Annotated in this window: 49 protein-coding genes and 1 riboswitch (2 of these 50 running past the window's edge); of the genes, 27 read left to right on the top strand and 22 right to left on the bottom strand. The window is 73.6% G+C overall.

Going from position 1 to position 56,601, the window contains the following annotated elements:
- Positions 1-1,653: the 5' portion of a discoidin domain-containing protein gene (locus AC07GB_RS05205; protein WP_478841870.1), read on the bottom strand. Its footprint begins 1,080 nt before the window's first position; only the first 1,653 of its 2,733 coding nucleotides appear in the window; the start codon lies at positions 1,651-1,653; its stop codon lies off the left edge, out of view.
- 318 nt (positions 1,654-1,971) lie between these two features.
- On the opposite strand from AC07GB_RS05205, the gene AC07GB_RS05200 reads away from it, so the two are divergent.
- Both AC07GB_RS05200 and AC07GB_RS05195 read left to right on the top strand, forming a co-directional pair.
- A complete protein-coding gene (locus AC07GB_RS05200; RefSeq protein ID WP_478841869.1) occupies positions 1,972-2,994 on the top strand; it encodes a proline racemase family protein in 1,023 nt (340 codons plus the stop codon).
- A 133-nt stretch (positions 2,995-3,127) separates the two neighbouring features.
- Positions 3,128-3,484: a MerR family transcriptional regulator gene (locus AC07GB_RS05195; RefSeq protein WP_478841868.1), complete on the top strand. Its 357-nt coding sequence runs from the start codon at positions 3,128-3,130 to the stop codon at positions 3,482-3,484.
- Positions 3,485-3,586: 102 nt separating this feature from the next.
- Here AC07GB_RS05195 and AC07GB_RS05190 read toward each other — a convergent pair whose 3' ends face one another.
- Positions 3,587-4,231 carry a dihydrofolate reductase family protein gene (locus AC07GB_RS05190; protein WP_478841867.1) on the bottom strand — a complete coding sequence of 215 codons (645 nt, stop codon included), beginning with the start codon at positions 4,229-4,231 and terminating at the stop codon, positions 3,587-3,589.
- Positions 4,232-4,318: 87 nt separating this feature from the next.
- Positions 4,319-4,894 (bottom strand): TetR/AcrR family transcriptional regulator, encoded by a 576-nt coding sequence (locus AC07GB_RS05185; protein WP_478841866.1) that lies wholly within the window; start codon positions 4,892-4,894, stop codon positions 4,319-4,321.
- 113 nt (positions 4,895-5,007) lie between these two features.
- On the opposite strand from AC07GB_RS05185, the gene AC07GB_RS05180 reads away from it, so the two are divergent.
- Positions 5,008-6,156, top strand: coding sequence for an FAD-dependent oxidoreductase (locus tag AC07GB_RS05180; protein ID WP_478841865.1), 1,149 nt, complete (start codon positions 5,008-5,010; stop codon positions 6,154-6,156).
- A gap of 22 nt (positions 6,157-6,178) precedes the next feature.
- On the opposite strand, the gene prcB is transcribed toward AC07GB_RS05180, so the two are convergent.
- Positions 6,179-7,024 carry a proteasome subunit beta gene (gene prcB / locus AC07GB_RS05175; protein ID WP_478841864.1) on the bottom strand — a complete coding sequence of 282 codons (846 nt, stop codon included), beginning with the start codon at positions 7,022-7,024 and terminating at the stop codon, positions 6,179-6,181.
- Between the two features lie 250 nt (positions 7,025-7,274).
- Between prcB and AC07GB_RS05170 the strand changes: the two genes are divergently transcribed.
- The 3 genes from AC07GB_RS05170 (at position 7,275) to AC07GB_RS05160 (ending at position 10,726) form a co-directional block, all read left to right on the top strand.
- A complete protein-coding gene (locus tag AC07GB_RS05170; RefSeq protein ID WP_478841863.1) occupies positions 7,275-8,768 on the top strand; it encodes an esterase in 1,494 nt (497 codons plus the stop codon).
- 353 nt (positions 8,769-9,121) lie between these two features.
- Positions 9,122-9,907, top strand: coding sequence for a glycoside hydrolase family 16 protein (locus AC07GB_RS05165; RefSeq protein ID WP_478841862.1), 786 nt, complete (start codon positions 9,122-9,124; stop codon positions 9,905-9,907).
- Between the two features lie 141 nt (positions 9,908-10,048).
- Positions 10,049-10,726: an AIM24 family protein gene (locus tag AC07GB_RS05160; RefSeq protein WP_478841861.1), complete on the top strand. Its 678-nt coding sequence runs from the start codon at positions 10,049-10,051 to the stop codon at positions 10,724-10,726.
- Between the two features lie 44 nt (positions 10,727-10,770).
- On the opposite strand, the gene AC07GB_RS05155 is transcribed toward AC07GB_RS05160, so the two are convergent.
- Positions 10,771-12,018, bottom strand: coding sequence for an MFS transporter (locus AC07GB_RS05155; protein WP_478841860.1), 1,248 nt, complete (start codon positions 12,016-12,018; stop codon positions 10,771-10,773).
- 295 nt (positions 12,019-12,313) lie between these two features.
- Here AC07GB_RS05155 and AC07GB_RS05150 point away from each other — a divergent pair, with 295 nt between their 5' ends.
- Positions 12,314-12,742 (top strand): nuclear transport factor 2 family protein, encoded by a 429-nt coding sequence (locus tag AC07GB_RS05150; RefSeq protein ID WP_478841859.1) that lies wholly within the window; start codon positions 12,314-12,316, stop codon positions 12,740-12,742.
- A 47-nt stretch (positions 12,743-12,789) separates the two neighbouring features.
- Here AC07GB_RS05150 and AC07GB_RS05145 read toward each other — a convergent pair whose 3' ends face one another.
- On the bottom strand, positions 12,790-13,263 hold the full coding sequence (locus tag AC07GB_RS05145) for a hypothetical protein (protein ID WP_478841858.1): 474 nt from the start codon (positions 13,261-13,263) through the stop codon (positions 12,790-12,792).
- 208 nt (positions 13,264-13,471) lie between these two features.
- Between AC07GB_RS05145 and AC07GB_RS05140 the strand changes: the two genes are divergently transcribed.
- The 4 genes from AC07GB_RS05140 (at position 13,472) to AC07GB_RS05125 (ending at position 18,445) form a co-directional block, all read left to right on the top strand.
- Complete coding sequence (locus AC07GB_RS05140; RefSeq protein WP_478841857.1) at positions 13,472-15,325, top strand: trypsin-like serine peptidase; 1,854 nt, start codon at positions 13,472-13,474, stop codon at positions 15,323-15,325.
- Between the two features lie 39 nt (positions 15,326-15,364).
- Positions 15,365-16,066, top strand: a complete 702-nt coding sequence (locus AC07GB_RS05135) for a TetR/AcrR family transcriptional regulator (RefSeq protein ID WP_478841856.1) — start codon at positions 15,365-15,367, stop codon at positions 16,064-16,066.
- Positions 16,067-16,140: 74 nt separating this feature from the next.
- Positions 16,141-16,228, top strand: a riboswitch (ZMP/ZTP riboswitch).
- 21 nt (positions 16,229-16,249) lie between these two features.
- Positions 16,250-17,128 carry a bifunctional 5,10-methylenetetrahydrofolate dehydrogenase/5,10-methenyltetrahydrofolate cyclohydrolase gene (locus AC07GB_RS05130; RefSeq protein WP_478841855.1) on the top strand — a complete coding sequence of 293 codons (879 nt, stop codon included), beginning with the start codon at positions 16,250-16,252 and terminating at the stop codon, positions 17,126-17,128.
- A gap of 183 nt (positions 17,129-17,311) precedes the next feature.
- Positions 17,312-18,445 carry a chymotrypsin family serine protease gene (locus tag AC07GB_RS05125; protein ID WP_478841854.1) on the top strand — a complete coding sequence of 378 codons (1,134 nt, stop codon included), beginning with the start codon at positions 17,312-17,314 and terminating at the stop codon, positions 18,443-18,445.
- An 18-nt stretch (positions 18,446-18,463) separates the two neighbouring features.
- On the opposite strand, the gene AC07GB_RS05120 is transcribed toward AC07GB_RS05125, so the two are convergent.
- Positions 18,464-21,385, bottom strand: a complete 2,922-nt coding sequence (locus tag AC07GB_RS05120) for an FAD-binding and (Fe-S)-binding domain-containing protein (protein ID WP_478841853.1) — start codon at positions 21,383-21,385, stop codon at positions 18,464-18,466.
- Positions 21,386-21,484: 99 nt separating this feature from the next.
- Positions 21,485-22,651 (bottom strand): pyridoxal-phosphate-dependent aminotransferase family protein, encoded by a 1,167-nt coding sequence (locus AC07GB_RS05115; protein WP_478841852.1) that lies wholly within the window; start codon positions 22,649-22,651, stop codon positions 21,485-21,487.
- A gap of 202 nt (positions 22,652-22,853) precedes the next feature.
- Here AC07GB_RS05115 and AC07GB_RS05110 point away from each other — a divergent pair, with 202 nt between their 5' ends.
- Both AC07GB_RS05110 and AC07GB_RS05105 read left to right on the top strand, forming a co-directional pair.
- On the top strand, positions 22,854-23,612 hold the full coding sequence (locus AC07GB_RS05110) for an IclR family transcriptional regulator (RefSeq protein WP_478841851.1): 759 nt from the start codon (positions 22,854-22,856) through the stop codon (positions 23,610-23,612).
- A 231-nt stretch (positions 23,613-23,843) separates the two neighbouring features.
- Positions 23,844-25,277: an SLC13 family permease gene (locus AC07GB_RS05105; RefSeq protein ID WP_478841850.1), complete on the top strand. Its 1,434-nt coding sequence runs from the start codon at positions 23,844-23,846 to the stop codon at positions 25,275-25,277.
- A gap of 26 nt (positions 25,278-25,303) precedes the next feature.
- Here the strand turns inward: AC07GB_RS05105 and AC07GB_RS05100 are convergent, their stop codons facing one another.
- From AC07GB_RS05100 to AC07GB_RS05090, 3 genes are all read right to left on the bottom strand, one after another.
- Positions 25,304-26,122 carry an alpha/beta fold hydrolase gene (locus AC07GB_RS05100; RefSeq protein ID WP_478841849.1) on the bottom strand — a complete coding sequence of 273 codons (819 nt, stop codon included), beginning with the start codon at positions 26,120-26,122 and terminating at the stop codon, positions 25,304-25,306.
- An 88-nt stretch (positions 26,123-26,210) separates the two neighbouring features.
- A complete protein-coding gene (locus tag AC07GB_RS05095) occupies positions 26,211-26,834 on the bottom strand; it encodes a cysteine hydrolase family protein (RefSeq protein WP_478841848.1) in 624 nt (207 codons plus the stop codon).
- A gap of 115 nt (positions 26,835-26,949) precedes the next feature.
- On the bottom strand, positions 26,950-27,942 hold the full coding sequence (locus tag AC07GB_RS05090) for a GlxA family transcriptional regulator (RefSeq protein WP_478841847.1): 993 nt from the start codon (positions 27,940-27,942) through the stop codon (positions 26,950-26,952).
- A gap of 430 nt (positions 27,943-28,372) precedes the next feature.
- Here AC07GB_RS05090 and AC07GB_RS05085 point away from each other — a divergent pair, with 430 nt between their 5' ends.
- Genes AC07GB_RS05085 through AC07GB_RS05070 form a run of 4 tightly spaced genes read left to right on the top strand, consistent with a single transcriptional unit; the run spans position 28,373 to position 32,327 of the window.
- Entirely contained in the window at positions 28,373-29,524 is a 1,152-nt protein-coding gene (locus AC07GB_RS05085; protein ID WP_478841846.1) for an LLM class flavin-dependent oxidoreductase, read from the top strand.
- On the top strand, positions 29,521-30,510 hold the full coding sequence (locus AC07GB_RS05080) for an amino acid ABC transporter permease (RefSeq protein WP_478841845.1): 990 nt from the start codon (positions 29,521-29,523) through the stop codon (positions 30,508-30,510). Before AC07GB_RS05085 ends, AC07GB_RS05080 begins: the two co-directional genes overlap by 4 nt.
- Positions 30,507-31,277: an amino acid ABC transporter ATP-binding protein gene (locus tag AC07GB_RS05075; RefSeq protein ID WP_478841844.1), complete on the top strand. Its 771-nt coding sequence runs from the start codon at positions 30,507-30,509 to the stop codon at positions 31,275-31,277. The genes AC07GB_RS05080 and AC07GB_RS05075 overlap by 4 nt, the downstream gene beginning before the upstream one ends.
- A 60-nt stretch (positions 31,278-31,337) precedes the next feature.
- The gene (locus AC07GB_RS05070; protein ID WP_478841843.1) at positions 31,338-32,327 is read left to right on the top strand and encodes an ABC transporter substrate-binding protein; all 990 of its coding nucleotides are present in this window, start codon (positions 31,338-31,340) and stop codon (positions 32,325-32,327) included.
- 25 nt (positions 32,328-32,352) lie between these two features.
- Here AC07GB_RS05070 and AC07GB_RS05065 read toward each other — a convergent pair whose 3' ends face one another.
- Positions 32,353-32,811, bottom strand: coding sequence for a nuclear transport factor 2 family protein (locus tag AC07GB_RS05065; protein WP_478841842.1), 459 nt, complete (start codon positions 32,809-32,811; stop codon positions 32,353-32,355).
- A 101-nt stretch (positions 32,812-32,912) separates the two neighbouring features.
- On the opposite strand from AC07GB_RS05065, the gene AC07GB_RS05060 reads away from it, so the two are divergent.
- Positions 32,913-33,467, top strand: a complete 555-nt coding sequence (locus AC07GB_RS05060) for a TetR/AcrR family transcriptional regulator (protein ID WP_478841841.1) — start codon at positions 32,913-32,915, stop codon at positions 33,465-33,467.
- A 40-nt stretch (positions 33,468-33,507) separates the two neighbouring features.
- Here AC07GB_RS05060 and AC07GB_RS05055 read toward each other — a convergent pair whose 3' ends face one another.
- From AC07GB_RS05055 to AC07GB_RS05045, 3 genes are all read right to left on the bottom strand, one after another.
- Complete coding sequence (locus AC07GB_RS05055; RefSeq protein WP_478841840.1) at positions 33,508-34,545, bottom strand: hypothetical protein; 1,038 nt, start codon at positions 34,543-34,545, stop codon at positions 33,508-33,510.
- Positions 34,546-34,692: 147 nt separating this feature from the next.
- On the bottom strand, positions 34,693-35,865 hold the full coding sequence (locus AC07GB_RS05050) for an epoxide hydrolase family protein (protein ID WP_478841839.1): 1,173 nt from the start codon (positions 35,863-35,865) through the stop codon (positions 34,693-34,695).
- Between the two features lie 101 nt (positions 35,866-35,966).
- Positions 35,967-36,110 carry a hypothetical protein gene (locus AC07GB_RS05045; protein WP_478841838.1) on the bottom strand — a complete coding sequence of 48 codons (144 nt, stop codon included), beginning with the start codon at positions 36,108-36,110 and terminating at the stop codon, positions 35,967-35,969.
- Between the two features lie 116 nt (positions 36,111-36,226).
- On the opposite strand from AC07GB_RS05045, the gene AC07GB_RS05040 reads away from it, so the two are divergent.
- Entirely contained in the window at positions 36,227-37,024 is a 798-nt protein-coding gene (locus tag AC07GB_RS05040) for an arylamine N-acetyltransferase family protein (RefSeq protein ID WP_478841837.1), read from the top strand.
- Between the two features lie 167 nt (positions 37,025-37,191).
- A complete protein-coding gene (locus AC07GB_RS05035; RefSeq protein WP_478841836.1) occupies positions 37,192-38,430 on the top strand; it encodes a GNAT family N-acetyltransferase in 1,239 nt (412 codons plus the stop codon).
- A gap of 5 nt (positions 38,431-38,435) precedes the next feature.
- Here AC07GB_RS05035 and AC07GB_RS05030 read toward each other — a convergent pair whose 3' ends face one another.
- The 3 genes from AC07GB_RS05030 to AC07GB_RS05020 form a co-directional block, all read right to left on the bottom strand.
- Positions 38,436-39,230 carry a fused DSP-PTPase phosphatase/NAD kinase-like protein gene (locus AC07GB_RS05030; RefSeq protein WP_478841835.1) on the bottom strand — a complete coding sequence of 265 codons (795 nt, stop codon included), beginning with the start codon at positions 39,228-39,230 and terminating at the stop codon, positions 38,436-38,438.
- Between the two features lie 192 nt (positions 39,231-39,422).
- Positions 39,423-40,331, bottom strand: a complete 909-nt coding sequence (locus tag AC07GB_RS05025) for a hypothetical protein (RefSeq protein WP_478841834.1) — start codon at positions 40,329-40,331, stop codon at positions 39,423-39,425.
- Positions 40,328-42,826 carry a PEP/pyruvate-binding domain-containing protein gene (locus AC07GB_RS05020; RefSeq protein ID WP_478841833.1) on the bottom strand — a complete coding sequence of 833 codons (2,499 nt, stop codon included), beginning with the start codon at positions 42,824-42,826 and terminating at the stop codon, positions 40,328-40,330. Before AC07GB_RS05020 ends, AC07GB_RS05025 begins: the two co-directional genes overlap by 4 nt.
- Before the next feature lie 360 nt (positions 42,827-43,186).
- On the opposite strand from AC07GB_RS05020, the gene AC07GB_RS05015 reads away from it, so the two are divergent.
- On the top strand, positions 43,187-43,921 hold the full coding sequence (locus AC07GB_RS05015; RefSeq protein ID WP_478841832.1) for a class I SAM-dependent methyltransferase: 735 nt from the start codon (positions 43,187-43,189) through the stop codon (positions 43,919-43,921).
- A gap of 11 nt (positions 43,922-43,932) precedes the next feature.
- Here the strand turns inward: AC07GB_RS05015 and AC07GB_RS05010 are convergent, their stop codons facing one another.
- The 3 genes from AC07GB_RS05010 to AC07GB_RS05000 all read right to left on the bottom strand — a co-directional run bounded on the left by AC07GB_RS05010 (position 43,933) and on the right by AC07GB_RS05000 (position 48,158).
- Positions 43,933-44,292 carry a hypothetical protein gene (locus AC07GB_RS05010; protein WP_478841831.1) on the bottom strand — a complete coding sequence of 120 codons (360 nt, stop codon included), beginning with the start codon at positions 44,290-44,292 and terminating at the stop codon, positions 43,933-43,935.
- Between the two features lie 230 nt (positions 44,293-44,522).
- The gene (locus AC07GB_RS05005; RefSeq protein WP_478841830.1) at positions 44,523-46,745 is read right to left on the bottom strand and encodes an MMPL family transporter; all 2,223 of its coding nucleotides are present in this window, start codon (positions 46,743-46,745) and stop codon (positions 44,523-44,525) included.
- Between the two features lie 534 nt (positions 46,746-47,279).
- Positions 47,280-48,158, bottom strand: a complete 879-nt coding sequence (locus AC07GB_RS05000) for an NAD(P)-dependent oxidoreductase (protein WP_478841829.1) — start codon at positions 48,156-48,158, stop codon at positions 47,280-47,282.
- 203 nt (positions 48,159-48,361) lie between these two features.
- On the opposite strand from AC07GB_RS05000, the gene AC07GB_RS04995 reads away from it, so the two are divergent.
- The 6 genes from AC07GB_RS04995 (at position 48,362) to AC07GB_RS04970 (ending at position 55,230) form a co-directional block, all read left to right on the top strand.
- Positions 48,362-49,357, top strand: a complete 996-nt coding sequence (locus AC07GB_RS04995; RefSeq protein WP_478842058.1) for a helix-turn-helix domain-containing protein — start codon at positions 48,362-48,364, stop codon at positions 49,355-49,357.
- A 256-nt stretch (positions 49,358-49,613) separates the two neighbouring features.
- Positions 49,614-50,366: a class I SAM-dependent methyltransferase gene (locus AC07GB_RS04990; protein WP_478841828.1), complete on the top strand. Its 753-nt coding sequence runs from the start codon at positions 49,614-49,616 to the stop codon at positions 50,364-50,366.
- Positions 50,367-50,543: 177 nt separating this feature from the next.
- Positions 50,544-52,403 carry a protein-arginine deiminase family protein gene (locus AC07GB_RS04985; RefSeq protein ID WP_478841827.1) on the top strand — a complete coding sequence of 620 codons (1,860 nt, stop codon included), beginning with the start codon at positions 50,544-50,546 and terminating at the stop codon, positions 52,401-52,403.
- 167 nt (positions 52,404-52,570) lie between these two features.
- Positions 52,571-53,587, top strand: a complete 1,017-nt coding sequence (locus tag AC07GB_RS04980; protein ID WP_478841826.1) for a DUF5954 family protein — start codon at positions 52,571-52,573, stop codon at positions 53,585-53,587.
- A 71-nt stretch (positions 53,588-53,658) separates the two neighbouring features.
- Complete coding sequence (locus tag AC07GB_RS04975) at positions 53,659-54,174, top strand: PadR family transcriptional regulator (protein WP_478841825.1); 516 nt, start codon at positions 53,659-53,661, stop codon at positions 54,172-54,174.
- 240 nt (positions 54,175-54,414) lie between these two features.
- Positions 54,415-55,230, top strand: a complete 816-nt coding sequence (locus AC07GB_RS04970; protein WP_478841824.1) for a thioesterase II family protein — start codon at positions 54,415-54,417, stop codon at positions 55,228-55,230.
- A gap of 8 nt (positions 55,231-55,238) precedes the next feature.
- On the opposite strand, the gene AC07GB_RS04965 is transcribed toward AC07GB_RS04970, so the two are convergent.
- Positions 55,239-56,601: the 3' portion of an MFS transporter gene (locus AC07GB_RS04965; RefSeq protein WP_478841823.1), read on the bottom strand. 131 nt of this gene lie beyond the right edge of the window; the window shows 1,363 of its 1,494 coding nt (coding positions 132-1,494); its start codon lies beyond the right edge, outside the window; its stop codon occupies positions 55,239-55,241.

The following is a 56,601-nucleotide window of genomic DNA, read 5'->3' as shown; positions in this document are numbered from 1 at the left end:
GGTGGCGGCGCCCGCGTTGGTGAACACGGCGTCGTCGACGCCGTTGCTGTACTCGTCCGGGCCCGCGGTGTCCTTGATCGAGTAGCTGCCGTCGGCGTTGCGGCTGACGCGGCCCGCCCAGAACTCGGCGATGCCCTTCAGGACCGGCCAACCGCGCTCGCGCAGCCAGGCGGTGTCCTTGGTGGCCAGGTAGTACTGCCAGGTCGCCAGGGAGATGTCGGACTGGAGGTGGATCTGCGTGCGACAGTGCGGCGGGTCGACACTGTGGCACTCCTTGGCCAGGTCGCCCGAACTGCCGCTGTTCCAGGGGTAGAAGAGCCCCTTGTAGCCGAGGGAGCGGGCGTTGGCGCGGGCGGCCGCGCGGGTGCGGTAGCGGTAGTCGACGACGGGCTCGGCCAGCTCGGGCCGGGTGGCGAGCAGCCCCGGGTACATCCAGGTCTCGGCGTCCCAGAAGATGAGGCCCGCGTAGTTGTCGCTGGTCAGGCCCGTCGGCGCGATGCTGTTCGCGGCGCCCTTCCGCGTGCTGGAGAGCAGCCCGTACTGGGCGGAGCGCACCCACGTCTGCCAGTCGCGCCGCCCCGGCACCTCGATGTCGCTGCGCCACAGGCGGGCCCAGGCTGCGGTGTGGGCGCGCAGCAGGGCGCCCCAGCCGCGGTCGGCGGCGCGGCGGGCCGCGGCGGTGGCGGCCTCGCGCGGGGCGCGCGAGGTCAGGGCGGTGTCGACGCCCACGTACTTGGTGAGTTCATAGGTCCGGCCGCCGCGCACGGGCAAGGTGAGGCTCTGCCGCGCGGTAAGGCCGCGGGCGCCCGCCGCCCTGCGCTCCCGGGCGTCGCGCACGCCGTGCCCGGCGCGCAGGGTGGAGGCCACGGCGCCGTCGACCTTGGTGCCGTCCGTGCGGAAGGTGACGTCCATGGCGGGGCCGGGGCGGCCGTGCCGGGCGTCGCCGGTCCGGTCGCCGCCGCCGGTCTGCCGCACCCGCCGCGCGCCCCGGCCGTCGACGAGGTCGGTGACGGTCGCGGCGCCGCTCCAGTGCGGCCGCATCAGCAGGCGTACGGCGCCCACGTGCGGGTCGGCGCGGTGGGCGACCACCTCGTAGACCAGGTCGGTCCTGCGGCCGTCGGCCGCGGTCCAGGTCAGGGTGGTCCGCACCAGGCCGCAGTGCATCAGGAGGCTCTGCCGGTAGGCGGAGACGCGACCGGGCGGCGTCGAAGAGTTGAAGGTGTCGCCGTGCTTCCCGCCGGTGGTGACGGTGAGCGGGGTCCAGGTGGGAAGCGCGGCGACGGCCTGCCGGTCCGCCGCGGTGCGCGGGTTGTGCGCGTACAGGCCGGACACGAAGGAGCCGTCGTAGCGCGGGGTGTACAGCGGCCAGCCGGTCTTGGCGTCGCTGTCGGCGTACCCGGTGCCGTTGGGCGGGACGCGCTGCCCCAGGTAGCCGTTGCCGACGAAGGCGTGGTGGGTGTCCTTGGGGTCGATACGGGTGCTGTCGAGGGACCAGCCTTCGCCCGTACGGCAGTTGGCGGGGGTGGCGGCGGACGCGGTCCGCGGCTCCTGCTGCGCTCCGGCGGTGGGCGGGACGGCGGCGAGGAGCACTCCGGCGAGTGCCGCCGCGGACAGACGGGCGGCACGGGGCCGCGAGACCAGGGAGTACGTCATTGTTCTCCGTCATGGTGATCTGTGAGGGTCCACGGACCATAAATTTTGTGAACGAGTCACGTCAATATCCGTGCGCCATCAATCAATTCCTTAAGACAAGGCGGGTGGATTGCGCCATCCAGCTCCCTGATGACGCACGGACGGCTCTGCCGTGACCCTCCGCCGGCTCTGCCGTGGCTCACGGCCGGGCGCTTCGTGGACGGGCGGGCGGGGCGCTCCCCTGGACGCGCGCAGGGCCCTGTGGCGCACCGCCCGCGCCGGGTAGCCTCCTGCGGGCCCGGACCACCCGACGCCCCTGCTGCCGCCCGGAGTTCACCTGTGACCGACGTGCGCACCCTCGACTACCACACCGCCGGCGAGCCCTTCCGCATCGTGCGCGAAGGGCTGCCCCCGATCCCCGGGGACACCGTCGCCGAGCGCTTCGCCACCGCCGTCGGCGCGGGGGGCGCTCCCACCGCGCCGCGCCGCGGCCCGCTCGACGACGTCCGGCGTCTGCTGGTCCGCGAGCCTCGCGGCCACTGCGGGATGTACGGCGGCTTCGTGGTGCCCGCCGACGACGAAGGCGCCCATTTCGGCGTGCTGTTCTGGCACAAGGACGGGTACTCCACGGCCTGCGGCCACGGCACGATGGCGCTCGGCGCGTGGGCCGTCGACGAGGGGGTGGTGGCCGCGCCCGACGACGGCTCCGTGCAGGTCCGCGTCGACGTCCCGTCCGGGCGTGTCACCGCCACCGTGCACCGGGAGGCCGGCCGTACGACGGGCGTCACCTTCCGCAACGTGCCTGCCCGCGTCACCGCGCGCGCCGTGCGCGTCACCACCGGCGCGGGCCCCGTCGACGCCGCCCTCGTGCACGCCGGGGCCTGCTACGCCTCCGTGCCCGCGGCCGCGCTCGGCCTCACCGTGGACCGCGCGGCGCTGCCCCGCCTCGTCGCCGCGGGGCAGGAGATCCGGGCCGCGCTCGCCGGGCACCCCGGCAGCCTCGACCCCGCGCGCCCCGACCTGTCCGGTGTGTACGGCGTCATCCTCCACGAGGAGCTGCCCCGCCGCCCCGAGGGCCCCGCCCAGCGCAACGTCACGGTCTTCGCCGACGGGCAGTTCGACCGCTCCCCGTGCGGCTCGGGCACGTCGGCCCGGCTGGCCCTGCTCGCCGAGGACGGCCACCTGGCGCCGGGCGAGGTGCTGCGCCACGAGTCGGTCGCGGGCACCGTCTTCACCGGCCGCGCGGTGTCCAGGGCGGCGGCGGGCACGGTCACCGAGACCACCGGCCGGGCCTTCCGCACGGGAGAGCACCGCTTCGTCCTGGACCCGCACGACGAGCTGCCGGAGGGGTTCCTGCCCTAGCCGCTCCCGGCCGGCCCGGAGCGGCCCCCCGCCGCACGATCCGGCGTTGCCCGCGCCGCCCGTACGAGGGAAACTGTCATCCATGTCAGGTTCGCGCGGGCCGCGGACCTTGTGAAGGCGAGCGAGGTGGACGATGCGGATCGGTGAACTGTCCCGGCGCACCGGGGTGAGCGAACGCTCCCTGCGCTACTACGAGAAGCAGGGGCTGCTGGCCGCCGAGCGCACGCCCGGCGGCCACCGCGAGTATCCGGACAGCGCGGTCGACCGGGTCATCCGCATCCAGGAGCTGTTCGCCGCGGGCCTGTGCAGCTCGAAGATCGTGCACCTGCTGCCGTGCATCCGCGACAAGGACGGGGGCCCATCCGAGACGGCGACGCCGTTCCTGGTGAGCCAGCTCAGCGCGGAGCGGGACCGCATCAACCGCATGATCGGCGACCTGGTGCGGTCCCGCGACGTCCTGGACGAGGTGATCGATGCGGCGTCCGGCTGAGACGCCCCGCCGTGCCGCCCACTGCCACCCACCGCCCAGCGGCCGCCCGCCGCCCAGCGACCCCCGCCGCCCGCGGCCGGAGCCGTGCCGGCGGGCGCCGCGTCACCTGCGCCAGAACAGGTGGTGCGTCACACCGCTCGGGCTGGGCACGACGTCGAGGTGGTACCGGTCGAGCAGTTCGTCGGGCGACTTCCAGAGCCGCGTCCCGGAGCCCAGCTCCTCCTGCGCGACCGCCACGTGAAGGGTGTCCACGAGGCCCGCGTCGAGGAACTCCCTGATGGTGGTGGCCCCGCCGCCGAGCCGCACGTCCTTGCCTCCCGCGGCCTCCTTCGCCCGCTCCAGGACGGCGGCCGGTTCGTCGTCCACGAAGTGGAACGTGGTGTCGGAGAGCGTGAACGAAGGGCGCACGTGGTGCGTCATGACGAACACCGGCGTGTGGAACGGGGGCTCGTCGCCCCACCAGCCCTGCCAGTCGAGGTTCTCCCAAGGCCCGCGCTGGGGGCCGAACTTGTTGCGCCCCATGATCTCGGCGCCGATGTTGCGCGTGAAGTCCCGTGTGAAGTAGTCGTCCAGGCCGCGGCTCCCGCCGGGGTCGGTGCGCATCGGCCAGCTCGCCGTGGCACCGGCCCAGGTGAACATCTCCCCGGGGTCCGCGTCACCGAACGGCCGCTCCAGGCTCTGGTTCTCCCCCGCGCCGAATCCGTCCCGCGAGACGGTGAAGTTCTGCACTCTCAACAGCTGACCCATAGGTCCCTCCAGTGTCGTCGACTCCGGTAGGACTCCCCCGGCCGGGGAAACTCATCGGTCGCGGCCCGACAAATCGACCCGGACGCGCTACTTCCGCCCCCAGCCGTCCCGCAGGAGCGCGAAGGCGGCGTCCAAGGCGCGCTCGGGGTCCTCGGCGCGCAGGGCGAAGGCCGACGCCTCCAGGGCGAAGTGGGCGAAGGCCGCGTACCGGTAGTCGTCCGGCCGGCCGCCGGTGGCCTCGGCGACGGCCCCGGCGAGGGCGTCCTGGTGGCGCATCCACATGCGGTGGCCGTACTCGCTGAGGGCGGGTGTCTCGCGGACGAGGCGCAGGAAGGCGGCGAACCGCGCGTCCCCGCCGCCCGCGTCGGTCCGTACGCGCTTGACGTACGCGCACAGCGCCTCGGGGATGTCCTGGCCCTCCGGCCGGTCGCGGACGGCGGCGACGAGCCCCGCCTCCTGCTCGGCGTCCTCGTCGAAGACGAGGGCCTCCTTGGCCGGGAAGTACTTCAGCAGCGTGGTGGTCGACACGTCCACCGCGTCCGCGATGTCGCGGATGGTGACGTGGTCGTAGCCACGGTCCAGGAACAGGTCCAGGGCGGTGTCGGCGAGCGCCTTGCGGGTGGCGGCCTTCTTGCGCTCACGGCGCCCCACGGTTGCGGTCATGTCTGCATCATAGAGAAAAGTGGCTCGTAGAAAAAGTTGCGTCGTTGCACTTATTGAGTGAGTGTGCTTTTGTGGCTCGGCGCTCCCGTCTCCCCTTGAGAGAAGGCACCTCGATGAACACCACCGCCCCTCGCATCGCGATCGTCGGCGCCGGCCCCGGCGGGCTGATCTGCGCCCGCGTCCTCCAGCGGCACGGCGTCCCCGTCACGGTCCACGACCTCGACGCCTCCCCCGCCGCCCGGGGCCAGGGCGGCACCCTGGACATGCACCCCGGCACCGGGCAGGCCGCGCTGCGCGCGGCCGGCCTCCTGGACGACTTCCTCGCCCTGGCCCGGCCCGAAGGCCGGCAGATGCGCGTGGTCGGCGCCGACGGCCGGCTCGTGTTCGACGGCGTCCCGCCCGAGGCCGACACGTCCGACGGCGCCCCCGAGATCGACCGCGGCCACCTGCGCGACCTGCTCCTCGGCTCCCTGGAGCCCGGTACGGTGCGCTGGGGCCACCGGCTCACGCGCGTCGAACCCGTCGGCGACGGCGTGCACCGCCTGCGCTTCGCCGACGCCACGAGCACCGACGCCGACCTCGTCATCGGCGCCGACGGCGCCTGGTCCACGGTCCGCCGCACGCTGTCGAACGCGCTGCCCCGCTACACCGGTGTCACGTTCGTCGAGACCGGCTTCGACGACGTCGACACCCGCCACCCGCGCCTCGCGGCCCTCACCGCGGCGGGCACCATGATGGCCCTCCACGACCGCCGGGGCTTCGTCGCCCAGCGCACCGGCGGCGGACACATCCGCGCGTACGTGGCCCTGAGCGTCGCCGAGGACTGGCACCGGCGTGCCGGGCTCGACCTGACCGACACCGCGGCCGTGCGCGACGCCCTCCTCGACCGGTTCGCCGGGTGGAGCGACCACCTGCTCGGCTTCGTCACCGACACCGACACGGGGTACGTCAACCGGCCCCTGCACGCCCTGCCCGTCCCCCACACCTGGGCGCCGACGCCCGGCCTCACCCTCCTGGGGGACGCCGCCCACCTCATGGCGCCGTTCTCCGGCATGGGGGCGAACCTCGCCATGCTCGACGGCGCCGACCTGGCCCGGGCCCTCGTCGACCACGCCACCGTCGACCAGGCCGTCGCCGCCTACGAGAAGGTGCTCCTGCCGCGCTCGGCCGAAGCCGCCGCGGGCGCGGCCGAGGCCGTCGACGACGCCTTCGGCCCCGACGGCGCCGCCCGGATCCTGGCCCATCTGACCGGGCGGCCGTGACACCGCCCTCCGGCGCCGCGCCTCACAGCACGGGCGCGCGCGGCCCGTTCGGCTGCTCCAGGCGCCGGTCCACCACAGTCTCGGCGACCTCGGCGACCTCGTCCCGCGCCAGCTGCCGGTAGCCGTCCTCAGTGACCAGGCACACGCGCGGGAACAGCCTGCGGGTGAGGTCGGGCCCGCCCGTGGCCGAGTCGTCGTCCGCGGCGTCGTACAGCGCCTGCACGGCGGCCAGGACGACGTCGGACTCGGACATCCCCGGGCGGTAGAGCTTCTTCAGCGAGCCGCGGGCGTAGACCGAGCCGGAGCCGGTGGCGGCGATGTCCCGCTCCTCGCTGCGCCCGCCCGTGACGTCGTACGAGAAGACGCGGCCCACGCCCTTGCCCAGGTCGTACCCGGCGAACAGCGGGACGACGGCGAGGCCTTGGAGCGCCATCCCGAGATTGCCGCGGACCAGGGTGGTGAGGCGGTTCGCCTTGCCGAGCAGGGACAGGGCGGTGCCCTCGATCTTCTCGTGGTGCTCCAGTTCGAGCTGGAAGAGCCTGACCAGCTCGACGGCGATGCCCGCGGTGCCCGCGATGGCTATCGCGGAGTGCTCGTCGGCGGGGAAGACCTTGTCGTACTCGCGGTGCGCGATGACGTTGCCCATGGTGACCCGGCGGTCGCCCGCGACCAGGACGCCGTCCGCGTACGTGGCCGCGACGATGGTGGTGCCGTGCGGGGCCTCGAAGCCGTCGTGCGGGGCGGGCAGGGCGCGGCGTGCGGGCAGCAGGTCGGGGGCATGGGCCGCCAGGAAGTCCACGAAGGACGACGTCTCGGGTGCGAGGAAGGCGGGCGGCAGGCCGCCCGTGCCGTGCGGACCGGAATTCATACGCGCCCCTCCGTACCTGCCGACGGATCTTGTCGCGCACCCTACCCGCGGCCCCAATCGGGTAACCCCGGCGGCGAGTTGAGCCGCGCCGGACCCGGGCCACGACGCGCGGGCGAAACGCGTGCCCCGTACAACCCTCGGACCCCATCCTTGGTCGAACAGGGCGCCGGAAGTACGGAACGGGGCTTTCCGGACTACCCCCGCGCCGGCCGGGCCGCCCTTCCTGACCCTTCCTCAACGGGAGCCTTCCTTGCGCAAGAACCGTTCCGCCGCCCTCACCGCGGCCTCCTTCCTGCTGCTGACCGGCGCGGGCGTGGCCGCCGCCCCCGCCGCGCTCGCGGGCACGCCCGGGAGCACGCACGCCAACGACCGCAACAGCGACTACAACGGCGACGGCCACGAGGACCTGCTGGTGGGCGCGCCCGGCGCGACCGTCGAAGGGCACAAGGGCGCCGGGCTCGTCACCGTGCAGTACGGCTCCTCGCGGGGCATCGGCACCACCCGCGTGGCCCGGCTCAGCGAGGCCTCCACCGGAGGCGACGGCACCCCCGAGGCGGGCGACGGCTTCGGCACCACCGTCGCCAGCGGCGACCTGAACTCCGACGGCTACGACGACGCCGTGATCGCCGCCCCCGGCGAGGACGTCGACGGGCAGCGCGACGCGGGCCGCGTGACGATCTTCTGGGGCACCAAGAAGGGCCTCAGGCCCGGCCTCAGCGACTGGATCGAGGCCGAGGAGCCGCGCGCGGGCGAGCGGTTCGGCACCGGGGTCGCCGCCGCCCGGTTCAGCGGCGCGACCGAGGGCGACGTCCTCGCGATCACCGACCGGGACGAGTTGGACACCTACACCTACGGCGACCAGCCGCACGTACCCGCCGGCCGGCCGTTCCTGCGGCAGTCGTCCCAGCCCTTGGCCGGGTCCGGCGGGGCACGGGCCGCCGAGCGCCGCGTCGTGCTGCCCAAGTCGCTGACCACCGGGGACTACGACGACAACGGCTTCGCCGACCTCGTGGTCTCCGGCGTGACGACGGGCGCCGAACCCGGGCACGGCTGGTCGACGTACTACTCCGGTCACGCCGAGGGCCTCACCCGGGAGCGCGAGCTGCGCGGCGGGCCCGTCGCCGCGACCGGGGACATCGACGGCGACGGTTACGACGACCTGGTGACCGGCGAGCCCGAATCCCCCGACGACGGCGGCGAGACCCTGACCGGCGGGCTCGTCGGCGTCCGCCACGGCAGCCCGAACGGCCCCTCGGCTGCGGTCAAGTGGTGGAGCCAGGGCACCGCGGGCGTGCCCGGCGTCGTGGAGAAGGGCGACCGCTGGGGCGCCGACCTGTCGGTGGACGACACGGATCACGACGGCTATGCGGACGTCGCGATCGGCGCGCCCGGCGAGGACGTCGGCCGGGTCGCGGACGCGGGCGCGGTGTGGGTGCTCCGCGGCACGCGCGAGGGTCTGACCACGCGGGGCGTCACCTCGTGGACGCAGAACACCCGCGGCGTTCCCGGCGTGGCCGAGAAGGGCGACAAGTGGGGCGCGCAGGTGCGGCTCGCGGACCCGAACCGCGACCGCCGCTTCGACCTGATCGCGGCGGCGCCCGGCGAGAACGCCGGTGACGGTGTCGCGTGGTTCCTCCCGGCCGCGCGGGGCGGCGTCACCGCCTCCGGGTCCTGGACGTTCGGCGTGAAGTCGCTGGGCGTGCCGGTCAGCGGGGCCGCGTTCGGTACGGCGATCGACGAGTAGCACCAGTTCCTGGCGGCGCTGGAAGGGCTCGGCCCGCCGCCAAGGGGCAGGGGCCGTGGGGAAGTTGGTCCGCGCCAACTGCTTGACGGCCCCATTCCGCTTGCCTTAAACCAAGTAGAAGCACCGCGGGGTTGTGAGCGCTCTCAGCGTTCACTTCCCGATGCCTGATTGTCATGCACACTCCCCACTCCCCCACGTGAAGCGATGTGATGACAGTGCTCCCTCCGGCAGCGCTCCCTCCGACAGCGCGTCCGTCGACGGCGCGTCCGGCGACAGCGTCTCCGTCGACAGCGCGTCCCCGGCGTCGCCGCGCGGCGCTCGCCGCGCTCGCCGCGGCCTGCTGCGCCCTCGCCGTGAGCCCCGCCGCCGCCTCGGCCCCGCCCGCGCCGCGCCCCACCGCGGCCCTCGCCTTCAGCGACGACTTCAACGGGCCCGCGGGCGCGGCGGTCGACGGCGGCAAATGGCAGATCGAGACCGGCGACAACGTGAACAACCACGAGCGGCAGTACTACACCTCCGGCAACAAGAACGCCGCCCTCGACGGCCAGGGCAACCTGGTCATCACCGCGCGCAAGGAGAACCCGGCCGACTACGCGTGCTGGTACGGCCGGTGCGAGTACACCTCCGCGCGACTCAACACGGCGGGCAGGTTCACGCAGACGTACGGGCACGTCGAGGCCCGCATGAAGGTGCCCAGGGGGCAGGGCATGTGGCCCGCGTTCTGGATGCTCGGCGCCGACATCGGCAGCGTCGGCTGGCCGAACTGCGGCGAGATCGACGTCATGGAGAACGTCGGCTTCGAGCCCAGCACGGTGCACGGCACCCTGCACGGCCCCGGCTACTCCGGCTCCGGCGGCATCGGCGCGGCGTACACACTGCCCGGCGGCGAGGCGTTCGCGGACAAGTTCCACACCTTCGCCGTGGACTGGTCGCCGAACAAGGTCACCTGGTCCGTCGACGGGCGGGCCTATCAGACCCGCACCCCGGCCGACCTCGGCGGCAGGAAATGGGCGTTCGACAAGCCCTTCTTCCTCATCCTCAACCTCGCCGTCGGCGGCTACTGGCCGGGCGACCCGAACGGCAGCACCGTCTTCCCGCAGAAGCTGACCGTCGACTACGTACGCGTCACGGGCGGCTGACCCCCGCGGCAGGGTGACCGAAGTCGCCCCTCGCCATGGACGAAGGTCGGGCGCGGGGCCCTCGGCACCCGACCTTCGTCCACAAGGGCCCAAACCCCCAGTGACTTGGCGAAACACCCGCACCCGGGCAAGATGCCCGGCATGAAGAGCGACCTTTTCTCCGAGCGGCACCTGGCACAGCCCGCCACGGCCCCCGGCATGAGCGTGCAGAACTCCAAGTCCCTCAAGTACGCGGTGAACGGCGAGATGCTGGCCCGGCAGGGGGCCATGATCGCCTACCGCGGGAATCTCCAGTTCGAGCGCAAGGGCCAGGGCGTCGGCGGCATGCTCAAGCGCGCCGTCACGGGTGAGGGGCTCCCGCTGATGACGGTGCGCGGCCAGGGCGAGGCGTGGTTCGCGCACGAGGCGCACACCTGCTTCCTCGTCGACCTCGAACCGGGTGACGTGCTCACCATCAACGGCCGCAACGTCCTGTGCTTCGACACCAGCCTGTCGTACGAGATCAAGACGGTGAAGGGCTCGGGCATCACCGGCGGCGGCCTGTTCAACACCGTCTTCTCCGGCCACGGCAGGCTCGGGCTCATGTGCGACGGCGAGCCGCTGGTCATCCCGGTCTCGCCGAAGGAGCCGGTGTACGTGGACACCGACGCGGTGGTCGGCTGGACCGCCGGCCTGGAGACCTCGCTGCACCGTTCGCAGTCCATCGGCTCCATGCTGCGCGGGGGCTCCGGGGAAACCGTGCAACTGCTGCTCCAGGGCGACGGCTTCGTCATCGTGCGCCCGAGCGAGGCGACGCCGGCGAAGCCGCAGCAGCACTGAGCCGGGCGGCCGGTCACCGGCGAGCGACCGGCCGCCCCTCCACCTCAGCGGCAGAGCGCGGGCTCGTCCCTGCCGGAGTCGCTCGCCGCCTCGGCCGCGTCCTTCGCGGGCGCGAGCCTCGTGCGCAGCATCGGCAGGCCGCACAGGGTCAGGAGCAGCGCCAGGCCGCCCGCGACGAGCGCCACCGAGACGCCGGCCGTGGCGCCGAGGTGGTCGTGGACGACGCCGGTGACGGCCGCGCCGATCGCGACGCCGCTCTGGAGGCCCGCGATCATCCAGGTCATGGCCTCCGTGAGCTGGTGCTCCGGGGTGATGCGCTCCACCATGCCCATGATCACGACCATGGTCGGCGCGAAGAAGACCCCGGCGGCGAAGACCACCACGACCATCCCGGCGACGCCGTCCACGAGGAGGAACGGCAGCGTCGTCAGGGCCGTTCCGGTCACGCCGATCAGGAGCAGGCGCGGCAGCGGCACCCGGGGGCGGCGGGCGCCGAAGAGCAGCCCGGAGATGCCGGAGCCGATCGCGTACACGGCGAAGACGAGCCCGGCGAGCGACTTGTCACCCGCGTCCTCGGCGAAGACGAGGCCCATCGTGTCGACCATGCCGGGGATCACGCCCCCGCACAGCAGGACGAGCGCGAGGAGGAGCACCGGCGGCGAGGAGACCGCGGACGCGCCGCCGCCGGAGGTGCGCGGCCTGACCGGCGGCTCGGTGCTCTTCTGCGGGACGAACAGCGCGACCCCGACGAGCAGGAGCAGCCCCGCCGCCAGGGGCGCGGCCTGCGGGAACAGCGCCGTGGAGAGCACCACGGCGAGCGCCGGGCTGATGACGTACGTCAGCTCGTCGACGACGGACTCCATGGAGTACGCGGTGGTCAGCCGCGGCGTGCCCCGGTAGATCTCGGTCCAGCGGGCCCTGACCATCGCGCTCATGCTCGGCATCAGGCCGGAGAGCAGGGCGAAGAGGAACAGGGTCCAGCTCGGCGCGCCGGAGGTGGCGCACAGCAGCAGGCCCGCGAGCCCGAGCACGCTGACGCCGGTGGCGACGGGGAGCACCCGGCTCTGGCCGCGCCGGTCCACCGCCTTGGACACCTGCGGTCCGAGGACGGCCATGGAGACGGTGAAGGTACCCGCGACCAGGCCGGACAGCGCGTACTCCCCGGTCGTTTCGGACAGCATCGTCAGGATGCCCATATGGGTCAGGGGCAGCGGGAGGCGGGCGACGAGCCCTGCGGAGCTGAACGCCTTCGTGCCCGGCGCGGAGAAGATCTCGCGGTATGCGTTTGCCATTGCCTGTCCTGTCGTGGAATCGGCCCTCGGCCCGTCGGGGCATGCGCGGCACCCGGCGCGCACACCCCCACGAGCAACAACCGGGACTATCGTCCCACTTTCTATCACGCCCCGATCCGGCATGCCGAGGCCCGCCCGGGCGACCCGGGCGGGGGGTGCGGCGACCCGTTCGCGCTTGACATCCGCCGATTTCATTATTCAAGTTTGACTAGTGCGCCTTCACGGTATACCTTTCAGCGCGTGGTCAAGTTTGACTACGCGGACACGCGAGAGCCTCATCAGCAAGGGAGCCCATATGACCCACCTGCCCGACACCGGATACACCCCGACCGCCGAGGACCGCGCGAGCCTGGACGCCTGGTTCGCCGCGTACGACGCCGCGAGCGGCAAGCGTGACGTGGAGCGCATGGCCGACATGGCGGTGTTCCCGCTCAACCTGGTGAGCGACGACTCCGCGGGGAACGGCCGGGCGGCGCAGTGGGACCGGCAGCAGTTCGTCGCCACCATGACGCAGGTGATGGGCGACGGCGGCCAGGACATCGCCTTCGAGTCCACCCGGACCCCGGTGTTCCTCTCCGCGTCGATGGCCGTCGTCTTCACGGACTCGACGATGACGGTCGACGGCCACACCCAGCAGCTCCGCTACGCGGACATCCTGCTCAAGCGCGACGGGACCTGGGCGTTCCAGACCATGATCCAGGGCGGCTGGGGGGACAACCTGTAGCGGCGCCACGGCGAGGGCCGGGCACATCCGTCCCGCTGCGCGGGCGCCTAGGAGCGGCGCCTGCGCAGCACCACGACAAGGGCACCGACGGCCGCCACGGCGACCGCTCCCCCGGCGACGGCGAGGGTCGTGCCGCCGTTCCCTCCGTCGTCGTCATCGGCCTTTGCCGCGCACTGCGGACCGTCAATTGGCCCGCCCTTTTCGACGGTCACTTCGCCCGCCCGGGTGCTCTCACCGGGATGCACCGGCTCGGTGAAATGCACGGCATACCTACCGGGCTCGGCATCACAGCGGATCCGAGCGTGTGCCGCGAACGAAACCTTGCCCGTGGACTTCAGCTCCACCGGCTTTTGGAACACCTCGGAACGCACGGCCGCGCCCTCGTCGAGTTCCGGATTCACCAAGGACAACTCGACGCGCTCCCCAGGTCGCGCCGCCGCGGGAGCGACCGTCAACTCGCCACTGCCACCCGCGTCCGCGTACGCGCCCGGCACGGCCGTCGCCGTGGCCGCGAGCAGCAAGGCCCCCACAAAAGTGGCGCGTACACGTGACATAAGATGCAGTCCTCGGGCTCGGATGACCAGGGTCGATTCTGGTGACGGGATCCGTTATCGGCGATCTTACCGGGGGGATTTCCGAGCAGTGCACGGACTGCCGCTGCTCACCCTTCGCCAGACGGTCGCGGGCGAACACCGAGTTCTGCCACCGCCACGCAACAGAAGGGGAGCTGTGCGTCATTCCCGTTGGGCCAGGACCGTCGCCGTGGGGGCGGGCGGCGTCGTGATCGCCGCCCTGGCGACCACCGCGTCGGCGAAGGATTCCACAGCCGGGCCGGAAGGCACCCGGCCAGGGCCGGACAGGACGCCCGGCGTCAGCGCGTCCGCTCCCCCGAAGAGCGGCCCCGGCTGGACCGCCGAGGACGCCGCGGACTTCTGGACCACGGGGCGCATGGAGTCGGCGACTCCGCCACCGCCCGCCAAGGACCCCGCGCCCGAGGTCGCGCGGCCGGCCACCACCGTGACGGCCACGGCGAGCACCGCGAAGAGCCCACGGGCGCGCGCCGCCGCCGCCAAGCCCTCCGCCACGGCCTACAAGGGCGCCAAGACCATCGGCGTGCTGTACTACGTCGACAGCGGCATGTCCGCGCACAGCTGCACGGCCAGCGTCGTGCACAGCCCCAAGGGCAATCTGATCCTCACCGCGGGACACTGCGGCCCCGGCAAGAAGCACGCGTTCGTGCCGCAATACCGCACGGGTAAGCCCGCGACCCAGCAGCCGTACGGAATCTGGGCCGTCGACCGGTTCTTCAAGGACCCCCGGCACACCGACACAGGGCCCGGCTCCGACCTCGACTTCGGCTTCGCGACCCTCAAGCCCGACGGGGACGGCCGCCCCATCGAGCGGCTCACCGGCGCCAACACCCTGACGCGGACACCGGGTTACCGCGTGCCGGTCACCGTCATCGGCTACCCGAAGGCGAAGTACGACCCCAAGGACCAGGCCGTCAAGTGCCGCACGACGACGGGCCGCCTGCCCGGTTACCGGCAGCTGCGCATGAAGTGCGCCGGCTTCCACGGCGGCACCTCCGGCAGCCCGTGGCTGATGGACTTCGACGAGCGGACCCAGCGGGGCAAGGTCGTCGGGAACCTCGGCGGCGCGGGCGGCGGCGGGTCGAGCAGCGACGTCTCGTACGCGCCGTTCTACGACGACGAGGTGTTCAAGCTCTACGACGACGCCGTCGCCGACGTCGCCACGGTCAAGCGCCCGCCGCTGCCCTACACGCTCGGCACCGGCGAGACCTGGCAGCACGCCCGGCAGCTGGCGTCCGGCGACTACACCGGCGACGGCAAGGCCGACCTGCTCGCCGTGTGGGCCAGCGGCGAGGTCACGCTGCACACCGGCGACGGCGACGGCGGCTTCGGCGGACAGCGCCGTCTCAAGGCGCCCAACGGCACCTGGAAGCACGCCGCGGCGATCACCGGCGGCGACTTCACCGGCGGCGCCCGCTCCGACCTGATCGTGCGCTGGTCCGACGGCGAGGTCACGCTGTACCCCGACGTGTCCACCGCGGGCTTCGGCAGGGAGGTCCGGCTCGCCAAGGCGAAGTCCACCTGGAAGCACGCCACGCAGATCACCGCGGGCCGCTTCAGCGGCAACAAGCGCGCCGACGACCTGGTCGTCCGCTGGAGCGACGGCGAACTCACCCTCTACCGCGAGGCGGGCGACGGCTTCAAGAAGGAGACCAGGCTCCAGAAGCCCAACGCCACCTGGAAGCGCGCCGCCCTCCTCGTCGGCGGTGACTTCACCGGCGGCGCCCGCTGGGACGTCGTCGTGCGCTGGTCCGACGGCAAACTCACCCTGCACCAGGACGTGGGCACGGGCGGCCTGGGCAGGAAGACACAGCTCGGCGGGCCCAGCGCGCTGTGGAAGCACGCCAAGGTGGCGACGGCCGGCGGCCACACCGCGGGCGGCCGCCCCGACGACATCCTCGTCCGCTGGAGCGACGGCGAAGTCAGCCTGTACGCCGACACCACGACCCGGCTCGGCACCGAGCGGAACCTCGTCCCGCCCAGGACGACCTGACCGGAGCGCCGAGCGCCGCGACCGGTGGTGGCGCACGGCGTGCGGCGACCGGGTAACGTCGGCGGGAACGGCACGCGTACGCGGGTACGCGGCGGCGGAGAACAGCAGAGACACGCGGCGGCAGAGGTACGCGCGCACGAACGCGGGAGACCCACCCTGAACGAGCCGACCACCGCACCGACCACACCGCCCGTCACCGACGGCCGCCGCGCCAAGGGCGAGCGGCGGCGCCGCGCCCTCATCGAGGCCACCGTGCGCGTCATCGCGCGCGACGGCGCCGCGGGCGTCACCCACCGCACGGTGGCCCGGGAGGCGGAGCTGCCCACGACCGCCACCACGTACTACTTCAGCAGCATCGACGCTCTCCTCACGGCGGCGCTCACCCAGTGCATGGAGGAGGACTCCGCACGCATCGAGGCCCTCGTGGACGCGCCCGGCGGCGCCACCCTCCGGGCCCTCGCGGAACTCATGGCGCGGACCCTCGGTCCGCCCGGGCACCTGCTCGCGGAGTTCGAGCTGTGCCTGCTCGCGGTGCGCCGCCCGGAGCAGCGGGCGGCGACCCGGCGCTGGCACGAGGCGCTCGCCGCGTTCGCCCGCCACTTCACGCACGAGCCGCTGCGCGTGAAGCTCTTCACCCACGCCTACGACGGACTGCTGCTCCAGGGCCTGCTTGCGGACGAGACCCCGACCGCCGACGACTTCGAGGAACTGCTGCGGGAGCTGCTGCCGGACGCTCCGTAGCCGACGGGGCCGAGCGGCGTCAGCCCTGCCGGTGACCGCGCTGTCAAGCTCCGACACACCCTCGACTACAGTGGGCCCCGGGCCGTGACTGGCGCTGAGGTGGAGCACCACCGGGGAGCGGCCTGACGCAGATGTCGATTGCCGTGCGCCTGGGCGACTGGTCAACCACGCCTGGAGGCGGCCATGTCCCCGACCACTTCGACGGTCCCTGCCCAGCTCATGGACGGCACCGCCCTCGCCCGCCGCGTGGGCGAGGAGACCGCGGCCCGCGCCGCCGAGCTGACCCGGCGCACGGGCGCGGCGCCCTGCCTCGCGACCGTGCTCGTGGGCGAGGACCCCGCGTCGGTCACCTACGTCCGCATGAAGCGGAACCGCTGCGCGAAGGCGGGCATCGTCTCCCGCCACGTCGCGCTGCCCGCCGAGACCACGACCGAGGAACTCGTCGCCACCCTCGGCGCCCTCTCCGAGGACCCGACCGTGCACGGCATCCTGCTTCAGCACCCGGTCGGAGAGCACATCGACGAGCGCGCCGCCTTCGAGGCGATCGCGCCGCACAAGGACGTCGACGGCGTCACGCTCAGCTCGTTCGCCGCGATGAGCTTCGGGCGGCCCGGCTACGTGTCCTGCACCCCGGGCGGGATCATGCGGCTGCTCGACGCGTACGACGTCGACCTCGCGGGGAAGCGGGCCGTCGTGGTGGGCCGCAGCGCGATCCTCGGCAAGCCCGTGGGGATGCTGCTGCTCGCCCGGGACGCGACCGTCACCTACTGCCACTCGCGCACCGCGGAGCTGTCCGCGCACCTGCGCGAGGCGGACGTCGTCGTGGCGGCCGTGGGCAGGCCCGAGCTGATCCGCGGCGAGGACATCAAGCCGGGCGCGGTCGTCGTGGACGCCGGGTACAACCCGGGGAACGTCGGCGACGTGGACTTCGACGGCGCGCGGGGCCGGGCCCGCCTCATCACACCGGTGCCGGGCGGCGTGGGCCCCATGACGATCGCGGTCCTGCTGGAGCAGACGGTGGACGCGGCGGAGCGGCAGCTGGAGGCGCGCGCCGCGCGGTGACGGGCCGTGCGCGGGGCCGCCCTCGTCCCACCATCTGGTGCTTTCAACGGATGTTGACCCGCCGTTGAGCCGCTCTCCCTACGTTCCTCCCTGTCGCGGCGACAGCCCGTCGCCGCTCGGTCAGCAGGGGGTTCGATGCGTCGCAAGAAGGCTTTCCTCGTCACGGGCGCGGCAGTGTGCAGCATGGCGTTACTCGGTGCGGCGGGGCAGGGCGCGAGCGCCGACCAGCCGGACCGCGAGACGGTGCCCGTGGGGCAGCTCGTGGGCAAGGACGCCGCCCGCAAGATGGCCGAGCAGCGGCCGCTCGTCGCCGCGGCCGACGTCGTCAGATGGGCTCAGGAGCGCGGCCGGTACGAGGGGTTCACGGGCATCGCCCTGGAGCGGGGCCGCGTCGCCCTGTACTGGAAGGGCGAGCTGCCCGCGCAGATGCGCACCGCGGTCGCCGAGGCGCGCGGGAAGGCGCGGGTGCGGATCGTGGCGGCCCCGTACTCGCTCAAGGAGCTGGAGACGGCGTCGGCCCGGCTCCAGGAGCGGCTGCGGGCCGAGCCGGCGCTCGGCCACACCGTGAAGATCCCCACGGACGGCAGCGGGCTCGTCATCGCCGCGGAGCCGGGCCGCAGGGCGGCCGCCGCCGCACCGCGCGGAGCCGCCGCCCTCGAGGAGGACCTGGGCGTGCCGGTGCGCACCGTCCGGGAGGGCAGGATGAAGGAGCGCAGCCGGGACAACGACTCCTACCCGTGGTCCGGCGGGGCGCTCCTGAAGAACAACGGCGCCCCCAACTGCACCTCCGGGTTCGGCGTGCGCGACGGCTCGGGCGCGCAGTACGTCCTCACCGCCGCGCACTGCGGCAAGCCGGGTGACCGCTACACCAGCGGGGCGAACCAGTACATCGGCACGCCGTCGGCGCGCCACCAGCCCCACGACGTCATGCTGATCCCGACGGCCGACGTGGACAACTTCATGTACACGGGCGGGCGGGGCGACGAGCGGGGCGCCCGCGTCGAGGGCTGGGACTGGGTGTACACCGGCGAGTACCTGTGCCAGTCCGGTGTCACCAGCGCCGGGGTGACCGGCGGCCCCGTCTGCAACCTGAAGGTGAAGTTCTTCTACAACGACTCCGAGGACCTGGTGGAGGCCGAGCAGATGAACGGTCAGGAGGCGGCGCGCGGAGGTGACAGCGGCGGTCCCGTGTACGCGGCCGCCGCCAACGGGGGTGTGATCGCCAAGGGCACGGTGACGCGTTCGCTCGGCTCCGGCCTCGGCTTCCAGGACTTCGGCACCGCCTGGCGCGACTTCGGGGTGTGGATCGACAAGTAGGCCCGGCGGCGCGGGCGTTCACAGCGCCTCGCGCAGCAGCTGCACCGGGTGCCACGCGGTGCGCTCCGTGCCGTGGAAGATCTGCTGACGGCACGAGGCGCCCGTGGCGACCACCACGGTGTCGGCGGACGCGGCCTTCACCGCGGGGAAGAGACGGTCGGCTCCCACGGTCATCGAGAGGTCGTAGTGCTCCGACTCGAAGCCGAAGGAGCCGGCCATGCCGCAGCAGCCCGCGTCCAGTTCGGTCACCTCCACTCCCGGGACACGGCGCAGCAGCGCCATGGTCGCCGCCGTGCCGACCTCCGCCTTCTGGTGGCAGTGTCCGTGGTAGAGGAGGGTGCGCCCGTTCAGCCAGGAGTCGGGGCGCAGGGTGAGGCGGCCCTCGTCGACGGCGTCGCCGAGCAGTTCCTCAATCTGTCGCACGCGGGCGGTGACCGCCTCGCGGGCCGAGTCGCGGGGCAGCAGCGCCTTGTGCTCGTCGCGCAGGGTCATCAGGCAGGACGGTTCGCAGCCGGTGACGGGCGCGTCGGCCGGGGTGGTCTCGGTGAGGCGGTGGACCAGTTGGAAGGCCTTGTCGCCCGCGTCGTCCAGGAGGCCCTTGGAGAGGCTGGCCCGTCCGCAGCAGCCGCCGCTCTCCAAGTGCACGTTCCATCCGGCGTGTTCGAGGAGTTCCACGGCCGCCTGTCCGATCTCCGGTTCGGTGTACGTGGTGAAGGAGTCGGCGAGGAGCACGACCGTGCCCTGGGTGGGTGTCGCGGCGGGGGTGCGGCGGCCGAACCAGCGCACCAGGTCGCGGCGGGCGTAGCGCGGCAGCGGCCGGTGCCGGGTGATGCCGAGGGTGCGGTCGAGGAGCCGGCGCAGCAGCGGGAGGCGTCCGGGCAGGTTGGAGAGCGGGGCGGTGGCGGAGCCGAGGCGGTTGAGCGTACGGATCGACCCGAAGATCCGGGAGCGCAGCGGAACCCCGTGCTCGTCGTGGTGGTGGGCGAGGGCCTCCGCCTTCAGTGAGGCCATGTCCACGCCGAGCGGACACTCGCTCTTGCACGCCTTGCACATCAGGCACAGGTCGAGGACTTCGTGCAGCCGCGCGTCGCCGAGCGCGGCGTGCGGGTCGGGTGCCGAGAGGGCCTGGACGAGGGCGCCGGCGCGGCCGCGCGTGGAGTCCTCCTCGTTGCGGGTGGCCATGTAGGAGGGGCACATGGTGCCGGTGCCGGACTTGCGGCACAGGCCGATGTTCATGCAGCGGTCGGCGGCTCCGCGCATCCCGCCCGTCACGTCGAAGTCGAGCCGGGTGCGCAGCCCCGGCGCGGGCGGCAGGGCCGCGTCGCGCAGGTGCTCGGTCATGGCGGGGGCGTCGACGATCTTTCCGGGGTTGAGCCGGTTGTCCGGGTCGAAGATCCCCTTGACCTGGCGCATCGCCTCGTACAGCGCGTCGCCGAACAGCTCGCGGTTGAACTCGCTGCGGGCCAGGCCGTCGCCGTGCTCGCTGGAGTTGACGCCGCCGTACTCGGTGACGAGGTCCTTGATCTCCTCGGCGACCTCGCGCATCGTCCGGCGCTGCTCGGGGTCGGTGACGTCGAGGAACGGCCGGATGTGCAGACAGCCCACCGAGCAGTGGCCGTAGAAGCCCGCAGTGAGGCCGTGCCGGTCGAGGACCTTCTTCAGGCGGGCGGTGTACGCGGGCAGGTGCGCGGGGTCGACGGCGGTGTCCTCGATGAAGGCCAGGGGCCGCTTGGTGCCCTCGCTCGCGGCCATGAGCAGGCCGAGGCTTGACTTGCGGACCTTCATCAGGGCGTTCCGGTCGGCGGGGGCGGTGGCCCTGAGGGCGTGGTAGCCGTGGCCGTGGCGCTTCCACAGGGCCGTCAACCGGTCCAGGCTGCCGAGGAGTTCACGCTCGTCGTCGCCGGTGAACGACACGAACAGGAGTGCGTCCGGGTCGCCTTCGAGGACCGTGGAGAGGGAGGCGTACTCGATCTTCTGCCGGGACAGGTCGAGGATCGTCCGGTCCATCAGCTCGACGGCCGCCGGGGCGCAGGCGAGCGCGTCCTGGGTGGCCTCGATGGCCCCGGCGACCGAGGTGAAGTGGCCGACGGCGAAGACCGTGTGCGCCGGTTTCGGTACGAGGTCCACGAGCGCCCGGGTGGTGACGGCCAGGGTGCCTTCGGAGCCGACGACGAACTTCGCCAGGTCGAAGGGGGTGTCATCGCGGGCGAGCCGGTCGAGGCGGTAGCCGCCCGCGCGCCGCCAGTGCCGCGGGAAGCCGTCGGCGATCGCGTCGCCGTGGGCGGCGACGAGCGCGGGCAGCTCGCGGTGGATGCGGCCGTCCAGCGTGTCGAGCCCGGCCCGGCTCGCGTGTTCCTGGGCGGTGAGCGGGGCCAGGTGCGTGGTCGTGGCGTCGGAGAGCACCACGTCCAGGGCGCGGACGTGGTCGATGGTCATGCCGTAGCGCAGGGAGCCGCTGCCCGCCGAGTTGTTGCCGATCATGCCGCCGACGGTGGCGCGGTTGCTGGTGGAGGTGTCCGGGCCGAACATCAGGCCGTGCGGGGCGGCGGCGCGGTTCAACTGGTCCTGGACGACGCCCGGTTCGACGAGGGCGGTACGGCCCTCCGGTTCGAGGGCGACGACGCGGCGCATGTGGCGGGAGAGGTCGAGGATGATGCCGGGGCCCGTGGTCTGCCCGGCGAGGCTCGTCCCCGCGCCGCGCGGGACGACGGACACGCCGTGTTCGACGGCCGCGGCGACCGCGGCCTGGACGTCGTCCGCGTGGCGGGGGAAGACGACGCCGAGCGGGGTGATGGCGTACATGCTGGCGTCGCGGGCGAACAGATGGCGGCTCACGGCGTCGAAGCGGACCTCGCCTTCGAGGTCGGCGTGCAACCGCCGGGCGAGTTCGCCGCCGAGTTCGGCATGCTCGGCCTCCGTGCTCTCGATGCTGGATGTCATGCGACACGCTCCGGGGCGAAGGGAGTACGGGGACTTACGGGGACTTACCGGGAGGCGGCGCGGGTCCGCCGGTGCGGCGGGCCCGCGCCCGGGGGGGGCTCAGGTCGTGCGGAGGTGGTCGAGCGCCGCGGCGAGCCCCTCGGAGCCGACCGCGATCCCGGCCAGCTCCAGGCCCATCTGCACCCCGGCGAGGGTCCCGGCGAGGGTGAGGTCGTTGAAGTGGCCGAGGTGGCCGATGCGGAAGACCTTGCCCGAGAGCCGCCCGAGGCCGGTGCCGAGCGACATGTCGAACCGTTCGAGGATGATCTTCCGTACGGCGTCGGCGTCCTGGCCGTCCGCCAGGAGCACGGCGGTCAGGGAGCCGGAGTGCTCCCGGTCGTCGGCGCACAGCACCTCAAGGCCCCAGCCGCGCACGGCCGCCCGGGTGGCGGCGGCGTGCCGGGCGTGCCGGGCCCAGACCTGTTCGATGCCCTCCTCCCCGAGCATGAGCAGGGCTTCCTCAAGGCCGTAGAGGAGGTTGGTGGCGGGGGTGTACGGGAAGAACCCGGCGGCGTTCGCGTCGAGGACCGGCGCCCAGTCCCAGAACGACCTGGGAAGGCGGGCGGTGCGGGACGCCTCGATCGCCTTGGGGCCGACCGCGTTGAAGCCGAGGCCCGGCGGCAGCATGAGGCCCTTCTGCGAGCCGGCCACGGTCACGTCGACGCCCCACGCCTCGTGGTGGTACTCGATCGAGGCGAGCGAGGAGACGGTGTCGACCAGGAGCAGCGCGGGGTGCCCGGCCGCGTCCAGGGCGGCGCGGATCTCCGGCACCCGGCTCGTGACACCGGTCGAGGTCTCGTTGTGCACCACGCAGACGGCCTTGACGCGGTGGGCGACGTCGGCGGTGAGGTGCTCGGCCGCGGCCTCGGGCGAGGCTCCGTGCCGCCAGTCGCCGGGCACGAACTCCACATCGAGGCCGAGGGATTCGGCCATGTCCCGCCACAGCGTGGCGAAGTGGCCGGTCTCGAAGCACAGCACGCGGTCACCCGGGCTGAGCGTGTTCACCAGGGCGGCTTCCCAGGCGCCGGTGCCCGACGACGGATAGACGACCACGGGGGACGTCGTGCCGAACACGGGCTTGAGGCCGTCGAGCACGCGCCGGGCCAGGTCGGCGAACTCGGGGCCCCGGTGGTCGAGGGTGGGCGCGGCCATGGCGCGCAGAACGCGGTCGGGAACGTTGGTGGGTCCGGGAATCTGCAGGAAGTGACGGCCGGTCCTGACGGTCATCGCGCGAATCTCCCCTCCACGCTTGTGCCGTGAGGTGGCACAACGTATCGTTATGCGGCACGGTGGAGCATAGGGGTGCCCGTCGACAGCGGTCAACGGCGCTGTCGTACGCCGCCGTTGGGACGGCCCGATGCGCCACCCTGGGAGCGGCCCGGCGCGGAGCCCGCCGGGCGGGCCGAGACGAGACCTCCGGGGGGATCCCATGCAGAACGTCCTCAACACCCTGCGCGTCCTGGAGGAGTTGGCGACGCGCCAGCCCGTCGGGGTCGCCGAGCTGGCGCGCGCCATGGAGCTGCCGAAGAGCACCGTGCAGCGGGCGCTCGGCACGCTGCGCACCGCGGGCTGGATCAGACAGACCGGCACCCCGCCCACGCGCTGGACCCTCACCACGAAGGCACTGCTCATCGGCAGGCAGGCCACGGGTGAGCTGGGGCTCCGGGACGTGGCGGTGCCGGTGATGGAGGAGCTGCGCCGGGCCGTCGACGAGACCGTGCACCTGGCGGTGCCGGAGGGCGACCGGGTGGTCCTGGTCGAGCGCCTGGAGACGTCGCAGCCGGTGCGGATCGTGCTCCCGCTGGGCCAGCAGCTGTCCGGTCACGCATCCGCCAACGGCAAGGCCGTCCTCGCGGCCCGCACCCCCGAGGCCGTCGAGCGGTACGTGGCGGACGGCCTGACCCGGTTCACCGAGGCGACGATCGGCGACCCGGACGCGCTGCGCGCCGAACTGCGCGCGATCCGCGCCCGCGGCTACGCGCTCAACGAGGGCGAGTGGCGCGCCGACGTGGCGGCCGTGGCCGCGGCGATCCTCGGCCCGGACGGCACGCCCGTGGCCAGCATGAGCGTCAATCTGCCCGCCAGCCGCTGCGACCGTAAGCGCCTCGAAGAGCTGGGCGTCCATGTACGAGCGGCGGCCCGCGAGATCAGTACGGCCCTTGGCTACGAGGAACCCCGCACCGCCTGAGCACTCCACGAAGCGATGTGTCCGCACCCTCTTGACGGCCCGTGACACCCGTCACATACTCGCCAACGTTGCCCCGCGATTTCCGCATAGCGGAACTCGGTGTCCGTGCTGCGGATATACGAGTCCGGCGTGCCCGCCACTTCACCACGCCCTCCGGGGCCGTATCCGCACGCCCACGCACGTGACCCTCCAACCGCTCACTCGGCCGCAGTCCGAAGGCGAGGACGTGTCATGACAGACCATCTCATCGCGATCGGCGCATTGGTGCTCGTCTTCGCCATCGCCACGTTCACCTCCGTCCACATGGGAGCGCTCGCGCTCGTCGCGGCGTTCGCCGTCGGCTCCACCGTCGCCGGCGAGAACGCCGACGATGTCTTCGGGGGCTTCCCCGGAGACCTCTTCGTCGTCCTCGTAGGTGTCACGTTCCTCTTCGCCGTGGCGAAGAACAACGGCACCATCGAGTGGCTCGTGCACGCCGCGACCCGGGCCGTGGGCGGCCGCATCGCCCTCATCCCCTGGGTCATGTTCCTCATCACCGCCGCGCTCACCGCAGTCGGCGCGGTGGTGCCCGCGGCGGTCGGCGTCATCGCCCCCATCGGCATGAGCCTGTGCGCCCGCTACCACATCCGGCCCCTCCTGATGGGCCTGCTCGTGGCCAACGGGGGCTGCGCGGGGGGCTTCTCACCCGCCAGCGTCTACGGCTCCATCACCAACGGCGTCGTCGAGCGCAACGACCTGCCGAGCAGCCCCGCGCTCCTCTTCGCCATGACGTTCCTGTTCAGCGTGGCGCTCAGCGTCGTCGCGTACTTCATGTTCGGCGGGCGGCAGCTGCTCGGGCGGCGCGCGCAGGCCGTCGAGGCGACGAACGGCGGCGCGGCAGCGGACGGCGGCGCGGCGGACGGGCCGTCCGGGCCGTCCGGGCCGTCCGGGCCGTCCGGGCCGTCCGCAGGAGCTGAGCCCAGCGACTCATCGCCGGGCACCGCCGCCGACGCGCCCTCGGGTGCGGCACCGGCGGGCGGCACCGCCACCGCGACCGTCGCCCTCGCGAAACCGGCCCTGGCGCCCGGCCTCGACCTCTCCCGCTCCCTGACGCTGCTCGGCCTGCTCGGCATGGTCGCGGGCGCGCTCTTCTTCGAGTGGAACGTAGGGCTCATGGCCCTGACCGTCGTGGTCGTCCTCACCCTGGTCGACCCCGACGCAGCCAAGGGCGCCGTCGACCGCTGCGCCTGGTCCACCGTGCTGCTCGTCTGCGGTGTCGTCACCTTCGTCGGCGTCATGGAGCGCATGGGCACCATCGAATGGCTCGGCGACAGCGTCGCGAAGATCGACTCCCCGCTCCTGGGCGCCCTGTTGATCTGCGTCGTCGGTGCCGTGGTCTCCGCCTTCGCCTCCACCACGGGCATCCTCGGCGCTCTCGTCCCCCTGGCCGTCCCGTTCCTGATGGATGGTCAGGTCAGTGCCGTCGGCCTGATCATCGCCCTGGCCATCTCGTCGTCGGTGGTCGACTCCTCCCCCCTTTCCACCAGCGGGGCCCTGGTCACCGCCAACGCCCCCGAGGAGGAGCGCCCGCAGATCTTCAGCGCCCTGATGCGCTGGGGCATGTCGATGACCCTCGTCGCCCCGCTCGCGACGTGGGCGCTGTTCGTGATCCCCGGACAGGTCTGAACGCGGACGTCGAGCGCGCTCCCCGATCAGCGGACGGCCGTACGCCCGCCGGAAGCGCTCGGGTCGCGCTCCTCGCGCAGGAAGTCCAGGAGCAGCGCGGTGATCTCCGCCGGGCGTTCCAGGGAGGGAAGATGGCCCGCCCACGGCAGTTCCCGGTGCCGGGCCCGGGGCAGGAGGCCGGGCAGTTCCGCCGCGATCTGCCGGAAGTCGGACAGGTCGTGGGCGCCGCCGACGGCGAGGGTGGGGGCGGTGACGTCCCGGAGGTCGAGCGTCGGCTCCGGGAGTTCGTACTCGGCTTCCTCGCCCTGCTCCGCCGGGTGCGCGGCGAACCAGTTGGCGAAGTTCTCGCGCTGCATCCGGGTCACCAGCCTCCGGGTCTTCCCGTCGGCTTCCGGGCCCAGCCACGTACGGGCGTTGAGTGCGGCCGCGGCGTCCAGCTCCCCCTCGTCGATGAGGCCCTCCTCGGCCTCGCCGAAGGCCTGGAGCGCCGGGCTCGGCTCGTGTCCGGGGCGGCCCGCGCAGAGCAGTGCGAGGGCGGTCACCCGCTCCGGGCGCAGCGCGGCGATCCGCAGCGCGACCCGGCCGCCGTACGAGGAACCCACGAAGGCGGCTTCGGCCACGCCCAGGGCGTCGAGCAGTGCGAGGACGTCGTCCTCGTCGGAGTAAGGCGCGGTGGCCGCGGGAGACCCGCCGCAGCTGCGGAAGTCGGCGCGGACGACGCGGAACCCGGCGTCGGCCAGCGGGCGCCACTGCGGCTCCCACATCCGGCGGTCGCAGACCGAGGAGTGCAGCAGGACAAGGGCGGGGCCGTCGGCCGGGCCGTCCACGTCATGAGAAAGGATCACTCCCGCATCCTGCCAGAACGGCCCCGGCCCGCCGGTGGAATTTCCGGCGGCCCGGGGCACAGGCGCCGCCCGGTGCGGGGCGGCGGGCTCAGTCGCGCAGGCCCTCCACCGCGGGCACGACGACGCCGAACAGGTCGGTGACGGTGGTCAGGGCGGCGGCCTGGAGGGCGGCGGCGGGAAGGACCGTGCCGTCCGGGGCGGCGAGCGCCCGGGTGGCGGTCGCCTCGGCGACGACGGTGGGCCGGTAGCCGAGCTGGAAGGCGCCCTGCGCGGTGAAGGCGACGCACATGTGGGTCATGAACCCGGCGAGCACGAGGTCGCGGCCCTCACCCGGCCCGACGCCCGCGTCCCGCAGGGCCTGCTCCAGGCCGGTGGCGTGGAAGGCGTTGGGAACCTGCTTGACCACGACGGGCTCACCGGCCACGGGGGCGACCTCGTCACTGATCGCCCCGATGTGGGCTCGGATGTCGTACGGGGTGCCCTCACCGCCGTCGTTGACGACGTGGACCACCGGGATGCCCGCGGCGCGGGCGCGATCAAGGAGCAGGGCGCCCGCCGCGACGGCCTTCTCGGCGCCCTCCAGGGCCATGACGCCGGTGCGGTAGGTGTTCTGGAAGTCGATCATGATCAGGGCGGACTCGCGGAGGCGGGGTGGCTGGTTGTCCAGGCCGATCACGTCGCGCAGGGTCGTGGCGGGGTGACTGGTGCTCATCAGGGAGCCTTTCGCTGGGTAGGGAATGCAGGTTTTCGGGCAGGCCGAGGCCGCGGCCCGGCGTCCGTGCCCATGGAGGGGAGGTGAAGGGAAAGGAAGGGGTGAAGGGAAGCGGTCAGGCGGTCATGGTGCGGAAGCGGCGGCGGTAGGCCGCCGGCGTGGTGGACAACTGCCGCCGGAAGGCCCGGTGCAGGGTCTCCACCGAGCCGAGCCCGGCGGCGGCCGCGACCTGGTCGAGCGGGCAGTCCGTGGTTTCGAGGAGGCGCCGTGCGACCTCGATGCGGACGCCCTCGACGTAGGCGGCGGGAGTGGCGCCCGTCTCCTGGGTGAAGACGCGGGCGAAATGCCGCTCGCTCAGGCACATGCGGGCCGCCAGGGCCCCTGCCGACAGGTCCTCGTCGAGGTGGTCCGCGATCCACAGGCGCAGCTCGTCGATGTCCCTGCGGCTGGAGCCCGAGCGGCGCAGCGGCACGGAGAACTGGCTCTGGCCGCCCTGCCGTTTGAGGTAGACCACCAGCTGCCGGGCCACCGCGAGGGCGGTCTGCTCGCCCTGGTCCTCGGCGACCAGGGCAAGGGCGAGGTCCAGGCAGGCGCTGATGCCCGCCCCGGTCCACAGCCGGCCGCGGTCGGCCCGGACGAAGATGGGGTCCGGGTCGACCGTGACGTCGGGGTGGTCGGCGGCCAGCTGGGCGGCGGTCGACCAGTGGGTGGTCGCCGTGAGCCCGTCCAGGAGCCCCGCCGCGGCCAGGAGGTGGGCGCCCACGCACACGGACGCCACGCGCCGGGCGTGCGGAGCGGTGGCCTTCACCCACTCCACGACGGTGGTGTCGATGCGGGCCACGGGCCCGTCGTCGCTCATGTCGACCGCGCCCGGCACCAGCAGGGTGTCCACCCGGTCGCCGACGTCGTCGAAGGACACGTCGGTGAGCAGCCGTACCCCGGCCGACGTGCGGACCGGTCCGGCGGCCGGCCCGGCGAGGCGGACCTCGTATCCGGCGCGGCCCGCCGTCTCCCGGTCGGCGAGGGCGAAGACCTCGGCCGGGCCGGTGACGTCGAGGAGGTCGACATCGGGGAAGACCGCGATGACGACCCGGTGGGGAAGGGGCATGCCCTTATGCTCGCCCGCGCCACTCATGACCGCAATGACGATTCCCTGTCACATCCGGACACCCGGCCGAGAGGGCCCGCCCCGGCGCTACGCCCGTGTGAACACCGTGTGGCAGCGCTCCGGCAGCGTCCCCGGCCCCGTTGACGACGTCGAAAGTCCGGTGCTCAACTGTTCGCATGCCGTCCTCGCAGCCGCTGGTCTCACGCGAGCACATCGACCTCTGTCGGGTGTGTTCCACCGCGTGTCCTGGCGTGGGCGCCCCGCGCGGCTGAACGGCCCTTCGGGCCTCGTCCTCAATCGCCGGACGGGCTCCGTCGGTCGCCTGACGCACATTCCCCCTGATCCTCGTCGGGTGTTTCCCGGCCCTTCGGGCCTTGTCCTCCATCGACGGACGGGGTCCTTCTGTTCATCCACGTACGAAAGGCTCGCCATGCCTGTGGAGTTCCTCGGTATCGCCGCGACCAACGACGGCTCGGAGACCCGGCCGCGCTCCGGTGCCGCCTTCGACAAGCAGTACACGCTGCGGCTCGCCCGGGCCCACGAGGACCACGGCTGGGACCGGGTGCTCTTCGCCTACGCGTCCGGCTCGCCGATCCCCGCGGCCGCCGCAGGCTACCTCGCGGCGAAGGTCGAGTCGCTCCAGATCCTGCTCGCGCACCGGCCGAACGTGTCGTACCCGACGTACGCGGCACGCACGTTCGCGACGCTCGACCAGGTCAGCGACGGGCGGCTGACCGTCCACTTCATCACCGGCGGCAACGACCACGAGCAGCGCCGCGAGGGCGACACACTGAGCAAGGACGAGCGCTACGCCCGCACCCGGGAGTACATCGAGATCGTCAAGAAGGTGTGGACGCGGCACGAGCCCTTCGACCACGAGGGGGCGCACTACCGCTTCCAGGACTTCGTCAGCGACGTCTTCCCGGTTCAACAGCCGCACCCGGGCGTCTCGTTCGGCGGTTCGTCGCCCGCCGCCTACGCGGCCGGCGGGGCCGAGGCGGACGTCTACTGCCTGTGGGGCGAGCCGCTCACCGAGACCGCGCAGCAGATCGAGGAGGTCACGCGGGCCGCGCGGGCGGCCGGGCGCGGCGATGTGCCGCGCATCCAGGTGGCGTTCCGGCCCATCATCGCGCCGACCGAGGATCTGGCCTGGGAGAAGGCGCGGCGCACGGTGGGCGCGATCCGGGAGCACCTCGTCGGCGGGCGGATCCCGGCACGGCGCCGGTCCCCCGGCGCCCCGGAGAACACCGGCTCGCAGCGGCTCGTCGCCATCGCCGAGCAGGGCGAGCGCTTCGACCGCGCGCTGTGGACGCCGACCGCGGCCGCCACCGGGGGCGCGGGCAACTCCAACGCCCTGGTCGGCACCCCCGAGACCGTCGCCCAGGCACTGCTCGACTACTACGACCTCGGCGTGGACATCCTGTCCGCACGCGGCTACGACCTGCTCGACGACGCCGTCGACTTCGGCCGGTACGTCATCCCGATCGTCCGCGAGGAGGTCGCCAAGCGCGACCGGGAGCGGGCCGAGCGCGGGCCGCAGACCCTGGAGCGCACCCTGAGCGACCTGGCGGTGGCGGGATGACGTCCGCCGCCCCGCCCTCACCGGCGGCCTCCGCGCCCCCGGCCGAAGCTCCGGGGCCACGGGCAGCCGCCGAGCCGAATGTCGTCCCGGCCCGGCGCCACTGGCGCTGGGCCGCGGGGGCCGCCGTGCTGGTCCTGGCCGCCCAGTTCGCGCACGGGCTCCTCACCAACCCCGCCTGGGAGTGGGAGGTCTTCTTCCGCTACCTGCTCGCCGACAGCGTGCTGCGGGCGGTCTGGGTGACCCTCCAGCTGACGGTGTACGGCACGGCCATCGGCTTCGCCCTCGGCCTGGTCATCGCCTTGATGCGCCTCTCGCGCAGCCCGCTCCTGGCGGGCGTGGCCTGGCTGTACGTCTGGGCGTTCCGCTCCATCCCGCTGATCGTGCAGCTGCTGTTCTGGTTCAACCTCGCGTACTTGTACGAGGAGTTGGGCGTCGGCATCCCCTTCGGGCCCGTCGTGTGGAGCTTCGGCACCATGCACCTGGTCGGGGCGATGTCCGCCGCCGTCATCGGGCTCGCCCTGCACCAGGCCGCGTACGCCGCCGAGATCCTGCGCGGCGGCTTCCTCGCCGTCGAGCCGGGGCAGCTGGAGGCCGCCGCCGCGCTCGGCGTCCCCCGGCTGCGGCAGCTGCGCCGGATCGTCCTTCCGCAGGCGATGCGCTCGGTCCTGCCGAACGCCGCCAACGAGATCGTGTCCCTGTTCAAGGGCACGTCCATCGTCTCGGTGATGGCGATCGGCGAGCTGTTCTACCAAGTGCAGGTGATCTACGGCCGCAACGGGCGGGTGGTGCCGCTCCTGATGGTCGCCACCGTCTGGTACATCGTCCTGACCACGCTCCTGTCGATCGTCCAGTACTACGTGGAGCGGCATTTCGCGCGCGGCGCCGACCGCACTCCCCCGCCGACGCCTCTCCAGCGCGCCCGCGCCCTCGCCCGCACCCTCAAGGCCTCCCCTCACCCCCTCACACCCCTCCGGGAGAAGCGATGAGCACCACCCCCGTGATGGTCGACGTCCGCGGCGTCCACAAGAGCTTCGGCGCGCACGAGGTGCTGCGCGGCATCGACCTCCAGGTGCGCGCCGGCGAGGTCACCGTGGTCATCGGCCCCTCCGGCTCCGGCAAGTCCACGCTGCTGCGCGCCATCAACCACCTGGAGAAGCTCAGCCGCGGCTCGGTCAGCATCGACGGCGAGCTGATCGGCTACCGGCGGCGCGGCGACAAGCTGTACGAGCTGAAGGAGCGGGAGATCCTGCGCCAGCGCACCCGGATCGGCTTCGTCTTCCAGAACTTCAACCTCTTCCCGCACCTGACCGTCCTGGAGAACATCACCGAGGCTCCCGTCTCGGCGCTGCGCCGACCGGCCACGGAGGCGAAGGCCCTGGCGCGGGCGCTGCTCGACCGGGTGGGGCTCGCCGACAGGGCGGACGCCTACCCCCGGCAGCTCTCCGGCGGTCAGCAGCAGCGCGTGGCCATCGCCCGCGCGCTCGCCCTGGACCCGCAGGTGCTGCTCTTCGACGAGCCGACGTCCGCGCTCGACCCCGAGCTGGTCGGGGAGGTCCTCGACGTCATCAAGGACGTGGCCCGGGCCGGCACGACGATGATCGTCGTCACGCACGAGATCGGCTTCGCCCGCGAGGTCGCCGACACCGTGGTCTTCATGGACGACGGCGTGGTCGTCGAGCAGGGCCCGCCCCAGGACGTCCTCGACCACCCGCGGCACGAGCGCACCAAGGCGTTCCTCTCCAAGGTCCTGTAGCCCGCGCGCCGGTCCCGCAGCCCCGCAAGCACACCCCCGTCCCCGCCGAGGAGCACCGTCATGCCCGCGCCCGTCACCCGCCGCGCCACGCTCACCTTCGCGCTCGCCTCCGCCCTCGCCCTCACCACCGCCGCCTGCGGCTCCCCCGCCGACGAGGACACGGGCCCGGCGGCCCGCGCCCGGCCCGGCGCCAAGGGCGCGAAGATCGATCTGAGCCCCGACCAGAAACGCCTCAGAGCCGGGAAGGTCGACGCCATCGCCCGCCTCGTGCCGAAGCGCGTACGCGCGCGCGGCACGCTCGAAGTGGTCGCGTCCGCGGGCTCCGTGCCACCGCTGACGTTCTACGCCACCGACGACAAGACAGTGATCGGCGTGGAGACCGACATCGCCCATCTGGTCGCCGACGTGCTCGGCCTGGAGGTCCGCTCGCACGCGGTCGACTGGGCGAACATCTTCGTCGGCCTGGACAGCGGCAAGTACGACGCAGGCTTCAGCAACATCACGGTCACCGAGGAGCGCAAGGAGAAGTACGACTTCGCCACCTACCGCCTGGACACCATCGCCTTCGAGGCCAGGAAGAACCGCGGCTGGAAGGTCGAGGGGCCCAAGGACGTGGCGGGCCGCGTCATCGGGGTGTCGTCCGGCACCAACCAGGAGAAGCTGCTCGTCGACTGGAGCGGGCAGAACGTGAAGGCGGGCCGGAAGGCCACCGAGATCAAGTACTTCCAGAACACCAGCGACTACTACCTGGCGCTCGGCTCCGGCCGCATCGACGCCTACCTCGGGCCCAACCCGGTCGCCGCCTACCACGCGGCGAGCACCGGCAGGTCCGAGGTCATCGGCACCTTCTCGGGCGCGGGCGACCGCCTCCAGGGCAAGATCGCCGCCACCACGAAGAAGGACAACGGCCTCGTCGACGCCCTCCACAAGGCGCTCCAGCACCTCATCGAGGACGGCTCCTACGGCAAGGTGCTCGCCCACTGGGGGCTCGCCGACGAAGCCGTACGCACCTCGGAACTCAATCCGAAGGGGCTGCCCAAGGGCGCCTGAGGCGCGAGCCCCCGCCGGCCGTGCGCTACCGGACAGGGAGCGGGGCGCCGCGCTCCTCCTCCCGCCGGGGGCCGAAGAGGCGGCGCTCCTCCGCCGGGATCGGCACGTCGTTGATGCCGGCCTCGCGGCGGGCCATCAGGCCCTCCTCGGTGAACTCCCACAGCTCGTTGCCGTAGGCGCGCCACCACTGGCCGCTCGCGTCCTGGTACTCGTACTGGAAGCGCACCGCGATGCGGTTGCCGTGGAAGTCCCACAGCTCCTTGCGCAGGGCGTACTCGCGCTCGCGGGACCACTTGTCGCGCAGGAACTCCACGATCGCGGGGCGGCCGGTGACGAACCGGTCCCGGTTCCGCCAGACCGAGTCCTCGGTGTAGGCGAGCGCGACGCGCTCGGGGTCGCGGGTGTTCCACGCGTCCTCGGCGGCCTGGACCTTCTGCCGGGCGCTCTCCTCGTCGAACGGCGGGAACGGCGGACGTGCCGTCATGGCGGGCTCCTCTCCTCGTCGCCACCGAACGGAGAACGCTCGTTCTCCGGCGACGTACGCCAGCATAGAGAACGATGGTTCTCAGCGGTAGTCTTGGGCCGGTGGACAACACCGTCGCCAGGGAACAAGCGCTGGACGCGGCCGAGGGGCTCTTCTACCAGCGCGGGGTCCAGGCCGTGGGCATGGACGACATCCGCGCCGCATCGGGCGTCTCACTGAAGCGCCTCTACCAGCTCTTCCCGTCCAAGGAGCGGCTCGTCGAGGCCTGTCTGGAGCGCCGGGACGTGCGCTGGCGCCGGCTGCTCGCCGAGCACGTGGAGCGGCACGAGGACCCGGAGCGGCGGCTGCTCGCGGTGTTCGACCGGCTGGGCGAGTGGTTCGCCGAGCCCGGCTTCCGCGGCTGCGCCTGGATCAACTCGTACGGGGAGCTGGGTGCCACCTCCGAGCCGGTGGCACGCCAAGTACGCCTGCACAAAGGGGCGTTCAAGGAGTACGTGGCCTCGCTCGTGACGGCCGCCGGGCTGCCCGGCGAGCTGGCCGAGCAGCTCTTCCTGCTGGCCGAGGGCGCGATGGTGAGCGCGGGGATCGACGGCGCCCCCGGCCCCGCCACGCACGCGGCCCGCGCGGCCGAGGTGCTGATCGCCGCCGCGCGGTGAGCACGGGGCCCGGAGGTGCCGGGCCCCGTGAGGTGGTGCGTCAGTCCGTCCGCGAGGCCTTGCGCAGTGCCGTCAGGCAGGTGCCGATGGCCTGCTGCAGCTCTTCGAGGCGCTGGACCATGTCGTCCTCGTAGATGTCACCGAAGTCGGCGGCGTCGTCGAGGGTCAGCTCCTCGAAGACCTTCGTCGCCTTCTGGAGGCTGCTGTAGAACTTCGTCCGCCGCTCCTGGACGCGCAGTTCGGGGTCCGCGTCGACGGCCTCGGCGACCAGCGTCCGCACCGTGTCGTAGGCCTCCGACGCCCACTCCCCGGCCTCCTCGGGCTCCAGCTCGTCGATCAGGGACAGGTGCCGCTCGGCTTCCTCGCGCAGGGCGGCCGGCGCGTCGATGGTCTGCCCCGCCGGGGTCCTGACCTGGCCCTCCTCGGCGATCTTGCGGACGTACTCGATGCGGTCCGCGGCCCTGGCCTCGCCCGCGACGGCCTTCTTCAGGTCGTCGGTGCGGGCGATGTCACGGGCCAGGTCGACCTGGAGGACCGGGTCCTCCTTGACCCGGTCGAGCAGCGCGTGCCGGGCGGCCTGGGCGGTGGACGGGTCGGCGAGGATCGCGGCGCGCAGAGCGGTGGGGTTCTCCGCGACCTCCAGGGCCTTCGTCGGGCGGATGCCCTCGGCCTCGGCGGCCGCCGTGATCGCGGTGCCGCGCGCGGAGGTCGCGCTGGAGCGCGGCACGTAGTAGGTCAGCCAGACGTCGGCGTCCGGCAGCTCGACCTCCTGGCCCGGGGCCAGCTCCTCGAAGTGCGGCACAAGCCCGTCGTCGGCGGCCCGGTCCCAGGCCTTGTAGTAGCGCATGACGCGCTCGGCGGAGCACCCGGCAAGGTCGCCGAACTCCTTCGCGGACACCTTCGGCGTCTCCGCCGCCGACTGCCCGCCGGGCCGCACGCTGCGCGCCACCTTCAGGCCGAACGCCCAGCCGCCGGTGCGCGCGTACACACCGAACTCGCGGGCGTCGCGCGCGACCAGCTCGCGCGCGGCCTCGGCCGACGGGTCAGCCGGGGCGGACGGGGCGATCACTGCGGTCACAGATAACTCTCCGAGTACGTCGTGGGCGAAAAGAAACAGAACGTACAGCCTATATCGCCCCGTTGCTCCGGCTTTCCGCCCCCGCTCGCGGCGCCCTTTGGCGCGGTGGCACGGCCCGCCGCGGTCCGGCGGGCCGTGCCGTCCCCGTCAGGCCCCCGGCCGCAGCGGGCCGAAGAACGCGCGCAGTTCGCCGGCGACCTGGTCCGGTTCCTCGTGGGACATGAAGTGGCCGCCGCGCCGCGGCTCGCGCCAGTGCCGCAGGTCGGTGAAGACGCGCTCGGCGAGGCTCCGCGGATAGTCCGCGTACGCCGGCTCGTGACTGAGCGTGACGGCCGCGGGCACGGTGACGGGCGGCAGGAGCTGGTTCAGGTGGTAGTCGTAGTACTGCTGGAACGAGGTGCCGACGCTGGCCGTGGCCCAGTAGAGGGTGGCCACCGTCAGGAGCGTGTCCCGGTCCCAGCGCCTGGTGACGTCGCCGTCGCAGTCGCTCCAGTCGCGGTACTTGTCGACGATCCAGGCGAGCAGCCCGGAGGGCGAGTCGACGAGTGCGGCGGCGACCGTGTCCGGCCGGGTGCACATGATCTCGCTGTAGCCGCCGTCGCCGCGGTCGTAGGCGGCGAGCGCGTCGAGGTACGTCTGCTCCTCGGGGGTCGGCGGGTGTTCGGCGAAGTCGGCGCTCACCACGGCGGAGGTGATGTGCACCCCGGCGACGTGGTCCGGGTACAGCGCGCCCAGCCACTGGGTCACGCCGCCGCCGATGTCACCGCCGAAGGCCCCGTACCGCTCGTAGCCCAGCGTCCCGGTCATCAGGGAGTGCCACGCCTCGGCGACGCCCCGGCGGGTGAACGGCCCGCGCGGCGGCTCCGAGTAGAGGAAGCCGGGCAGCGAGGGCACGACGACGTCGAAGGCGTCGGCGGGGTCGCCCCCGTACGCGGCCGGATCGGCGAGGCGCCGGGCGACGCGGAGCATCTCCACGAAGCTGCTCGGCCAGCCGTGGCTCAGGACCAGCGGCAGCGGCGCGGGCGCGCCTTGGGGGCGCTGTCCGCGCAGGTGCAGGAAGTGCAGCCGCGAACCGGCGACCGCGGCGGTGTAGTGCGGGAAGTCGTTGAGCGCGGCCTCGGCGGCGCGCCAGTCGAAGCCGTCGGCCCAGTACGCGACGAGGTCACGCAGGTACGCCGGGTCGGCTCCGGCCGCCCAGGGCGTCGCGTCGGACGCCGTGACGAAGCGGGTGCGGGTCAGGCGTGCGCGCAGGTCGGTGAGGACGTCGTCGGGCACGTCGATACGGAAGGGGGTGGGGGTGCTGCTCGCGGTGGAGGTCATGGTTCCTTCGCTCAGGAGTGCTGTGGTGCTCGGATCGAGCGGGCGCTCCTGCGCGGCGGCCGTGCGAGGGAACCGGTCAGACGGGAGAGACGGTCTGGCGGTCAGGCGCGGACGGCGGTCGGGAGGGCCCGGACGGTGCGGTCAGTGATCAGGTCGCGCAACGGGCTCACCTCCTTCGTCAATCCGCACGCGGACGGTGTGGTGCGCCGCGTGACCCAGGTGACTATACACAGCGAGTCGATCATCGCCACAGGGTCCGGGGACCTAGGACTCCCGGAGCCGGAGGCCTAGGACGGAGGGACGGCCCGCCGCTGTCCTCAGGCCGGTGGCCCGGGCGGTCGCTCCCCGTGAGACTTGCTCCATGGACACCTCACGGACCGACGCCTATCTGCTCCGCATCGGCGCGGAGCGCCCCGCGCCCCCCACCTCGGCGGCCCTGCGCGACCTGCACCTGGCGCACCTGCGCACCGTCCCCTTCGAGAACCTCGCCGTCCACGCCGGTGAAGAGGTCGACCTCACCGAGGAGGACCTCGTCGCGAAGGTCGTCGAACGCCGTCGCGGCGGGTTCTGCTACGAACTCAACGGGGCCTTCGCCGCCCTCCTCACCGCGCTCGGCTTCGAGGTCGACCTGCTCCAGGCCCGCGTGTACCAGGGGGGCCTCCTCGGGATCCCGTACGACCACATGGCGCTGCGCGTGCGCACCTCCGACGGCGGCGACTGGCTCGCCGACGTGGGCTTCGGCAAGCACAGCCATCACCCGCTCGCCTTCACCGAACGCGGCGACCAGAGCGACCCCGGCGGCACCTTCCGCGTCGCCGAGACGCCCGACGGCGACCTGCGCGTCCTCATGGACGGCGAGCCGCAGTACCTGCTCGACCAACGGCCGCGCGCGCTCGCCGACTTCACCGGCGGCGCCTGGTACCACCGCACCTCGCCGAAGTCCCACTTCACGCGGTCCCTGGTGTGCTCGGTCCTCACCGGCACCGGCCGGACCACGCTCAGCGGCAGCACCCTCACCGTCACCCCGCACGGTGGCGCGCCGCAGGTCACCGAACTGACCACGGACGCCGACGTCCTGGAGGCGTACGCCACCCGCTTCGGCATCGCGCTCGGCGAGGTGCCGCGCCTCGCGCCGCCGGTCCGGGTCGGGGGCCGGTAACCGAAGGGGGCGGGCGGCGGTGTCCTTGCGACATGACACGGGGGTCGGGCCCCGCACAGCACGGCCGGGGTCCTTTGTCCAGGCTTACCGGCCCGGTGCGGCGCCCGCCGGGCCGGGTGACGTTCGTCGCGGCGGGCGCGGCGCGGCCGGACGTAGGCTGCCGCACTGTGAAGAGACACATACCTTTCGACCGGTTGCACAACTTCCGTGACCTGGGGGGCTACGTCACTGAGGACGGCCGTACGGTGCGGTGGGGGAAGGTGTACCGGTCGGACTCGCTGAGCAAGCTGCGGGACGCCGACTGGGAGCGCTTCCTCGGCCTCGGTGTCCGCACGGTCATCGATCTGCGCTACCCCTGGGAGATCGACGCCAAGGGCCGCGTCCCGGAGCACGCGTCCTTCGCCTACCACAACCTGAGCGTCGAGCACCGCCCCTACGACCAGGCCGCGTTGGGCCCGGACGTGGACACCGGTCGCTATCTGGCCGACCGCTATCTGGAGGTCGCCGAGGACGGCGTCAAGGAGCTGCGCCGCGCCCTCGAAGTGATCGCCGAGGACGGCGCGGGCCCGGTGGTGTTCCACTGCGCGTCCGGCAAGGACCGCACGGGGCTGCTCGCCGCGCTCGTCCTGAGCCTGCTGGGTGTGTCCGACGCCGACGTGGTCGAGGACTTCACCCTCACCGACCTCGCCACCGAGCGGCTCGTCGCCGACTGGCGCGCCGCGAACCCGGACCGCGAGCTGGTCTGGCCCGACTACGGCCGGGCGCCCGCGGAGGTGATGCGTCTCTTCCTCGCCGGGATCGCCGAGCGGTACGGCTCCCTGCGCTCCTACGCCGCCCACCTTCTGGATGCCGACGAGGAGTTGGTGGCCGCGCTGCGCGCCGCCCTCCTGGAGGGGCCCGAGCTGGTCTTCCGGCGGGCGGGCGCGGCCGACCTCGCCGATCTTGTGCGGCTGCGCGACGAGGCCGCGCGCTGGCAGATCGGCCGGGGCATCGTCCAGTGGCGGCCCGGCGAGCTGGGTGAGGACCACTTCCGCGCGCGCCTTGCGGACAGCGAGGTGTGGCTCGCGACGCTGGGCTCCGAAGGACCCGTCGCGGGCGCCTTCGAACTGTGGTGGGACGACCCCGTCCCGTGGGGCCCGCAGCCGCCGACCGCGGGCTATGTGCACCGCCTGATGACGGACCGGCGCACCGCTCCCCCGGGCACCGGGCGCCTCCTGCTGGCGCATGCCGAGGACCGCATCCGCGCCGCCGGGCGCGGCTTGGGCCGGCTCGACTGCCGCTCCAACAACCCGCGGCTGCGGGCGTACTACGCCGCGGCGGGCTACCAGGAGGTCGGCGAGCCGGCGTCGAAGGACGGCGGGGCGGCGGGCCGGTACGCCGTCACGCTCATGGAGAAGCGGCTGTAAGACCCCTACAGCGAGGCCTTGATGCGGCGAGGCGCGTCGGCGAGGCGGCTGATCAGCGAGACCACGTCCGGGGGCTGGCGGCTGACGTCCCGGTCGGCGCTGAGCACGTAGTAGATCTGCTCCAGGGACGGCGGTCCGACCGCGACGGTGCGCAGGGCCGCCTGGCCGGGCGTGGCCTGCCCGGTGCGGACCAGGTAGGCGGCCGCCATCGAGCCGGTGCGGCCGACACCCGCGCCGCAGTGCACGTAGACGGGGCCCTTCGCCTCGGCGACGACGCGCAGGAACCGGTCGACCTGTCGGCCGGCGGGCGTCTGCCCGTCACGCACAGGCAGTCGTACGACGTGGAGTCCCGCGCGTCCGGGCCGCGCGAGTTCCCTCGCGCTCAGGCGCTCGGCCCGCAGGTCCACCACGGTGCGGATGCCGTGTGCGGCGAGCGCGCGGTACCCGGCCTCGGTGGGCGCGGAGCCGCGCCACAGCCGGTCGTCGACCCGCTGGAAGTGGCGGACGCCGGTCATCTCCCGCTCGGCGCGGACGCGTTCGCCCGCCCAGGCCGAGACGGCGAGCACGCCGAGCGCCGTGGAGGCCCAGAAGACCGCGTAGCCGAGCGCGCACAGGCCGATCAGCCTCAGGGCGCGCCGGGGCGTGGGCCGCTTGCCTCTCAGCCGCCGGCCCGCGGTCACGCACGCGGCGCTCGCGGCGGCGGTGGCCGCGGCGAGCGGCGCGACGGCACGGGCACAGGCGGCACGGGCGAAGGGGGCACGGCCGGAGGGCGCACGGCCGGAGGGGGCACGGAATACCAAGCGGTCACCACCAGAGGGCGTACGCGCGTCGCGCACACCGGGCTGCACGGGAAGGAGGCACGAGCCTCGTCCAGGCTACCGGCGCCCGAGGGGCCCCGCGACCCGCTCCGCCCGCCCCACGCGCCACTCGTATCGCATCAACTCACCTGCGTAGCAGTGCAGTTGATCCGTGCGGGCGGTGGAGCAGCGCCCTCAATGGGCCTGCTCCACCTGGCTCTCGCCCAGGACCCGCGCGCTCGTGCGGTGGGCCGTCGCGTCGGTGAGGCAGCCGCGCAGCCGCATCACGTCGTGCTCGGACAGCGCGGGGCGGATCACCCCGGCCCACACGTCGCCGTCGAGGCGGGTGAGCGGCGCGTGGACGTTCAGGGCCGCGGTGGATCTGCGGCAGCTCTCCCACAGCGCCCGGGCGGCGAGCGCGCGGGCCTGCGCTCCGTGGCTGCCGCGCACCCGCACCTCGTACACCACGGTGGTCGCGGCGGCGCCGGTGGCCTTGCCCGGCCGGGTCTGGGTGGCGTCGGAGAGGGTGTCCACGAGCAGCGCGAGCAGCAGGACGGCGGCCACGGCGACGCCGCTCACCACGGCGGCGCGCAGGGCGCGCGGCCGGGGCACGGCCTCGCGGTCCTCCAACTCCGGGACGCGGCCGTGCCGTTCGTCGCCGGGGGCGGCGAGGCGCGCGAGGCGCCCGGCGAGCCTGCGCTCGGCGCCGGGCCTGACCGTGGCCGCCGAGATCTTCTGCACGACCCAGGCGACGCCGGAGAGCAGCGCCCCGGCCGCCATCAGGACCGGCACGAAGACGTACGTGCGGTGAGCGCCGTCCCCGGTGCCCTGCTCCAGCCAGCGGAACCGTACGCCGTCGTCCGCCCGGGACTCCTGGAGGCGCCGCCACACGTCCTCGGTGCGGCGGCTGGAGTCGGCCAGCTGCCGCTCCAGGCGGCCGAGGCGGCTCAGCAGCACCGCGCCCACGAGCAGGCCCTCGACGACCAGGAGGAGCACACCGCAGATGAGGGCGCGCTGCCACTCCCAGCGGGTGAGGTAGACGACGCTGTAGGTGGCGGCCGCGGCGGCGCTGAGGCCGCCGATGAGGTAGCTCACGTACTTCATGACGCCATGCCCTCCGTGCGGCCGGTGCCGGCCGGGGGCGCGGCGGGCGGCTCGCCGACGGCCGCCATCCGCACCCCTTCCACGGCGCCCGTGCCGCCGTCCACCGTCAGGCGGGTCCCGGCGGGGAACCGGGCCAGGGCGTCGGGGACGCCGACGGCCGTCGGCACCTGGTACTCGCGGGCGAGCACGGCGAGGTGCGAGAGCACGCTGCCGGTCTCCGCGACGAGCCCGGTGAGCCCGGGCAGGAGCGGGGCGAGCGCGGGGTCGAGGGCGCGGACGACCAGGACCGCGAACCGGGGGCGCTCACCGCTGCCGTGCCAGGCCGTGCCGGAGCCGAAGCCGCCGCCCGCGCCCTGCCCGTCGGTGGGCGCGCGGCGCCTGCCCGGCTCGGCCACCGGCCGCCCGCCGGCGAGGCGGAACGCGGCGGGCAGCTCCGGGCGCTGCGGCCTCGGCAGGCGCTCGCGCAGATCGGCGGGGAGCCCCGCGCCCTCGCCCACGGCGGTCAGCTCCGGCCAGCGCAACAGGGCGACGCGGGCCGGGTCGTCGAGGAGTTCCGCGGCGGTCAGCCTGCGGGCCAGCTCGCGCACCATGACGGCCTGCATCTCCTGCACCCAGCGCACGCGCAGGCGCAGTCCCTCGCGGGTGGGCAGCACGGCGGTGCCGCGCGGCACGCCGGTCAGGGCGGGGCGCCCGGGCAGCGGCGGGCGCGGGCCGAGCGCGGGCGGCAGGAGTGAGAGGAGCACCGGGTGGCGGGCGACGAGGCGGGCGTCGTCGGGCTCGTCCGCGCGCGCCTCGCCGCGGATGGCCCGTGCCTCGGAGGGGGCGCCGAGCGCCTCGGAGGGGACGGCGCGTGCTTCGCGGAGGCCCGCGCGTGCCTCGGCGAGGACGGCGAGCGCCTCGCCCACGGCCGTGGCGCCCGACCCCTGCCCGAGCACCGCGCCGGCCAGGGACTCCTGGGCGTGCAGCGCGGAGAGCACCGTACGCCCCCAGGAGACCGCGGCGAGCAGCCGTCCGCTCAGCATCTCGGCGGGGGCGGGCAGTTCGCTCAGATACCGGTCGACGTCGGCGGTGAGGTCGAGCGCGAGCGCGGGCAGTGTCGTGCGCACCCGGCCCATCCGCCAGGCGGCGGTGGCGCGGCGCGCGGCGGGCGCCGGGTTGAGGAAGCCGAGCACGCGGTGGGCGGGCGGGGCGACGCCGAGCAGCCGCAGGTCGGCCGCCGCGCGGCCGTCGACGGTGGTGACGGGCGGCAGGCGGCGCAGGCGGCGGCGTGGCGCCGCGCCCGCGATGTCCAGGGCGACCGAGAGCCCGTGCGCCATGGGGGCCAGCCACAGGTCCTCCTCCAGGGGTTGCAGGACCCCGGGGAAGGTCTCGGCGACAGGGCCGGGACCGAGCAGCCGCGCGCGGCGGGCGGGGCGCGGGGGCATCGCGGTGATGGGGCGGGTCTGGAACAGCCACAGCCGGTCCTCGGCGTCGAAGGCGAACTCGATGTCCTGCGGGCCCCCGAACTCCCGCTGCGCGTCCCGGGCCAGGCGCAGCAGGCGCAGTCGGCGCCCGCGCGCGAGGAGCCGCGCGTCGCGGGGTTCGTGGGGCTCGGCGTGGACCTGGCGACCGTGCCGGGTCAGGTGGTAACGCACGCCCTGGACGCTGCCGTTGACAAGCCGGTCAGGGCCGCCGTCGACGGCGCTGATGACGACCCGGTCGCGGCGCCCCGCCATCGGGTCGGCCCCGAACATGACGCCGCCCACGGTCGCGCGCACCATCGGCTGTACGAGCACCGCCATGCCGGCGTGCGAGCCGCCGCCTCCGGCGCCCGCGGGCGCGCGCCGGGCCGAGCGCAGCACCCGCCGTACGGCGTCCGTGAAGTCGGTCCAGCCGCGTACGTCGAGCACGGTCTCGAAGAGCCCCGCGAGGGACGAGTCGGCGGCGTCCTCCCACGCGGACGAGGAGCGCACGACGAGGGGCCGCAGACCGCCTCCGCTCAACTCCCGCCAGGCGCGCAGCAGTTCCTGCTCACCGCGCGAACCACCACGGGCGCCCCCGACACCCTCGGGGCTCCCGGCACCTCCGCCGCCTCCGGCGTTCCCGGCACCTCCGCAGCCTCCGGTGTCCCCGGCACCTCCGCAGCCTCCGGTGTCCCCGGCACCTCCGCAGCCTCCGGTGTCCCCGGCACCCTCGGGGCCTCTGGGCCGCCCGGCGCTCCCGGTGTTGCCGGCATCCTCGCGGCCCCTGGGCCGCACGGTGCCCCCGGTGTCGCCAGCACCCTCGCGGCCCCTGGACTGCCCGGCGCCCCCGGCACCCTCAGCGCCCCCGCCGTCCCCGGCGCCCGCGGCGCCCGCGGCGCCCGCGGGCACCAGCACGAAGCCCGGCAGCACCGGCAGGCCCGCTGCTGCCGCCCGGGCCAGGTGGGCCGCCTTCGCGCCCGTGAGCCGGGGGTCGCGGGCGCGTCGCGCCTCCAGCCCCACCACCACGAGCCGGTCCGTCTCCACCCCGATCATGGCCTGCCTCCTTCGCCCGACCGCGCGCCCCGTCCCGCCCGCGCATCCAGTTCCCGGCGCCTTTCCCTCCGCGGTGAGGCCCTGCGCGCCCGCCGCGCCGCTGGGGCGAAACGCCAGGCCACGAAGCCGGACCGGAAAATCCTCCAGCCCTTAGCACGGACGCGTGGCCGCGCCACGAAGTTGAGTACAAGCCCGTCCGAATCCGGCCGAGCCCGACGGCGGCGGCGACGGCACGGGAGGCGAGGGACCGGCGGCTGTGGCGCGTGTGCTAAGGCTTCTTCGCGGGGAACGCGCGGCGGAGGCACGGCCCTTCGCCCCGCGCCCGCCACACGCTGTCAGCAGACGCAGAGAGGCGAAGACGTGACAGGCAGTCAGTTCGACGAGCTGGGACAGGTCTACGAGGAGTCGTCGGGGATGGCCTTCCGGCAGGGCCTGGAGTTCCCCACGGTGCTCGGCCACCTCGGTGACCTCGGGAGCCAGGACATACTCGACTTCGGCTGCGGAAGCGGGGTCTACACCAGGCTGCTCGCGCGCGCCGGGGCCCGGCGGATCGTCGGCCTCGACGCGTCCGAGGGCATGGTCGACCACTGCCGCCGCCGGGAGGAGGAAGAGCCTCTCGGCGTCGAGTACGTCGCGGGGGCGCTGCCGGAGCGGCTGCACGGCGCCTTCGACACCGTCCTCGGCGTGTACGTGCTGCCGCACGCCGAGACGTACGACGGGCTCGTCGCGATGTGCCGGGACGTCGCGGCGGCGCTGCGGCCCGGCGGGCGCTTCTTGACCCTGCCCATCCACCCGGACGTGCACCCGGACCCGGACCACTACGCCCGCTACGGCTTCCGCCTGGACGTCAGCGCCCGTGAAGACGGCGCCCCGGTGGACTTCGGGTTCACCGTGGGCGAGCACAGCGCGCGGTTCACCGCCCGCTACTGGACCGCCGCGTCCCTGGAGGGCGCGCTGCGCGACGCGGGCTTCAGCACGCCCCGGTGGCGTGCGCACCGGGTGTCGGACACGGCCGAGCCGGGCCCCGCGGACGACTTCTGGCTCCGCTACCTCGCGACCCCGCACGCGGCGGTCCTGGACGCACGCAAGGGCTGAGGGGCCGCAGCTCAGCCCTCGCCGCCGGGCGGCGGTCCTGGCTCCCGGTGCCGGTGCCGGTGCGACAGGTGCGGGGAGTGCTCGTGGTGCGGGCGCGGCGGGTGTTCCGCGGCGCGGGCCCGGTCGGCGAACCCGGGTGCCATCACGTGCACGGCGCGCCCGCCGCACTTGGGGCACACCGCCGCCGCGAGCGGGGAACGCAGGGCGTTGCCGTCCTCGTCGACGTACTCCTGCGGGCCCGGCCCCGCGGGGTCGGCGGAGGCGGCGGGGTCGGGGAAGAACACGACCCGGAAACTGGCCTCCCAGGTCTCCCCGCAGTCCCCGCAGGTGAAGGCGAAGGTCTCGGTGACCGGCTCTGGCTCGGGCGGCATGGGCACTCCTCGTCGTCGCTCGCCGGGGCGTCCCAGCCCACAGCGCCCCGCGCCGCCCGGCAACTCGAACGCGCCGGTCGGGCGGCGGGAAACGCCCGGGAAACGCCGGGTGGCCCGGTGACCGTCGAGGTCACCGGGCCACCGGGCCGTGTGCTGTGTGCGTGCTGTCCGTGCTGTCCGTGCTGTCCGCGGGATCCGCTCCGCGGACGCCGGGTCAGCGGGTCAGCGGGTCAGCGGGTCGGCTGGAGTTCCCGCTCCGGGTCGGAGTAGGGGGCGCCGCCGTTGTCGCCGAGCTGCTTGTAGAGCTTCTCGCCCTCGACGTCGACGTTCGGCAGGATCTTGTTCAGCCAGCCCGGCAGCCACCAGGCGGACTTGCCGAGCAGGGCGAGCACCGCGGGGACGATCGCCATGCGGACGACGAAGGCGTCGAACAGGACGGCCGCCGCGAGGCCGAAGCCCATGGTCTTGATGATGTCGTCGTCCTCCAGGATGAAGCCGGAGAAGACGCTGATCATGATGACCGCGGCAGCGGCGACGACGCGCCCGCCGTGGGTGAAGCCGGTCACGATGGCCTCGCCCGGACGCGAGCCGTGGACGTACGCCTCACGCATGCGCGTCACGAGGAACACCTCGTAGTCCATCGCGAGGCCGAACACCACACCGATCATGAAGATCGGCATCATGCTCATGATCGGGCCGGGCTGGTCGACGCCGAACACGTTCGCCAGGTGGCCCTCCTGGAAGACCGCCACGACCGCGCCGAGCGCCGCGAGCACCGAGAGCAGGAAGCCGAGCGCCGCCTTCAGCGGGACCAGGATCGAGCGGAACACGAGCATCAGGAGCAGGAAGGCCAGGCCGACGACCAGGGCCAGGTACGGGATCAGGGCGTCGTCGAGGGTCTGCGAGAAGTCGATGATCGAGGCCGTCTGGCCGGTGATCAGGACCTCGGCGCCGGTCTTGGACTCGACCGTGCCGATGTCGGCGCGGATCTTCTTGACCAGCGTCTCGGTGTCGTGGTCACTCGGTCCCGTCTTCGGCGTCGCGGACAGGATCGCCAGGTCGTCCGCCTTGTTCGGCGTCGCCGGGCTGACGGAGACGATGCCCTTGACCTTCTTCAGCTCCTCGCCGACGTCCTTCGCCGCGGCACCGGCGCCCTTGTCCTTGTCGACGACGATCGTCAGCGGGCCGTTGAAGCCCTTGCCGAAGGAGTCCGACAGCATGTCGTACGCCTTGCGCTGCGTGGTGTCCGGCGCGAAGGTGCCCTCGTCGGGCAGGCCGAGCTGAAGGTTGGCGGCCGGGGCGGCCACGGCTCCGAGACCGGCGATGGCGACGATCAGGACGATCAGCGGGCGGCGCAGCACGAACCGGGCCCAGCGGGTGCCGAGCTTCGGCTTGGCGTTGGCGTCCTCGAAGGGCACGCCGAGGGGCTTCTTGCGGTCCTTGCGGCGCAGCGTCCTGCGGGGCGCGATGCCGAGCAGCGCCGGGATGAGGGTCAGCGCGATCAGGACGGCGATCACGACCGTGCCGGCCGCGGCGAGGCCCATCTTGGTGAGCAGCGGGATGTTCACCACGGCGAGGCCGGAGAGGGCCACGATGACGGTGAGTCCGGCGAAGACCACCGCGGAGCCCGCGGTGCCGACGGCGCGTCCTGCGGCGTCCTCGGGGGCACGGCCCTCCGCCCGCTCGGCGCGGTAGCGCGAGACGATGAACAGGGCGTAGTCGATGCCGACCGCGAGGCCGATCATCGTGGCGAGCGTCGAGGTGGTGCTGGACAGCTCGAGCGTGCTGGCGAGCGCGGTGATGCCGGAGATGCCGATGCCGACGCCGATGAGCGCGGTCAGGATCGGCATGCCCGCGGCGATCAGCGAGCCGAAGGTGATGAGCAGCACCACGGCGGAGATGCCGATGCCGATCAGTTCGGCGCTGCCGCCGAGTTCCTGCTCGGTCGGGACCGCGTCACCGCCCGCCTCGACGGTCAGGCCGTCCTTGCGGGTGTCCTTGAGCGTGTCGGCGAGCTTGTCCTTGACCTTGTCGGTCAGCTCGGGTCCGGGGACCTTGTACGACACGGTCGCGTAGACGGTGGTCGAGTCCTTGCTGACCGCGCCCATCTTGAACGGGTCGTCGACCTTGGAGACCTTCTCGCCCTTGCTCAGGGTGCCGACGAGCTTCTCTACCTTCGCCTTGTTCTCGGCGTCGGTGATCTTCTCGCCCTTGGGGGCGCGCAGCACCACGCGGGCCGTGGCGCCGTCGGCGCTGGTCTCGGGGAACTTCTCGTCGAGCAGGTCGAAGGCCTTCTGCGACTCCGTGCCGGGCATGGAGAACACGTCGGCCGGAGCCTTGGGAGCCGAGGACGCTGCGACGCCCGCGCCGATGAAGAGCAGCACCCATATGAGCGCCATCCACCAGCGCCGTCTGAAGGCGAGACGGCCCAGTTTGTAGAGGAACGTAGCCACGGCGAACGAGACTCCCGTCGGGATTGGCAGGCAGGACCGACCCGCCGGCGGCACTGCACCGCGCGACAAGGTGGGGTCGAAAGGATCCACTCCATCGTGACGGCAGCAATCCACGGGGAAGTCAGACTGCGGGCCGGAGTCCGCGCCCACGTCCGTCGTAGTCGGAAGTCGGCCGACTCATCCTCGGGTAGGAGACGCGCGGAGTACGTGTAGATCTCATGTACCAGGGGTGTGACCTGCGTCTCTTGGTCAACAACCCGCTTCCCGCACCGGGCATTTCCGGTGAAGACGGACCTATTCGACAGGTGGCGTTTGAGACACCGGAGGCTTCGCGAGTGCCTCGCGCCGAGCTGCCCAGGACACGTGTCCGCCGCCCCATGACGTGCGCCGGGGCGGCACGGCCGCACCCTCTCCAACGATCCGGCTCGTTGGCGTGTTCCAGGGGGGCGGCGGGCGGCCCGCGGCTGGCCCGCCCGTCGCCTCGAACCCCTAGGGGTAGGGCTCCTCCGGAGTCGCCGGGGCGTCGGGGCTGCGTCAGGACTTCCGCATGACCTCGATGACGCCGGCGAAGCTGTCCCCGCCGTGGCCCGCCGCGTGCGTCCGCTGCATGAGGGCCTTCAGCAGCTCCGGCAGGGCGTTGTCGACGCCGCGGTCGGCCGCCGCGTGGATGAGGTGGTCGATCGCCACGATCTGGACGTCGACGGTGGCGTCGTCGCCCGGGTAGCGGCCCTCGTCCACCTGGGCCGCGTACCGGGTGATGAAGCCGCGCACCGCCCCGCCCAGCCAGCGAAGGGCGAGCGGCGCGAACTCCGTCGCCTTCGCCCCGTCGGCGCCGACGAGCGCGGTGCCGTGCAGCCAGCCGCCGAAGGCCGCCCACATCAGGCCGAGCAGCGCCACGTCGTACAGCGGGGCGAAACCCGCGTCCTCGCCGAGGAACAGCGGGTCGCCGAGCGCGTCGAGGGCGGGCCTGTGGGCGTCGAAGGCGGCCCGCGGGCCGCTGTAGAGGAACATCATCTCGGGGTCGCCGACACCCGGCGGGGTGGTCATGACCGCGCCGTCCAGGTAGTCGACGCCGCGCTCGGCGGCCCAGGCGGCGAACTCCCGGGCCTGCTCGGGCGAGCCGGTGGTGAGGTTGACGAGGGTGCGGCCCGCGAGCGTCCCCGCGACCGGGTCGACGACCGCGTGCAGCGCGTCGTAGTCGAGGACGCAGGCGATCACCAACTCGCTCGCCGCGACCGCCTCCTCGGGGCTCGCCGCGACCCGGGCGCCGCGCGCGGCGAGGGCGTCAGCCTTCGCCGGGGTGCGGTTCCACACCGTGGTCGCGTGGCCGCGCTCCAGGAGGGCGGCGGCAAGGGCGGCGCCCATGTTGCCCAGGCCGATGACGGTGACGGGGGTGCGAACTTCAGCGTTCATTGCGTGCTTGCTCCTTGTGCGTCCGCCGGACGCGGTCGTTCTCGTACGTCCGCCCGTGGCGGCGCCGTCCGTGGTGAACCGGTACGAGAACCCTCGCAGCGGGCCCGGGGGCCGGACAGTGACAGCGGTGACGCCGATCACCAAATTCCTGCCAGGCGTCCGGGCGGCCGTACGCTCGCCGCATGAGCGCTGGTTCCGTCGCGGTGGTCGTGACCGAGGAGATCGGGGTCCCCTCCTGGGACCTGTACGAACTGAGCATCCCGTGCACGGTGTTCGGCAAGCCCCAGCCGGACCTCTCCGAGCACTGGTACGACCTGAGGCTGTGCGGCACGGGCTCCGGGCCGCGGGACGCCGCCGCCCCCGCGTTCGGCGTCTCGGTGCGCACGCCGTACGGGCTCGACGACCTGGTCCACGCGGACACCGTGATCGTCCCTTCGGTGCCGGACGCCTGCGTCGAGGAGGGCGCGCCGATGCCGGACGGCCTCGTGGACGCGCTGCGCCGGGCCCACGCGGCGGGCGCGCGGATGGTGTCGCTGTGCAACGGCGCCTTCGCGCTCGCCGAGGCGGGCCTGCTCGACGGCCGCCGCGCCACGGCGCACTGGCAGCACACCGGCCAACTGGCGGCGCGCTACCCGGAGGTCGAGGTCGACGACTCGGTCCTGTACGTCGACGAGGGGGACGTGCTCACCAGCGCGGGCCTGACGGCTGGCCTCGACCTGTGTCTGCACCTCGTGCGCCGGGACCTCGGCGCGCACATCGCCAACCAGCTCGCGCGCCGCATGGTGGTGCCCGCGCACCGGCCGGGCGGCCAGGCGCAGTTCATCGACCTGTCGGTGCCCGAGGCCGACGACGCGAGCCTGAGCCCCGTCCTGGAGTGGGCGCGCCGGAGCCTGGACCGGCCGCTGACGGTGGACGACCTCGCGCGCCGCGCCGCGATGAGCCCGCGCACGTTCTACCGGCGGCTCCAGGCCGCCACCGGCACCACGCCCCTCCAGTGGCTCCTGAACCAGCGTCTGGCGCGGGCCCAGAGCCTCCTGGAGGCGACGGACCTGCCGGTCGAGAAGGTCGGCGAACTCAGCGGCCTCGGCACGGCGAACAACCTCCGCCACCACTTCCTCAAGCACGTGGGCGTCTCACCGAGCGACTACCGCCGGGCGTTCTCGCAGCCGGGCCGGACCGCGGAGCCCTCGTCGGTGTGACCCGCCCCGCGCGCCCCGGCCCGGGGCGGAGCCGCCGCGGACCTCTTCAAGAACTGCCCCCGGAGGCGGCCGGAACAGGCCCGTGCCGCCCCTGCACGGGGGTGTCCGCGGCTGTACGGGGCGGGCCCCACAGCCCCGGTCACCTCCGCCGCGCACGCCTCGCACGCGCCCGTACGCGCACTCGACGCGTGGCCTCTGACCTGGGGTTTCGTAGGTCCCGACGGTACTGTCGAGGCACATCGCGAAAGGGGATCGGATGGACCGGGACGCACGCACGGCCGAGCGGAACATACGCAGTGTCGAGGACGTACTGAAGCTCATGGACGGCCTGTTCGCGCCGGAGGCCGACCGCTGGACGGCGGACGCGGCCGGCTGGTGGGACGGGTTCTACACCGACCGGTCCAAGGCGGTGCCGTTCTTCGTGGACAAGCCCGACGAGCACCTGGCCGCCCACATCGACGCCGGGGTCGTCGCGCCCGGCCGGGCCCTCGACCTCGGCTGCGGTCCGGGGCGCAACGCGCTCCACCTGGCCGCGCGCGGCTTCACGGTGGACGCCGTCGACCTGTCACCGGCCGCGCTGGCCTGGGCCGGGGAGCGGGCCCGCGCGGCCGGGGCCGACGTCCGCTTCCACCACGGCGACGCCTTCGCGCTCGGCCCGGACGTCCTGCGCGGCCCGTACGACCTGGTCGTCGACTCGGGCTGCTTCCACCATCTGCCGCCGCACCGGCGCGTCAGCTATCTCGCGCTGCTGGAGCGCGTGCTCGCGCCCGGCGGCCATCTGGCGCTGACCTGCTTCGCGGCTGGCGGCATGGGCTCGGAACTCTCCGACGCCGAGTTCTACCGGCAGGAGCGGCTGCACGGAGGCCTCGCGTACGCCGCCGACTCGCTGCGCTGGATCTTCGGCGAGCTGACGGAGGTCGAGCTGCGCCCGATGCGCGACGAGCCGGCCGACTCGCCGTACTTCGGCGAGCCGTTCCTGTGGGCAGGCCTGTTCCGCAGGGACGCCTGAGGAATCCGCCGAAGCCCCGCCGCGAGGGTGGAGGAGGTCCACCCGGAGCTGCGTCGAAGGATGCATCCCCGCGTCACCCGGGCGCAGGACGCGCCGCCCCGGCCCCGCCGGAAGAGTGGAGAGCGACCAGTGACGTGATCCCGCCCCCTCGGCGGCGGGCGGCGAAAGGAGCCCGCGATGGGCGGCAACGCGACAGGGGGTGCCCGGGGCGGCGGCAGGCGGCCGTCCGGGGCGGGGTTCGACCGGCACGGCCCGCGCCGCCGCGCCGCGTTCGGCGCGGCGGGGTGCGCCGTGCTCGTGGCGGCGCTGCTCAGCCCGGGGTACGCCGGGGCTGCGGCGCCTCCCGCCCCGGCTCTCCACGCGCCCGAGGGCACGGCCCTGCTGCCCAACCTCGACGACGACACGCGCCGCTGCCGCCTTCGCCCCGGCGACCTCGACCGCCTCGACGTGGCCGTGGACCGGCGGCTCGCCGCGTGCCACGACGCGGCCGACGAGGTCGTCAACGGCCCCGAGGACCTGAAGGACTTGACGCCGGTGCGGGTACGCCCGACCCGGGCGGCCGGGGACGCGGGCGGCCGCGTCTCCGTGCCCGCGGCGCAGCGTCCGTACGTACGTATCTTCGTCGAGCGGGACGGCCGGTACGTGCCGCTCGGCGCCGAAGGGCGCCTGACGGGGCGGGAGGTGCGGCAGGGGGCGCGGCTCGCCGTGGAGGGGCGCGACATCGTGCGCGACACCCGGCGGTGGGACGGCGGGGTCGACCTGACCCTCACCGTGGCGGGCGCGGAGCCCCGGCGCGCCACGCTGACCCTGCGCATGACCCCGGTGCTGCTCCAGCACGACCTCCAGCGCGCGCAGCACGTCTTCGCCGCGGCGCCGGGGCCCGGCGCCCCGGGCAGCGGTCAGCCCGCCGAGGTGCCGGTGCACACGCGCCCGCCCGGCCAGTGGCGGGAGTTCGCCGCTTCGCTGCGGGCGGCGACCCGTGCCGCGGGCCTGCCCGATCGCGAACTGCGCTTCCAGGCGGGCTCGGCGCGGTGGTGGCGGGACATCTGGCGCCAGGACATCGTCGAGCCCGGCTACGTCAGCAAGCCGACGCCCGGCGGCGCCCCGCACACGATGCGCGTCCTGCTGCGCTCCCCCAACCACTGGAAGGCCGACGACGGCCGCAAGGAGAGCCTGCGCCGGGCGGGCCGGCTGCTCTTCCGCGATCTGCGCGGCCCGGGCGTCGGCGTCGTCCAGCAGTACACGACCCGGCGCGGCCCCGGCGTCGACGAACTCCTCAACTTCACCGGCAACATCGAGTCCCTGCCGCCCTACGCGGGACACCCCCGGGGCCGGATCGTCTACGGGGCGACGGCGCGGCGCCACCCCGATCCGTCGTTCACGCGCATGCTCCGCGCCCAGCGGCAGCAGGAGCCGGTCGTCCTCGACACCTCCTGGCTGATCGCCGGGCACGCCGACGAGACCGTGCACGTCGTCCGGGCCGACAACGCGCGCGGCTGGACGCTAGCCGTGTCCGACCCGCGCGGCGCGCTCGGCCTGCTCCGCGAGGCGCGGCGCGCGGGTGCGGGCGGGCAGCGCCTGTTCGCGGACACGGTCGCGCCGGACAAGCCGACCGTCGACGAGTTGCTGCGCCACGAGGCCGCCGAGGGAGACAACGCCGACGCGGCCCGGCACATCGACGGGCAGCTGAAGGTGCTCCTGCGCGAGACCGGCCTGCGCGCGGACGAACTCGTCCGCCTTCCCGTGCTGTACGCCCGCGTCGAGTCCCGGCCCGGCGGGCCGCGCCGCCACATCGCCTTCTCCCCCGCGCTCGCCAACGGCCTGTCCCTGACCGCCCACGACTACGCCGCGCCCCTCCCGCACGGGCCGAAGGTGCGCGGGCGCGACCTGTTCCGCGACGCGGCCGAGCGCGCCCTGACGGCGAGCGGCGTGCGCGTGCGCTGGGTGGAGAACTTCTCCTGGGCGCATCTGAGCCTGGGCGAGGTGCACTGCGCGACCAACGCGCTGCGGGAGATCGGCCCGCCGCCCGCGCGCTGAAGCGCGGGCGTCGAGGTCCCTGGGGCGCGGGTGTCGTCGTTCTCGGCGGCCGGGTGCCGAGGCCCCTATAGGGCACAGCCGCCCGGCTGCCAAGCGATCGACCGATTCATCATGCTCTCGCGTGACACGGCTGACCCCGCGGGCCGTATCTCGGGACAATGGCCCCCATGTCTGACGACTGGAAGCGGCAGATCGACGCGCTCCACTCCGACCTCGTCCGCCGCGACGACCCGGCGGCGTGGGTCAGCGAGGCCGACGCCCTCGACGCCTCGTACCTCTACCCCCATCTCGCCGTGCGCGGCCCGGTGTTCGGGCTCGCCGCGCGCGATCCGGGCGACGAGGCGGACTGGCGCCTGCTCAACGACGTCATGGACGGCACCCCGCAGCAGGCCCGCGACGGCCTGAACTCCCTGCTGTGGTTCCGGGCCAAGGACAGCGCGGACGGCCGCGCCGAGCGCCGGGCCCTGCTGGCCGCCGTGGCCCGCCTGGAGCGGGAGCGGGTCAACGAGGTCACCGTGCTCGGCACCCGCTACCGCGTCGTGCGCGGCGAGGAGTTCGCGCGCGCCGGCGACGACGGCCTCGAACCGCCGCGCCCCACCGACCCCGAGCCCGCCGTCCCCTCGTGGGACGAGCGGCCCTCACCGCCCTCCCACGACGCGGGCTTCGCGCTCGTTCCGGGCCGCGACAGCGGCGTCATGGCGGGCGCGCTGCGGCTCGCGCTGCGCGGCTTCACGTACGTGGGTGACGACTACCCCGCCGCGTTCCGCGAGGACGCCCGGCGGGCCGTGCGGGACTATCCGGAAGTGGTGCTCCTGCCGGTCAGCTTCGGGGTCGCGGAGCGGCGCGGCGAGCGCTGGCGGCCACGCGGCGCCCTGATGCCGACCCCGCACGACGCCCGCCGCCTGCTCGTCCACGGCCTGACCGAGTTCTGGCCGCTCCTGTACGACCTCGACGACGCCGAGCGCGCCGAATTCGCCCGCGCCGCCGAGGGGTTCAAGACGGCGGGCCGCGCCAACGAGGTCGTCGTACGGGACCAGTGCTTCCGCATCTGCCGCGTGGAGCGCATGGTCCGCGTCGGCCCGGACGGCCCCGAGCCCGCACGCCCCTCGGACGTGGAGACGACGGAGCCGATGAAGCTCCACCCGACGATGGACGAGGACGGGGCCGTCCACTACGACGAGTGACGCGCCACCGGTACGCAGGGCCGCACCACCTCGGATCGAGGGAGGCGCGGCCCCTGTGCGACGATGGCCCCGTGTTGGAGCTAGCGATCCTGGGAAGCCTCGCCGAAGGCCCGCTGCACGGCTATGAGCTGCGGCGACGGGTCGAGCAGCTCTCCGGGCACACCCGGCCGGTCAGCGACGGCAGCCTGTATCCGGCGATCGACCGCTTGGTCAAGCGCGGCCTGCTGGACCGGCACAGCGAGCCGGGCGCGGCGGCCACCCGCCGCCACGTCCTGACCCTCAACGACGCCGGGCGCGCCCACCTTTTGGAGCGCCTGCGCGACCCCGCCCCGCACGAGATCACCGACTCCACGCGGTTCTTCACCGTCCTGGCGTTCCTCTCGCTGCTGCCCGGCAAGGCACAGCAGCACGCGGTCCTGCGGCGGCGCCTGGAGTTCCTGGAGACCCCCGCGAGCTTCTTCTACGAGGGTGACCGCCCACTGCGCGCGGAGGAGGTCGACGACCCCTACCGCCGGGGCATGCTCCTCACCGCGCGGGCCGTCAACCGCGCGGAGGTCGCCTGGCTCCGTGAGGTCCTGGACGCCTGACCCGGCCGCCCCACCGCTCTCACCGGCCCCTCCGGCCGCAGCGTCCGGCCGACCGGACAGGCCGCGGCGCCGGTACGTCCCGCGAGGGCCCGCGGATACCCGGCGGCCGAGCCGGGTAGGGAACCGTGCCTGACGTGCGGCGCACATCGAGGTTGCGGCGGCCGCCCGGGTTCTGGTTGCGTCACGCGGGCGGCCACGAGAACCGCGGCCGGACCGCCTTTTCGCCCTGACGGAGTGCTGATGACCATCGAACCGAGGACGACGACCACCCGCGCCGGGGGCGCCGCGACCACCGCCGCGGCCCGCTGGCTGCGGCGCCCCCAGCCGCGGCCGGGGGCGCGCACCACCCTGGTGTGCTTCCCGCACGCGGGCGGCACCGCGTCCTTCTTCACGCCCTGGGCCCAGCTGGTGCCGTCCCACGTCGAGTTGGTCGCGTTGCAGTACCCGGGCCGGCAGGACCGGCTCGGGGAGCGGCCGATCACCACGATGACCGACCTGGCGAACGCCGTCGCGGAGGTGCTGCGCACCGGCATACGCGCCGACCGCGAGCTGATCCTCTTCGGGCACAGCATGGGCGCCGCGCTCGCCTGGGAGACGGCGCTGCGCCTGGAGGCCGGGACGGGCCCCGTACCGCGGCGGCTCTTCGTCTCCGGGCACGAGGGCCCGCGCCGCAAGCGCCGCGGCACGGTGCACCTGCTGGCGGAGGAGCAGTTCGTGGGCAAGATGAAGGAGCTGGGCGGCACCGACCCGCGGCTCCTCGACGAGCCGGAGCTGCGCGAGATGGTGCTGCCCGCGGTCCGCGCCGACTACCGCCTCATCGAGACCTACCGCCCGGACGTCGACGCCCGGCTCCGCTGCCCGATCGGGGTGTTCACCGGCGACAAGGACGCCGAGGTGACCACGGAGGACGCGGAGGCCTGGCGCGAGGCGAGCCTCGGCGGCGACTTCTTCACGCGGGTGCTGCCCGGCGACCACTTCTACCTCGCGGACCAGGCCGACCGCATCGTCGCCGACATGTTCGGCGCCCGGGCGGGCGCCGAACACGGCGAGAGCTGAGCGGCGGTTCAGACCGCGGCGCGCTCCGGAGCCTGCGACTCCGACTCCGCCAGCTTCGTCAGGGCGCTCGCCCGGGGCGCGTGCGCCGCCCGCAGGCCGACCAGGGCGACCACCACGACCAGGAGGAACGCTCCGCCCGCGATGGCGAAGCTCAGGGTGAACTGGCTCTCCTCGGGCAGTGCGGGCATCCCGGCGGGCAGCTCGATCGTCTTCGACGCGAGGAGCGTGGTGATCATCGCGCTCGCGACGGCGCTGCCCACCGAGCGGGAGATGGAGTTGATGCCGTTGGCGATGCCCGTCTGGTGCGCCGGGACGCTGGCGACGATGAGCGCGGGCATGGAGGCGTAGCCGAAGCTGATCGCCAGGCCGACGACCATGCCCGCGCCGATCACGGAGGCGCTGGTGTCGTGCGCCAGGGTCAGCCAGGCGAAGCCGAGCACGCCGAAGGCCGCGCCGACGGCGAGCGTGACCCGCGCCCCGATCCGGCGCACCAGGACGCCGCCGAACTGGGCGCCGACCAGGGAGACGAGCGTGGTCGGCAGCAGGTACACGACGGAGGCGCCGAGCACGGAGGCGCCGAAGCCGTAGCCGGCCACGTCCTCGGGCATCTGCACGAGGTACGAGACGCCGATGAACTGGGCGAACATCGCGAAGCCGAGCAGCAGACCCGCCAGGTTGGTGAAGAGCACCGGGCGGTGCGTGAACATCTTCATGTCCACCATGGGCTCCTTGACCCGGCTCTCGGTGAGGACCCACACGCCCGCCATCACGACCGCGCCGGCGAAGGCGCCGAGCGTGCGGCCCGAGGCCCAGCCCCACTCGTGGCCCTGCGAGATCGGCAGGAGCAGCAGGACGAGGAGCAGCGCCAGGGTGAGCGCGCCCAGCCAGTCGGTCCTGCCGCCCGTCTTGGAGCGGGAGGCGGGCACGACGAAGAGCACGCCGACGAGCGCCACCACGGCGAGGACGACCGCGAGCCAGAAGACCCGGTGGTAGTCGGGGTCGTCCCCCTGGGTGAGGAGACCCGCGCCGACCAGGGCGAGACCGCTGCCGAACGCGAGCGTGCCGCTGACCAGGGCCATCGCCCCGTGCAGCTTCTCCGGCCTGATCTCCTCGCGCAGCACGGACAGGGCGAGCGGGAAGATCGCGGTCGCCGCTCCCTGCATCACGCGGCCGACGATCAGCCAGGTCAGCGAGGTCGTGGTGGCGGCGAGCACCGAGCCCGCGATCATCACGAGGAGCACGCCCACGAGCGTGGGCTTCTTGCCGTGCTGGTCGCCGAAGCGGCCGAGGAGCGGGGTGAAGACGGCGGCCGACAGGAGGGTGGCCGTGGTCACCCAGCTGACGTTGGCCGTGGTGGCGTCCAGGTCGTTC

This window comes from Streptomyces sp. NPDC045778 (genome assembly GCF_056431945.1).
Note: the sequence above shows the minus strand (reverse complement) of the source record. Positions and strands in the feature narration are given on the sequence as shown.

What these genes read in the sequence shown, in the direction of transcription:
- AC07GB_RS05110 (WP_478841851.1), top strand. Translation starts at nt 22,854, where the DNA reads ATGCAGAACGTCCTCAACACCCTGCGCGTCCTGGAGGAGTTGGCGACG.
- AC07GB_RS05000 (WP_478841829.1), bottom strand. Translation starts at nt 48,158, where the DNA reads ATGAACGCTGAAGTTCGCACCCCCGTCACCGTCATCGGCCTGGGCAAC.
- AC07GB_RS04980 (WP_478841826.1), top strand. Translation starts at nt 52,571, where the DNA reads ATGTCTGACGACTGGAAGCGGCAGATCGACGCGCTCCACTCCGACCTC.
- AC07GB_RS05185 (WP_478841866.1), bottom strand. Translation starts at nt 4,894, where the DNA reads ATGACCGCAACCGTGGGGCGCCGTGAGCGCAAGAAGGCCGCCACCCGC.
- AC07GB_RS05025 (WP_478841834.1), bottom strand. Translation starts at nt 40,331, where the DNA reads ATGAAGTACGTGAGCTACCTCATCGGCGGCCTCAGCGCCGCCGCGGCC.
- AC07GB_RS05050 (WP_478841839.1), bottom strand. Translation starts at nt 35,865, where the DNA reads ATGACCTCCACCGCGAGCAGCACCCCCACCCCCTTCCGTATCGACGTG.
- AC07GB_RS05090 (WP_478841847.1), bottom strand. Translation starts at nt 27,942, where the DNA reads ATGCCCCTTCCCCACCGGGTCGTCATCGCGGTCTTCCCCGATGTCGAC.
- AC07GB_RS05150 (WP_478841859.1), top strand. Translation starts at nt 12,314, where the DNA reads ATGACCCACCTGCCCGACACCGGATACACCCCGACCGCCGAGGACCGC.
- AC07GB_RS05195 (WP_478841868.1), top strand. Translation starts at nt 3,128, where the DNA reads ATGCGGATCGGTGAACTGTCCCGGCGCACCGGGGTGAGCGAACGCTCC.
- prcB (WP_478841864.1), bottom strand. Translation starts at nt 7,024, where the DNA reads ATGAATTCCGGTCCGCACGGCACGGGCGGCCTGCCGCCCGCCTTCCTC.
- AC07GB_RS04990 (WP_478841828.1), top strand. Translation starts at nt 49,614, where the DNA reads ATGGACCGGGACGCACGCACGGCCGAGCGGAACATACGCAGTGTCGAG.
- AC07GB_RS04970 (WP_478841824.1), top strand. Translation starts at nt 54,415, where the DNA reads ATGACCATCGAACCGAGGACGACGACCACCCGCGCCGGGGGCGCCGCG.
- AC07GB_RS05130 (WP_478841855.1), top strand. Translation starts at nt 16,250, where the DNA reads ATGTCCCCGACCACTTCGACGGTCCCTGCCCAGCTCATGGACGGCACC.
- AC07GB_RS05040 (WP_478841837.1), top strand. Translation starts at nt 36,227, where the DNA reads ATGGACACCTCACGGACCGACGCCTATCTGCTCCGCATCGGCGCGGAG.
- AC07GB_RS05120 (WP_478841853.1), bottom strand. Translation starts at nt 21,385, where the DNA reads ATGACATCCAGCATCGAGAGCACGGAGGCCGAGCATGCCGAACTCGGC.
- AC07GB_RS05070 (WP_478841843.1), top strand. Translation starts at nt 31,338, where the DNA reads ATGCCCGCGCCCGTCACCCGCCGCGCCACGCTCACCTTCGCGCTCGCC.
- AC07GB_RS05020 (WP_478841833.1), bottom strand. Translation starts at nt 42,826, where the DNA reads ATGATCGGGGTGGAGACGGACCGGCTCGTGGTGGTGGGGCTGGAGGCG.
- AC07GB_RS05115 (WP_478841852.1), bottom strand. Translation starts at nt 22,651, where the DNA reads ATGACCGTCAGGACCGGCCGTCACTTCCTGCAGATTCCCGGACCCACC.
- AC07GB_RS05095 (WP_478841848.1), bottom strand. Translation starts at nt 26,834, where the DNA reads ATGAGCACCAGTCACCCCGCCACGACCCTGCGCGACGTGATCGGCCTG.
- AC07GB_RS05155 (WP_478841860.1), bottom strand. Translation starts at nt 12,018, where the DNA reads ATGGCAAACGCATACCGCGAGATCTTCTCCGCGCCGGGCACGAAGGCG.
- AC07GB_RS05065 (WP_478841842.1), bottom strand. Translation starts at nt 32,811, where the DNA reads ATGACGGCACGTCCGCCGTTCCCGCCGTTCGACGAGGAGAGCGCCCGG.
- AC07GB_RS05075 (WP_478841844.1), top strand. Translation starts at nt 30,507, where the DNA reads ATGAGCACCACCCCCGTGATGGTCGACGTCCGCGGCGTCCACAAGAGC.
- AC07GB_RS05085 (WP_478841846.1), top strand. Translation starts at nt 28,373, where the DNA reads ATGCCTGTGGAGTTCCTCGGTATCGCCGCGACCAACGACGGCTCGGAG.
- AC07GB_RS04985 (WP_478841827.1), top strand. Translation starts at nt 50,544, where the DNA reads ATGGGCGGCAACGCGACAGGGGGTGCCCGGGGCGGCGGCAGGCGGCCG.
- AC07GB_RS05190 (WP_478841867.1), bottom strand. Translation starts at nt 4,231, where the DNA reads ATGGGTCAGCTGTTGAGAGTGCAGAACTTCACCGTCTCGCGGGACGGA.
- AC07GB_RS05105 (WP_478841850.1), top strand. Translation starts at nt 23,844, where the DNA reads ATGACAGACCATCTCATCGCGATCGGCGCATTGGTGCTCGTCTTCGCC.
- AC07GB_RS05125 (WP_478841854.1), top strand. Translation starts at nt 17,312, where the DNA reads ATGGCGTTACTCGGTGCGGCGGGGCAGGGCGCGAGCGCCGACCAGCCG.
- AC07GB_RS05080 (WP_478841845.1), top strand. Translation starts at nt 29,521, where the DNA reads ATGACGTCCGCCGCCCCGCCCTCACCGGCGGCCTCCGCGCCCCCGGCC.
- AC07GB_RS05160 (WP_478841861.1), top strand. Translation starts at nt 10,049, where the DNA reads ATGAAGAGCGACCTTTTCTCCGAGCGGCACCTGGCACAGCCCGCCACG.
- AC07GB_RS05045 (WP_478841838.1), bottom strand. Translation starts at nt 36,110, where the DNA reads ATGATCGACTCGCTGTGTATAGTCACCTGGGTCACGCGGCGCACCACA.
- AC07GB_RS05010 (WP_478841831.1), bottom strand. Translation starts at nt 44,292, where the DNA reads ATGCCGCCCGAGCCAGAGCCGGTCACCGAGACCTTCGCCTTCACCTGC.
- AC07GB_RS05180 (WP_478841865.1), top strand. Translation starts at nt 5,008, where the DNA reads ATGAACACCACCGCCCCTCGCATCGCGATCGTCGGCGCCGGCCCCGGC.